At 59.7% G+C, this 57,288-nt stretch carries 56 protein-coding genes (2 of these 56 cut by a window edge); 15 read left to right on the top strand and 41 right to left on the bottom strand.

The window, feature by feature from the left end; all coding sequences use genetic code 11:
* The 5 genes from trpD to lexA form a co-directional block, all read left to right on the top strand.
* Positions 1-484, top strand: the final stretch of a protein-coding gene (trpD, locus tag KCG45_RS12500; protein WP_218317526.1) for an anthranilate phosphoribosyltransferase. Its footprint begins 509 nt before the window's first position; only the last 484 of its 993 coding nucleotides appear in the window; its start codon lies beyond the left edge, outside the window; the stop codon is at positions 482-484.
* 5 nt (positions 485-489) lie between these two features.
* Positions 490-1,278 carry an indole-3-glycerol phosphate synthase TrpC gene (trpC, locus tag KCG45_RS12495; RefSeq protein ID WP_218317525.1) on the top strand — a complete coding sequence of 263 codons (789 nt, stop codon included), beginning with the start codon at positions 490-492 and terminating at the stop codon, positions 1,276-1,278.
* A gap of 140 nt (positions 1,279-1,418) precedes the next feature.
* On the top strand, positions 1,419-1,892 hold the full coding sequence (moaC, locus tag KCG45_RS12490; RefSeq protein WP_218317524.1) for a cyclic pyranopterin monophosphate synthase MoaC: 474 nt from the start codon (positions 1,419-1,421) through the stop codon (positions 1,890-1,892).
* Positions 1,892-3,082: a molybdopterin molybdotransferase MoeA gene (locus KCG45_RS12485; protein WP_218317523.1), complete on the top strand. Its 1,191-nt coding sequence runs from the start codon at positions 1,892-1,894 to the stop codon at positions 3,080-3,082. The genes moaC and KCG45_RS12485 overlap by 1 nt, the downstream gene beginning before the upstream one ends.
* A gap of 196 nt (positions 3,083-3,278) precedes the next feature.
* Positions 3,279-3,968 (top strand): transcriptional repressor LexA, encoded by a 690-nt coding sequence (lexA, locus tag KCG45_RS12480; RefSeq protein WP_218317522.1) that lies wholly within the window; start codon positions 3,279-3,281, stop codon positions 3,966-3,968.
* Between the two features lie 24 nt (positions 3,969-3,992).
* Here the strand turns inward: lexA and KCG45_RS12475 are convergent, their stop codons facing one another.
* Positions 3,993-6,221 carry a ComEC/Rec2 family competence protein gene (locus tag KCG45_RS12475; RefSeq protein WP_218317521.1) on the bottom strand — a complete coding sequence of 743 codons (2,229 nt, stop codon included), beginning with the start codon at positions 6,219-6,221 and terminating at the stop codon, positions 3,993-3,995.
* Positions 6,222-6,270: 49 nt separating this feature from the next.
* Here KCG45_RS12475 and gltX point away from each other — a divergent pair, with 49 nt between their 5' ends.
* From gltX to KCG45_RS12460, 3 genes are read left to right on the top strand one after another with little or no spacing between them, the layout of a single operon-like run.
* On the top strand, positions 6,271-7,695 hold the full coding sequence (gltX, locus tag KCG45_RS12470; protein WP_218317520.1) for a glutamate--tRNA ligase: 1,425 nt from the start codon (positions 6,271-6,273) through the stop codon (positions 7,693-7,695).
* A 39-nt stretch (positions 7,696-7,734) separates the two neighbouring features.
* Positions 7,735-9,021 (top strand): citrate synthase, encoded by a 1,287-nt coding sequence (locus KCG45_RS12465; protein ID WP_218317519.1) that lies wholly within the window; start codon positions 7,735-7,737, stop codon positions 9,019-9,021.
* A gap of 9 nt (positions 9,022-9,030) precedes the next feature.
* Positions 9,031-9,252, top strand: a complete 222-nt coding sequence (locus tag KCG45_RS12460) for a hypothetical protein (RefSeq protein ID WP_255548165.1) — start codon at positions 9,031-9,033, stop codon at positions 9,250-9,252.
* 2 nt (positions 9,253-9,254) lie between these two features.
* Here the strand turns inward: KCG45_RS12460 and KCG45_RS12455 are convergent, their stop codons facing one another.
* The 4 genes from KCG45_RS12455 to KCG45_RS12440 form a co-directional block, all read right to left on the bottom strand.
* Positions 9,255-10,673: a sensor histidine kinase gene (locus tag KCG45_RS12455; RefSeq protein WP_218317518.1), complete on the bottom strand. Its 1,419-nt coding sequence runs from the start codon at positions 10,671-10,673 to the stop codon at positions 9,255-9,257.
* An 11-nt stretch (positions 10,674-10,684) separates the two neighbouring features.
* Positions 10,685-11,644, bottom strand: a complete 960-nt coding sequence (locus KCG45_RS12450) for a hypothetical protein (protein ID WP_218317517.1) — start codon at positions 11,642-11,644, stop codon at positions 10,685-10,687.
* A 40-nt stretch (positions 11,645-11,684) separates the two neighbouring features.
* The gene (locus KCG45_RS12445; protein WP_218317516.1) at positions 11,685-12,881 is read right to left on the bottom strand and encodes a hypothetical protein; all 1,197 of its coding nucleotides are present in this window, start codon (positions 12,879-12,881) and stop codon (positions 11,685-11,687) included.
* A 113-nt stretch (positions 12,882-12,994) separates the two neighbouring features.
* Positions 12,995-13,294: an Hpt domain-containing protein gene (locus tag KCG45_RS12440; protein WP_218317515.1), complete on the bottom strand. Its 300-nt coding sequence runs from the start codon at positions 13,292-13,294 to the stop codon at positions 12,995-12,997.
* Between the two features lie 70 nt (positions 13,295-13,364).
* Between KCG45_RS12440 and KCG45_RS12435 the strand changes: the two genes are divergently transcribed.
* The gene (locus tag KCG45_RS12435; RefSeq protein ID WP_255548164.1) at positions 13,365-15,923 is read left to right on the top strand and encodes a coiled-coil domain-containing protein; all 2,559 of its coding nucleotides are present in this window, start codon (positions 13,365-13,367) and stop codon (positions 15,921-15,923) included.
* Here KCG45_RS12435 and KCG45_RS12430 read toward each other — a convergent pair.
* From KCG45_RS12430 to KCG45_RS12315, 24 genes are all read right to left on the bottom strand, one after another.
* A complete protein-coding gene (locus KCG45_RS12430; RefSeq protein ID WP_218317514.1) occupies positions 15,920-16,210 on the bottom strand; it encodes a DUF1467 family protein in 291 nt (96 codons plus the stop codon). The two genes, KCG45_RS12435 and KCG45_RS12430, sit on opposite strands and share 4 nt — an antisense overlap.
* Entirely contained in the window at positions 16,210-17,808 is a 1,599-nt protein-coding gene (locus KCG45_RS12425) for a ribonuclease J (RefSeq protein ID WP_255548163.1), read from the bottom strand. Before KCG45_RS12425 ends, KCG45_RS12430 begins: the two co-directional genes overlap by 1 nt.
* 102 nt (positions 17,809-17,910) lie before the next feature.
* The gene (locus KCG45_RS12420; RefSeq protein ID WP_218317512.1) at positions 17,911-18,702 is read right to left on the bottom strand and encodes a type III pantothenate kinase; all 792 of its coding nucleotides are present in this window, start codon (positions 18,700-18,702) and stop codon (positions 17,911-17,913) included.
* 11 nt (positions 18,703-18,713) lie between these two features.
* Complete coding sequence (locus KCG45_RS12415; RefSeq protein WP_255548161.1) at positions 18,714-19,439, bottom strand: biotin--[acetyl-CoA-carboxylase] ligase; 726 nt, start codon at positions 19,437-19,439, stop codon at positions 18,714-18,716.
* Positions 19,436-20,914, bottom strand: a complete 1,479-nt coding sequence (gene nuoN / locus KCG45_RS12410) for an NADH-quinone oxidoreductase subunit NuoN (RefSeq protein WP_218317511.1) — start codon at positions 20,912-20,914, stop codon at positions 19,436-19,438. The genes KCG45_RS12415 and nuoN overlap by 4 nt, the downstream gene beginning before the upstream one ends.
* Complete coding sequence (locus KCG45_RS12405; RefSeq protein ID WP_218317510.1) at positions 20,914-22,452, bottom strand: NADH-quinone oxidoreductase subunit M; 1,539 nt, start codon at positions 22,450-22,452, stop codon at positions 20,914-20,916. Before KCG45_RS12405 ends, nuoN begins: the two co-directional genes overlap by 1 nt.
* Positions 22,452-24,461, bottom strand: coding sequence for an NADH-quinone oxidoreductase subunit L (nuoL, locus tag KCG45_RS12400; protein ID WP_218317509.1), 2,010 nt, complete (start codon positions 24,459-24,461; stop codon positions 22,452-22,454). Before nuoL ends, KCG45_RS12405 begins: the two co-directional genes overlap by 1 nt.
* Positions 24,462-24,467: 6 nt before the next feature.
* Positions 24,468-24,773: an NADH-quinone oxidoreductase subunit NuoK gene (gene nuoK, locus KCG45_RS12395; protein ID WP_218317508.1), complete on the bottom strand. Its 306-nt coding sequence runs from the start codon at positions 24,771-24,773 to the stop codon at positions 24,468-24,470.
* Complete coding sequence (locus KCG45_RS12390; protein ID WP_218317507.1) at positions 24,770-25,393, bottom strand: NADH-quinone oxidoreductase subunit J; 624 nt, start codon at positions 25,391-25,393, stop codon at positions 24,770-24,772. The genes nuoK and KCG45_RS12390 overlap by 4 nt, the downstream gene beginning before the upstream one ends.
* Before the next feature lie 45 nt (positions 25,394-25,438).
* Positions 25,439-25,927, bottom strand: a complete 489-nt coding sequence (gene nuoI, locus KCG45_RS12385) for an NADH-quinone oxidoreductase subunit NuoI (protein ID WP_218317506.1) — start codon at positions 25,925-25,927, stop codon at positions 25,439-25,441.
* Positions 25,928-25,931: 4 nt separating this feature from the next.
* Positions 25,932-26,378, bottom strand: a complete 447-nt coding sequence (locus KCG45_RS12380) for a hypothetical protein (RefSeq protein ID WP_218317505.1) — start codon at positions 26,376-26,378, stop codon at positions 25,932-25,934.
* Positions 26,375-27,421, bottom strand: coding sequence for an NADH-quinone oxidoreductase subunit NuoH (gene nuoH / locus KCG45_RS12375; RefSeq protein WP_218317504.1), 1,047 nt, complete (start codon positions 27,419-27,421; stop codon positions 26,375-26,377). Before nuoH ends, KCG45_RS12380 begins: the two co-directional genes overlap by 4 nt.
* Positions 27,418-27,696 (bottom strand): hypothetical protein, encoded by a 279-nt coding sequence (locus KCG45_RS12370; RefSeq protein ID WP_218317503.1) that lies wholly within the window; start codon positions 27,694-27,696, stop codon positions 27,418-27,420. Before KCG45_RS12370 ends, nuoH begins: the two co-directional genes overlap by 4 nt.
* Positions 27,693-29,711 carry an NADH-quinone oxidoreductase subunit NuoG gene (gene nuoG / locus KCG45_RS12365; RefSeq protein WP_218317502.1) on the bottom strand — a complete coding sequence of 673 codons (2,019 nt, stop codon included), beginning with the start codon at positions 29,709-29,711 and terminating at the stop codon, positions 27,693-27,695. Before nuoG ends, KCG45_RS12370 begins: the two co-directional genes overlap by 4 nt.
* Positions 29,704-30,495 carry a sulfotransferase family 2 domain-containing protein gene (locus KCG45_RS12360; protein WP_218317501.1) on the bottom strand — a complete coding sequence of 264 codons (792 nt, stop codon included), beginning with the start codon at positions 30,493-30,495 and terminating at the stop codon, positions 29,704-29,706. The genes nuoG and KCG45_RS12360 overlap by 8 nt, the downstream gene beginning before the upstream one ends.
* Entirely contained in the window at positions 30,495-31,787 is a 1,293-nt protein-coding gene (nuoF, locus tag KCG45_RS12355) for an NADH-quinone oxidoreductase subunit NuoF (RefSeq protein WP_218317500.1), read from the bottom strand. Before nuoF ends, KCG45_RS12360 begins: the two co-directional genes overlap by 1 nt.
* The gene (locus KCG45_RS12350) at positions 31,774-31,962 is read right to left on the bottom strand and encodes a hypothetical protein (protein ID WP_218317499.1); all 189 of its coding nucleotides are present in this window, start codon (positions 31,960-31,962) and stop codon (positions 31,774-31,776) included. The genes nuoF and KCG45_RS12350 overlap by 14 nt, the downstream gene beginning before the upstream one ends.
* An 88-nt stretch (positions 31,963-32,050) precedes the next feature.
* A complete protein-coding gene (locus KCG45_RS12345; RefSeq protein WP_218317498.1) occupies positions 32,051-32,221 on the bottom strand; it encodes a hypothetical protein in 171 nt (56 codons plus the stop codon).
* A gap of 5 nt (positions 32,222-32,226) precedes the next feature.
* Positions 32,227-32,895 (bottom strand): NADH-quinone oxidoreductase subunit NuoE, encoded by a 669-nt coding sequence (gene nuoE / locus KCG45_RS12340; RefSeq protein WP_218317497.1) that lies wholly within the window; start codon positions 32,893-32,895, stop codon positions 32,227-32,229.
* Complete coding sequence (locus tag KCG45_RS12335) at positions 32,888-33,031, bottom strand: hypothetical protein (protein ID WP_218317496.1); 144 nt, start codon at positions 33,029-33,031, stop codon at positions 32,888-32,890. Before KCG45_RS12335 ends, nuoE begins: the two co-directional genes overlap by 8 nt.
* On the bottom strand, positions 33,028-34,233 hold the full coding sequence (locus KCG45_RS12330; RefSeq protein ID WP_218317495.1) for an NADH-quinone oxidoreductase subunit D: 1,206 nt from the start codon (positions 34,231-34,233) through the stop codon (positions 33,028-33,030). The genes KCG45_RS12335 and KCG45_RS12330 overlap by 4 nt, the downstream gene beginning before the upstream one ends.
* A 2-nt stretch (positions 34,234-34,235) precedes the next feature.
* Positions 34,236-35,009 (bottom strand): NADH-quinone oxidoreductase subunit C, encoded by a 774-nt coding sequence (locus KCG45_RS12325; protein WP_218317494.1) that lies wholly within the window; start codon positions 35,007-35,009, stop codon positions 34,236-34,238.
* 2 nt (positions 35,010-35,011) lie between these two features.
* Positions 35,012-35,542 carry a NuoB/complex I 20 kDa subunit family protein gene (locus KCG45_RS12320; RefSeq protein WP_218317681.1) on the bottom strand — a complete coding sequence of 177 codons (531 nt, stop codon included), beginning with the start codon at positions 35,540-35,542 and terminating at the stop codon, positions 35,012-35,014.
* 71 nt (positions 35,543-35,613) lie between these two features.
* Entirely contained in the window at positions 35,614-35,988 is a 375-nt protein-coding gene (locus KCG45_RS12315; protein ID WP_218317493.1) for an NADH-quinone oxidoreductase subunit A, read from the bottom strand.
* A 215-nt stretch (positions 35,989-36,203) separates the two neighbouring features.
* On the opposite strand from KCG45_RS12315, the gene KCG45_RS12310 reads away from it, so the two are divergent.
* Complete coding sequence (locus KCG45_RS12310) at positions 36,204-36,977, top strand: glutathione S-transferase family protein (RefSeq protein WP_218317492.1); 774 nt, start codon at positions 36,204-36,206, stop codon at positions 36,975-36,977.
* 16 nt (positions 36,978-36,993) lie between these two features.
* Here the strand turns inward: KCG45_RS12310 and KCG45_RS12305 are convergent, their stop codons facing one another.
* Positions 36,994-38,424, bottom strand: coding sequence for a coniferyl aldehyde dehydrogenase (locus KCG45_RS12305; RefSeq protein WP_218317491.1), 1,431 nt, complete (start codon positions 38,422-38,424; stop codon positions 36,994-36,996).
* A 170-nt stretch (positions 38,425-38,594) separates the two neighbouring features.
* Here KCG45_RS12305 and KCG45_RS12300 point away from each other — a divergent pair, with 170 nt between their 5' ends.
* Positions 38,595-39,791: a thiolase family protein gene (locus tag KCG45_RS12300; protein ID WP_218317490.1), complete on the top strand. Its 1,197-nt coding sequence runs from the start codon at positions 38,595-38,597 to the stop codon at positions 39,789-39,791.
* A 27-nt stretch (positions 39,792-39,818) separates the two neighbouring features.
* On the opposite strand, the gene KCG45_RS12295 is transcribed toward KCG45_RS12300, so the two are convergent.
* Positions 39,819-40,304 (bottom strand): SH3 domain-containing protein, encoded by a 486-nt coding sequence (locus tag KCG45_RS12295; RefSeq protein WP_218317489.1) that lies wholly within the window; start codon positions 40,302-40,304, stop codon positions 39,819-39,821.
* Positions 40,305-40,432: 128 nt separating this feature from the next.
* On the opposite strand from KCG45_RS12295, the gene KCG45_RS12290 reads away from it, so the two are divergent.
* Positions 40,433-41,461, top strand: a complete 1,029-nt coding sequence (locus KCG45_RS12290; protein WP_218317488.1) for a 2-hydroxyacid dehydrogenase — start codon at positions 40,433-40,435, stop codon at positions 41,459-41,461.
* Positions 41,462-41,475: 14 nt separating this feature from the next.
* Here KCG45_RS12290 and KCG45_RS12285 read toward each other — a convergent pair whose 3' ends face one another.
* The 7 genes from KCG45_RS12285 to KCG45_RS12255 all read right to left on the bottom strand — a co-directional run bounded on the left by KCG45_RS12285 (position 41,476) and on the right by KCG45_RS12255 (position 49,647).
* Entirely contained in the window at positions 41,476-42,264 is a 789-nt protein-coding gene (locus KCG45_RS12285) for an enoyl-ACP reductase FabI (protein WP_255548158.1), read from the bottom strand.
* Positions 42,265-42,309: 45 nt separating this feature from the next.
* A complete protein-coding gene (locus KCG45_RS12280) occupies positions 42,310-43,539 on the bottom strand; it encodes a beta-ketoacyl synthase N-terminal-like domain-containing protein (protein WP_218317487.1) in 1,230 nt (409 codons plus the stop codon).
* A gap of 26 nt (positions 43,540-43,565) precedes the next feature.
* Positions 43,566-44,075 (bottom strand): bifunctional 3-hydroxydecanoyl-ACP dehydratase/trans-2-decenoyl-ACP isomerase, encoded by a 510-nt coding sequence (gene fabA, locus KCG45_RS12275; protein ID WP_218317486.1) that lies wholly within the window; start codon positions 44,073-44,075, stop codon positions 43,566-43,568.
* Between the two features lie 118 nt (positions 44,076-44,193).
* Positions 44,194-44,910: a class I SAM-dependent methyltransferase gene (locus KCG45_RS12270; RefSeq protein WP_218317485.1), complete on the bottom strand. Its 717-nt coding sequence runs from the start codon at positions 44,908-44,910 to the stop codon at positions 44,194-44,196.
* Entirely contained in the window at positions 44,910-46,037 is a 1,128-nt protein-coding gene (prfB, locus tag KCG45_RS12265; RefSeq protein ID WP_218317484.1) for a peptide chain release factor 2, read from the bottom strand. Before prfB ends, KCG45_RS12270 begins: the two co-directional genes overlap by 1 nt.
* A gap of 120 nt (positions 46,038-46,157) precedes the next feature.
* Complete coding sequence (locus KCG45_RS12260) at positions 46,158-48,680, bottom strand: penicillin-binding protein 1A (RefSeq protein ID WP_218317483.1); 2,523 nt, start codon at positions 48,678-48,680, stop codon at positions 46,158-46,160.
* A gap of 85 nt (positions 48,681-48,765) precedes the next feature.
* Positions 48,766-49,647: an N-acetylmuramoyl-L-alanine amidase family protein gene (locus KCG45_RS12255; RefSeq protein WP_218317482.1), complete on the bottom strand. Its 882-nt coding sequence runs from the start codon at positions 49,645-49,647 to the stop codon at positions 48,766-48,768.
* A gap of 451 nt (positions 49,648-50,098) precedes the next feature.
* Here KCG45_RS12255 and KCG45_RS12250 point away from each other — a divergent pair, with 451 nt between their 5' ends.
* Positions 50,099-52,810, top strand: coding sequence for an Rne/Rng family ribonuclease (locus tag KCG45_RS12250; RefSeq protein ID WP_218317481.1), 2,712 nt, complete (start codon positions 50,099-50,101; stop codon positions 52,808-52,810).
* Between the two features lie 42 nt (positions 52,811-52,852).
* On the opposite strand, the gene KCG45_RS12245 is transcribed toward KCG45_RS12250, so the two are convergent.
* Both KCG45_RS12245 and KCG45_RS12240 read right to left on the bottom strand, forming a co-directional pair.
* The gene (locus KCG45_RS12245) at positions 52,853-53,488 is read right to left on the bottom strand and encodes a class I SAM-dependent methyltransferase (protein WP_218317480.1); all 636 of its coding nucleotides are present in this window, start codon (positions 53,486-53,488) and stop codon (positions 52,853-52,855) included.
* Between the two features lie 119 nt (positions 53,489-53,607).
* A complete protein-coding gene (locus tag KCG45_RS12240; RefSeq protein WP_369410786.1) occupies positions 53,608-54,321 on the bottom strand; it encodes a nucleotidyltransferase family protein in 714 nt (237 codons plus the stop codon).
* A gap of 218 nt (positions 54,322-54,539) precedes the next feature.
* On the opposite strand from KCG45_RS12240, the gene KCG45_RS12235 reads away from it, so the two are divergent.
* On the top strand, positions 54,540-55,712 hold the full coding sequence (locus tag KCG45_RS12235; protein ID WP_218317478.1) for a CDP-glycerol glycerophosphotransferase family protein: 1,173 nt from the start codon (positions 54,540-54,542) through the stop codon (positions 55,710-55,712).
* Between the two features lie 2 nt (positions 55,713-55,714).
* On the top strand, positions 55,715-56,824 hold the full coding sequence (locus KCG45_RS12230) for a glycosyltransferase (RefSeq protein ID WP_218317477.1): 1,110 nt from the start codon (positions 55,715-55,717) through the stop codon (positions 56,822-56,824).
* A gap of 1 nt (position 56,825) precedes the next feature.
* Here the strand turns inward: KCG45_RS12230 and KCG45_RS12225 are convergent, their stop codons facing one another.
* Positions 56,826-57,288, bottom strand: partial view of an SDR family NAD(P)-dependent oxidoreductase gene (locus KCG45_RS12225; protein ID WP_218317476.1) — the 3' portion only. Its footprint extends 284 nt past the window's final position; the window shows 463 of its 747 coding nt (coding positions 285-747); the start codon falls outside the window, past its right edge; its stop codon occupies positions 56,826-56,828.

The raw sequence follows: 57,288 nt of genomic DNA, 5'->3' as shown, positions 1-57,288 counted from the left end.
CAATCTCATGGGTCCGCTGTCCAATCCGGCAGGAGTCGAAAGCCAGCTAATCGGTATCGCGCGCCCAGCATACGTACCGATTTATGCCGGAGCGATGGCCAAGCTCGGTACGGGCCGGTCGCTTATCGTGTCGGGAGACGAAGGGCTTGACGAATTATCGCTCGCGGGCGGTAACGAGGTCGCTCTCGTCACCGGGAACGCCTTTGAGATGCACAGGCTTCACCCCTTCGACGCCGATCTCCAGATTGCGCCAATAGAGGCCATTCGCGGAGACGATGCGAAGCACAACGCCGCCGCACTCGAGGCGCTTCTGATGGGTGCGCCGGGCCCATACCGCGATGCCGTTGCATTCAATGCGGCGGGCGCTCTTGCAGTGGCTGGCCGTGGAGAAGAATGGCCCGAGAGAGTGGTCATGGCGGTTGAAGCGATCGACTCCGGAGCCGCTCTCAAGGTACTCAAACGCTGGATCGAACTGGCGAGTTAGGTTGCATGAACAAGCTTGAAGAAATCTGCGTGGCCAAGCGCGAAATCGTCGCTGCGCGAAAATCGGTGATCTCACGCGCACAGATGGAAGAAACCGCTCGCACGCAGACCCGCCCGCGCGGCTTTGAATCGGCGCTGCGTGGCTCCGCCGAACTGGGTTTTGCACTGATTGCGGAAATCAAAAAAGCGAGTCCGTCCAAGGGTTTGATACGCGAAGATTTCAAACCGGCTGAACATGCGCGCGATTATGAAAAAGGCGGAGCTGCGTGCCTGTCCGTCCTGACCGATGCACCCTACTTCCAGGGCCATGACGACTTTCTCGTGGCGGCGCGCGCGGCCTGTTCGCTGCCTGTTCTGCGAAAGGATTTCATGGTCGATCCCTGGCAGTGTCTCGAAGCGCGCACATTGGGCGCTGACGCCATCCTGATCATCGTCGCCGCGCTCGATGACACCGAAATGGCGGAAATCGAGGCAGCGGCGGTCGAACACAATATGGATGTGCTTGTCGAGGTGCATGACGAAGCCGAGATGGAGCGCGCAGCCGAGGTGCTAAAATCGCGCCTGATCGGCATCAACAATCGCGATCTGAGGACTTTCAAAACATCTTTGGCGACGACAGAGCGTCTTGCTCCGCTCGCGCCCGAAGGCGCTCTTCTGGTTGGCGAAAGCGGCATTGCTGCGCACGCGGATCTTCAACGGCTCGCTCAGTCGGGTGTGCGATCCTTCCTCGTCGGAGAAAGCCTGATGCGCTCGGAAGACGTTGCAGCGGCGACACGAACCCTTATCGAAGGTTGAAACGAAGGCCTGTCCTACCCCGGCGGATCGTGGCATGAACGCCCGATGACAGCGATTTGCTCTCCAGAACCGAACGGCAGAATTTGCCCATCAGGACCGTGTAACATGCGGTCCATGTCTCCGAACGTGGCGGTTCCCAAATGAGCGATCTGACCCATCTCGACGCCAGTGGCGCCGCCCGGATGGTGGATGTCGGCGTCAAGAAGGAAACGCGCCGCGTTGCGATAGCATCGGGCCGGATAAGGATGTCTGCAGAAGCTCTCGAAGCGATCCGTGCCGGTGACGCTCCCAAGGGGGATGTGCTTGGCACAGCCAGGATTGCAGGGATCATGGCGGCCAAGCGGACCGGCGATCTCATCCCCTTGTGCCATCCCCTAGGACTGGAAGCGGTGACGATCGACTTCGATCTTGGCGATCATGCGATTACCGTAACCGCCAGCGCCTCTCTCACAGGGAAGACCGGCGTCGAAATGGAAGCGATGGTTGCGGCGACCACTGCGCTGCTCACGGTTTACGACATGGCGAAGGCGATCGACAAAGGCATGGTGATCGACGCGGTCCGCCTGATCGAGAAGCGCGGCGGCAAATCGGGTGTATGGAAGGCGCAGGCCTGATGGCGGCGATGCTCACGCTCGAAGAAGCGCAGGAGCGGCTCCTTGCACTTGCACCAATTGGCGAAACCGAGCGGATCGTTACCGACAAGATCGCCGATTCCCGCTATCTTGCGGAGGATTTGCAAGCACTCCGCACTCAGCCGTCGGCGGACCTCTCCGCGATGGACGGATATGCCATCTGTGGTGAAGGACCGTGGCTCAAAGTGGGCGAAAGCCGCGCGGGTACGCCGTTCTCCGGCGCCCTTGAGCCCGGGCAGTGTACGCGTATCTCGACCGGGGCACACATGCCAAACGGATCGGACAGGGTGCTGATCCAGGAAAACGCCTGCCTCAACGCGGATCTGGTTCACCTTGCAGAATCCGAAACTCTACCTGAAGCGCAGCGTCATGTTCGCAGCCGAGGCTTCGACTTCGCGGAAGGAGACCGGTTGCTGACCGCTGGCACATCGCTGGGCCCCGCCCAACTGGCACTCGCTCTCGCCTCCGGTCACGGAAAGCTCCCGGTGCGCGCCTTACCCCGGGTCGCCGTGCTCGACAGCGGAGACGAGCTGGTGCGCGATCCATTGGAATGCGGACCGGACCAGATCCCGGCCAGCAACGGTGCGATGATAGGCGCGATGCTGCGGCCTCTTGTCGGCGAGGTCGCTCGGCTCGGCCCTGTCCCCGACGACAAAGCGGCCCTTGCAGAGGCGTTGGCTCAGGCTGAGAATTGCGACATCCTCATCACTTCGGGCGGGGCGTCAGTCGGCGATCACGATCTGGTGCGGCAGGCTCTGAAGGACTGGGGCGCGGACCTGGCATTCTGGAAGGTCGCAATCAAACCGGGGAAGCCGCTGATGGTGGCGACACGCGGCAAACAGGTGATCGTCGGACTGCCGGGCAATCCGGTTTCGAGCTTCGTCACATGCTTTCTCTTCGCATTACCGCTGGTGCGCGCTGCGCTGGGGGCCGCCAATCCGCTTCCGCCGGTGCAGCACCTCTCCGCAGGCGAGAACTTGCCTGAGGTCGGCTCACGGCGCGAGTTCCTTCGGGGAATCAGTGATGGCGCACATGTCAGGCGCGCGGCATCTCAGGATTCAAGCGCGTTGCTCGCCTTGGCATCTGCCAATTGTCTTATCGAGCGCCCCGCATGCTCCGCCGCTGTGAGCAACGGCGAACAAGTGGCCGTCTATAACCTCCAAAATGGCTGAATTCCGGGGGCGAGCCTCCACAGGTTTGCTTGACAGGACGAATCGGGTTGCCTATTCGTTCTTCATTCGTTCACCATAAGGGCGGACGAAGAGTGTTCGCAACGCACCAGCAGCTAAGGTGCCTCTTGGAATGCGCTTGTCTGGCACTGTGGGCGGTAAGACGCCTTGGTAAGGTGCGCATCAGGGAGTTACCCCCATGCTGACTGCAAAGCAGCACGAGTTGATCCAGTTCATCCAGAAACGCCTGGATGAGACGGGAATATCGCCAAGTTTCGAAGAGATGAAGGAAGCTCTCGAGCTCAAGAGCAAGTCCGGTGTCCACCGCTTGATTTCAGCTCTCGAGGAACGCGGCTTCATCCGCCGTCTGCCCAATCGGGCACGCGCGCTCGAAGTGATCAAGAAACCCGAGGACGCGACGCCCACGCCGCGGGCCACCATCGCGGCAAACGATGCGGTGGCATCTGCTTCGGAACTGATGAACAAATCCCCAGAACCCGCGAACGACGTGATCGAGATTCCGCTGCACGGCAGGATCGCGGCAGGCGCTCCGATTGAGGCGCTTGAAGGACAGAACTCGCTTCCTGTGCCGGCGGCCTTGCTAGGGCCCGGTGAGCATTACGCTCTGGAAGTTTCGGGCGATTCGATGATCGAAGCCGGGATTTTCGACGGCGACTTCGCGCTTGTCCGCCGTACAGACAGCGCACGCGACGGTGAAATCGTCGTCGCGCTGGTGCGCGGCGAAGAGGCGACGCTGAAATACCTTCACAAGGAAGGCGGCAGCGTCCGCCTCGATCCCGCCAATGCCTCGTATGATCCGCAGGTGTATGGGCCGGATGAAGTTCAGGTACAGGGCAAACTCGCCGGGCTGCTCAGACGCTACCACTGATTTGGGTAGGTGCGGGGATGGCGATCAAGGTCGCTCCCCGCGCCACCAACCGTGCTCGCCCTGCCCTGCGACAACGCTTGTGATTCGTTCATTGCCAAGGTCAACCGCCAGTCCGCCTGTTTGCACGAGTAGGCGGCGATCGGCCTTGAGCCAGCGCGGCTTGCATGACCGCGGCAGGAACCGGTCCGCAATCACGATGTCCGACCGCTCGCATGCCGCAGCCAGAGCGCGCTCTTGCACCAGATCACGATTTCGCGCCATCAGGATGGTCCAGTCGCGAGCTCCGCGTGCGATAGTGATTATGCAGAACTGGCTGGAACAATTGGCGCCTGGCCAATCGGCCACAGGGACCGGGTCGCTCGTCACGCTGGCCAGTTCGAGGAGGTTGTCGCGCGAATAGGAGGAACGGCTATCGCGCAAACTGAGCAACCGCCGCTCACCATCCGGTCCCTCGACCGTGATGCCCACATGGCGTCCTTCCCGTCCGACCAGCACGTCCGGTATCGGGGTCAAGACCAGCATGGTCGAGCCGATTGCTGCAGGTGCAAAACCCCACAATCGTGCCCTCCCGTTCCACAGCGCCAGCCAGAGCGCGCCCGCGACGAACAACGCGATGGTCAACTTGTCCATCTGCGGCATCAGCTTGACCGCGCCGGGCTGCGACGAAGTCAGGTGAGCGAGGGCAAGCAGTGCATCAAGCGATTGCTGTACGAGCCACCAGGCGGGAGCGCCTACGCCCACCACGTCGAGCGCGAGCGCCAAAGCAATCAGGGGCATCGACACAAACGTGACTAGCGGGATCGCGGCGACATTGGCGAACGCCCCGTAAAGTCCGGCTCGGTGAAAATGGAACAGGACGATCGGCATCAGCGCGATCTCGATAACCAATCCCGTAACAAACAGCATAACCACGCGGCGCCCGAAGCGGTTGAGCCATGGTTCTTCACGCGGCGCCAAGAATGCCCTGGCGGGTGCAGACGAATGAAGTGCAACAATGGCCAGCACCGCTGAAAAACTCATCTGGAAGCTGGGGCCGACGACGCTTTCCGGCCACAACAGCATCACAAACACCGCAGCTGTCGCCACCATTCGCAGAGAGAGCGCGTCCCTCCCCATCGCAAGCGCGATCAGGACGAGCATGGCCGCGGCGCAACTGCGTACCGTGGGCACTTCCGCTCCCGTGAGCAGCGTGTATCCAATCCCCGCAAGCGCGCCTACAGCAGCCGCGGCGATTGGCAACCGGACCCGGAGCGCGATGGGCGGCACCAATGCCAGCAGTTTGAGTGCCAGCAGGTATGCAGCAGCGATCACCGCGCTCACATGCAATCCGCTGATCGAAAGCAGGTGCGTAAGTCCCGCATCACGCATTGCGTCCTCATCCGCCTCAGTGATCGCGCCACGGTCCCCGCTTGCGAAAGCGGCGGCTATCGTCCCCGCAGATCCGCTGACATTTTCGCGTACGTGCGAGGATAACTCACGCTGTATCGCGGCAATCCCCGTGGTAGGTGGCGCCTCCTCGATAATCTCGATCCCGCCAATGACAGTTCCGGTCGCTGCCAGCCCCTTGAACCAGGCGGCCCGGGCGAAATCATAGGCTCCGGGAAGCATCGGACTCGCTGGCGGCATGAGGCGCACGCGGGTTCGGACAATCGCGCCTTCGATCAATCCTTCGCCGATCTCGTTTTCGGAACCGGGACTGTCGGAAGGCACGTTTATGCGGATCTTGCGAGCGGTTCCGTTTTCGGCGTCGCGAACTGCGAGGGTGAGCCGCATCCGGTCGCGCGAGGGCTGATCTTCACGTTCGAGGACGTAACCTTGCACGCGCTCTACCACCGGGCGCTCGATTGGTTCTGCGCCCACCGTCTCCGATCGCAGCCAGATGACCGTAATCCCGGCAGCAAACACGAGACCGCAAGCCATGATTGCGCTTCGCAGGTGCCCGCGCTCCTCATCACCGCGCCATGCTGCGAGAGCAGCCAGTGCGATTAGAATACCGCCAGCGATCGCAGCGACCCATTGCCAAGGCGAGGCCAGTGCGAACCATGCGAGGATACCGGCTCCAAAAATTACGGCAAGCCACGGTGCGCGGTCAAATCCTGCATTGGCGAGGAAATTCTCTGCGAAATCTGCGAATGTGCGCGGGATGCTGGACAAGCCAGCAGCCCTTTGCCAAGGGCGCTGCATTGCAACATCATCAACGACCGGCCCGCCAATCGCGCCGTCGCCCAATGGCACCAACGGCGCGTCGCGCATTGTGCTCCCCTCGCTCCCGATGGGTGAATTGAAAAGGAATTTGAACGACATGGCAAGCAAAAGCGAAAGCGGCGCGAGCGCGGTGGTTACCCGTTTTGCACCTTCGCCAACCGGCTTCCTGCATATCGGCGGTGCGCGTACAGCGCTGTTCAACTGGCTTTATGCCCGGCACCATGGCGGGCGCGCCTTGCTGAGGATCGAGGACACCGACCAGAAACGCTCCACGCAGGAGGCCATCGATGCCATTCTTGACGGACTCCAATGGCTGGGCCTCGAATATGACGATGCGCCGATATTCCAGTCGGATCGCGCCGAGCGCCATGCAGAGGTCGCTCAAAAACTGCTCGAGGCAGGGCAGGCCTATAAGTGCTTCGCCACGTCCGAAGAACTGGATGCGATGCGCGCCGAGCAGCGCGCCAACAAACAGCCGATGCGGTACGATGGGCGCTGGCGCGACCGCGATCCTTCCGAAGCCCAGCCAGATGCGCCGTTTACGATCCGTCTCAAAACACCTCAGGATGGCGAGACGACCATCCATGACGAGGTGCAAGGCAGGGTCTCGGTCAGAAACGAGGAGATCGACGACTATATTATCCTGCGTGCCGACGGGACACCGACCTACATGCTCGCGGCGGTCGTCGACGACCACGATATGGGCGTCACCCACGTCATCCGCGGCGACGATCATCTAAACAATGCCTTTCGCCAGCTACCAATCTACCGCGCAATGGAGCAGATCGAAGGCGGCTGGTCGGACCCGGTCTACGCTCACATTCCGTTGATCCACGGATCGGACGGAGCAAAGCTTTCAAAGCGGCACGGGGCTCTTGGCGTGGAGGCGTACCGAGATGAAATGGGTGTGCTGCCCGATGCGCTTTTCAACTACCTGCTTCGGCTCGGTTGGGGACACGGCGACCGGGAGGAAATCACTCGCGCAGAAGCGATCGAACTGTTCGACCTTTCCGGCGTCGGCAAAAGCCCGTCCCGTTTCGATATCAAGAAGCTCGAAAACCTGAATGGGCATTACATCCGCGAAGCCGACAACGCGATGCTGGCAGGGATTGTCGCGCCTCAGATCGAAGGCGAAGTCGACACCGCGCTACTCGCGAAGGCCATGCCGGTGCTGAAAACACGCGCCAAAAGCACGCATGAACTTGCGGAGGGCGCGGCCTTTCTATTCGCTACGCGACCGCTCACGATGACCGAGAAAGCGGCAAAACTGCTGGATGACGAAAGCCGCGCGCGTTTGTCGGTAATTTCGGAGGCTCTTGGCCGCGAAAATGACTGGACAATCGAGGCTCTCGAAGCCACTACCAAAACGCTCGCCGAAGAACTGGAATTGGGACTTGGCAAGCTTGCGCAGCCAATGCGCGCTGCGCTCACCGGGACGACGACGTCACCCGGAATTTTCGACGTTCTGGTCCTACTTGGACGGGAAGAAGCCCTCGCCCGGCTCAACGCACAGGCTGCGTGAGCGGAATTGCAGGGCAGGAATAGAGCAGGAGACACAATCTTGGCAGATCAAAACGCCAAACTCGATATCGGCGGCGAGACCCACGAATTTCCCGTGCTCCAAGGCAGCACCGGTCCCGACGTGGTCGATATTCGTAAGCTGTACGGCCAGACCGGCAAGTTCACGTTCGATCCGGGTTACAAATCCACCGCCAGCTGCGAAAGCGCGCTGACATACATCGATGGACAGGAAGGCGTCCTGCTCCACCGCGGATATCCGATCGGTCAGTTGGCCGAGCATTCGAGCTTCATGGAAGTCTCCTATCTCCTCCTCAACGGCGAACTGCCTGGCCGCGAAGAGCTTGACGATTTCACCTACACGATCACGCGCCACACCATGCTGCACGATCAGTTGCGGCAGTTCTATCAGGGCTTCCGCCGCGATGCTCACCCAATGGCGATCATGTGCGGCGTTGTCGGCGCGCTTTCGGCGTTCTATCATGACAGCACCGACATTTCGGACCCCGAACACCGCAAAATCAGCTCTCATCGCCTGATTGCGAAGATGCCGACAATTGCGGCCGCAGCCTACAAATATTCGGTCGGTCAACCGATGATGCAGCCGGACAACTCGCTCAGCTACACTGGGAATTTCCTGCGCATGACTTTCGGCGTTCCTGCCGAGCCATACGAGGTTGTTCCCGAAGTAGAACGCGCAATGGACCGGATTTTCATTCTCCACGCCGATCACGAACAGAACGCATCGACATCGACCGTTCGCCTGGCCGGCTCGTCGGGCGCCAACCCGTTTGCCTGCATCGCCGCAGGCATTGCCTGCCTTTGGGGCCCAGCCCATGGCGGTGCCAACGAAGCAGCGCTTAACATGCTTCGCGAAATCGGCACTCCGGACAAGATCCCGCATTACATCGAGCGTGCGAAGGACAAGAACGATCCCTTCCGCCTGATGGGTTTCGGTCACCGGGTCTACAAGAACTACGATCCGCGTGCGACCGTCATGCAGAAAACGGTGCGTGAGGTGTTCGATGCGCTGAAGGTCAAGGATCCCGTATTCGAAACAGCTCTGGCACTCGAGGAAATCGCTCTGAACGACGATTATTTCCGTGAGAAGAAACTGTTCCCGAACGTCGATTTCTATTCGGGTATCATTCTGTCGGCGATCGGTTTCCCGACGACGATGTTCACGGCGCTCTTCGCTCTCGCCCGCACTGTTGGCTGGGTCGCGCAGTGGAACGAGATGATCTCCGATCCAGGCCAGGTCATCGGTCGTCCGCGCCAGCTTTACACCGGCCCGACCGAGCGCGACTACGTCCAGCTCAGCGATCGCTAAACACCGGCTTTGAGCACGATTATGGGGCGGCGCCTGATCCGGCTTGCATTGCAGGCCATCGGGGCCGCCCTTGTCGCGTCTGGCATCCTGTGGGCGCTGCAGGGGCTCGGGATAATCATGTGGCCAGAAGACAGCATCATGCTGGCACGACGCGAATGGGCCCTGTACGGGGCGATCACTTCCGCCCTCGGCGCCGCGCTACTCCTGATTGCCCAACGGATGCGTTTCTGAGATCAGTTCTGCTCGTCGAGACCGGGCAGGACTAGAGTGAAGACCGCGCCGCTTGCGACGCTTTCAACCGCCGAAGCGTCGACATGCAGATCGCCGCCCATGGCAACTGCGAGCCTCCTCGAAATATAGAGGCCCAGACCTGACCCTGTATCCTTGCCGCCATCGCTATCGCGCCCAAGGCGTTCGAATTTCTCGAAGATCTTTGCTTTTTGCTCCGGTGAAATGCCGGGCCCCTGATCGACGACCACCACCGAAGTCGAGCCGTCTTCATCGTTTGCGTGGGTTTCGACTGTGACGGCGCTGCCCTCCGGCGAATACGCAATCGCGTTTCCGATAAGGTTGATGAGGATCTGAAGCACCCGGCGAAATTCCGCCTTCGCGATGGGGCCTTCCCCCTGCTCCGGCAAACTGAGAGAAATGGAACGCGCTTGCGCCCGCACGCCGAGGATCCCCCCGGCCCTGCGCGCCACATCGGCCAGGTTCACCCTCTCGGCAGTGGTGGAAAAACCGGGACTTTCGACAACCTCAAGGTCGGCCAGATCATCGAGCATACCCGAAAGGTGCTGACCAGCCATGGCGATGTTACCTGCATATTCACTGTATTCCGAGCGCAGCGGCCCGGCGAGCTTCGACTGAATGGTTTCTGCATTGGCGATGATGCGGGCAATGGGTTGACGGAGCACGGGAGTAAGCGCGCCGCCGATCAGCCTTGTATACGGGCTGTTCGCATCACCATCCGGGTTATCAGCATCGGTGACAAGCGGCTCGTCTGCAACGAACAGAAGTTCGAAACCGCGCGGATCATCCTTGCGCGGTCCAATGGGCAACAGGCGCGCGCGCCAAGATCGCTGCGAACCCGGTATCGTGCATTCCGCACCATCCAGCAGGCGCCAGTGCAACGGCTGCTGGTGCGTCACTCCGCGCAGCGAAACGTATTCTGTCCAGACCTTGCCCGGTCCGGCTTTCACCACGTCGTGGAACTCATCAGCATCGGGGACGACGGCGGTGAGCAACTGCAGTTTCTGATCGCGATCGAGCCGCGCGGTTATCTCTGCAGAGGCGCGATCGACGGTGTCCAGCTTTTCGGCAAGTTCATGGGTCGCGCCAATGTCGCCTGCGCTTCTCTGCCAGTTTTCGACCAGCAGTTCGCAGCCACCTCCCTCATCTTCATCGTTGGGAAGAATTCGGGCGAACCCGCTGATGACACCTGTCCCCTCGAATGCGCTGAACTCGCGCGCAATTTTCAGCCCCATTTCCCTTGCCTGGCGCACCAGTTCGAGCAATTCCGGGACCGCAAGTGGACCTGGTATCACACCGCCGCAACTCTCCTGTAGCTCCGCCAAGGCTTGATCCGCGCTGAGCAGCCGGTCGCGTTCGTCGGTGATACCGCGCGCAGCAAGGGTGGCTTCCGGAGGTTCCATGATGGGCCTAGTCACCCAGCGTCCCGCGCATTGGAATTGTTTAACAGGATACTGGCCCGTTCTGGGGCAATTGCCTCGATGTCGCGCGGCAGCCGCTCATCCGGATGAAGAAGCCCGAACTGGGCTTCAATTGCGGCCATATCGAGCCCCGACGCACGAAGACTGAGCGCAAGCCGGGCGGCTTGATGCTCATGGCAGGCGAGGACCGCAAGTTCGCGTGGCTGCTTGCTCAGGGCGGACAATGCGCTCGCAAAGAGCGCAAATCCTGCGTGATCGAGCTGGAGAGCGACGAACGCTCCTCCGCGCATTGAACTGACCAGCCTCGCCAGCAATCCGATCCGGCTCGCACCTTCATCGTACTCGGCCTTGAGAGCCTTTAGCGCCGGAGACATCGCTGGGTCGTTGCGATTGTGCGCTTCCCACCTTTTCAGAACTGCGTGAAACAGTTCCGCTGGAAGTTCGGCCAAAGGCAGGTCCATCCTGCGCTGGCTCTGAACAAACCGCGACTGGGCCGCCAGCGTGCTCATGGCCATATCTGCGGTTGCAGCGTTTTCGGACGCGATCAATTCTTGCAGCAATGGGCTGAGAATGGGATCAATCGACGCGCGCTGCTCGAATTTCTCGGCAAGATGGCCTTCCATCGCCATCGCGTAGCAATAACTCAGGACCACGCTGTCACTGGCGAGGCGGTCAGACAATCGGTCCAGTTCAGCGGTTTCTTCGCCCGGCTGCCAACCTGCGTCCTTTGCGGCAAGCAATTGCATGGACAGAGATGCGAGCATTCCGCGCAGCCGCGCAACGATCGCATCACTTACCAAGGAATGTCCCGAGCTTGCGAGCATATGCGAGAGCACAGGCGGGACGCTGCGCAGCGCGCGGTCACCGCGGGAAAGTTCATCCCTCAGGAGCGCTTCCACGGCAGGCATCCTCGCCTCGGCTCGCTTGTCCATATCTGTTGCAGTCTTGCCCATTGAACTGCCCTTACACGGGTTTGGTTAAGCCCGCGTTAGCTTAGTCTCGAGATGCGCGAAGCATCAACTGAGACAGAGCCGCAAGTGCCATCAATGCAAGACCCTCGGAGAGCAAACCGCCAAATGCGCATCCTGCCAGCATTGCGAGGTGCAGCGTCCTGTCGTTCCAGAAAGCACGCAAAAAGGGCGATACATCCTTGCTGGCGAGTATCGAGAGCCCGATGGCGAGGACCGGAAGCGCGAGCAATGCCGGGAGCGTTGCCTGATCCAATGTCGCCAGAAACAACACGGCAATCGTGGCAATCGTGATCGCGGGGCCGAAAAGTCGTGATCGAGCTTCACCATGGCCCGTTCCAAAAATCGCCGATTGCAGACGCCTCCATGTCGAGGCCAGGGAGAACATGAAAACCCCCACGGCAGCAGCGGTAATCGCCCAACCCGCGAACCCGTTCCAAGCGAGCAACCCAGCACTCACGTGCAATGTGGCCGCTGCAGCCAAACTGATCGTCGCGCCCCAAGGCAGTCCGGACGGGGTCAATCGCTGAACCATCTGTGAAGCCATCGCATCGAATGGCGCCGTCCAGGGGATATCTTCCGAGTATCTCTCCAGAATCGCACGCTGATACGATCGGGCGGCCGCAACGCTACGGGTTATCAGCCAGTCGCCTTCATCGATCTCTTCCGGAGGAAGCGCGATCATCGGAGTGCGGGCTTGCAGGGCAATCCTCAACAGCAGCGAAAGAACTTCACCGTCTGGCGGCAGCTCACCCAGCCTTTGTGCAATCGCTGCCGGCACAACCGCCAGACCACCCCAATTCCGAGTCGCATCGATGCGCTCGAAATCTTCCGGGAACGCCTGCGCCAGTTCGTGATTGGATGGCAAGGTGAGGATGCCCTTCACGGGGCCTTGGGATGACGACAACAGGCTCCGGGAAATCCTTTCATCTGCCACCAGTCCGTCCGCCATGAAAATGAGCAGATCGTCCGAGTGAAGGTGCGCGATCAACTGAGCATGAGTCTGGACAGCATGGAATGCGCAACCAAGCGATTCCACATGCTCCCTTAGCTCATCGGTCTCTTCGCATGGATATTCGTGAAGGCAAACAAACCGCTCGGCACCCAGCTTGCGCAGTGTCTCGGCCTGCCAGACCAGGACTGACCGCCCATTCAGCGTCAATCCCGCGCGCAGTTCTCCAGCTTCGGTGCGTTTGCGGGCCGACAGGACAGCGGTAATCAAGCTCGGGACCTTTTCAGTTAAGTCCCCTCGCTACCCGCCTTGCCATGTTCGCTTCAAGCATGACGTCGCGATTTCCCGTAATTGCGTGAGGGGCAATCGGGATATCGGCGGCTTTATGCGGAGAAACTTCCAAGCACGTCCTCGATGCCCCTGATCGCTGCAGGCTCTCCAGGGGCCGAACTGAGAGCGTTTTCGGCGGCCACCATCAGTTCCTCCGAATGAAAACTCGCCGCCAAGCCTTTCAATCGCAATGCCGCGACGTTCCAATTCCCGTCGCAGCGCGAGCGTTTGAGGAGATCGAGCTGCTTGCTCGCGCTTTCGAAAAAGGCACCACGAAGCTCCCGAATCAGCGCAGGATCATCGCCTGCGGCAGCAGCCAGAGTCGCATCGAGTGCACCATTTTCATAAGCCATGTGGTGCGGCTTAAACGCCGTAAGGTTAAAGCGGGGTTTATCCTGACCGATCCTGTGGTATCTTACTGAGATGACCGGAGGAAATCACACCATTCGCGCCATCGGGCCAGAACCCGATGGCAGCTCAGTCGAAATCGCGACGACGGAAGACAGCGCCGCTTCCGCAGACGCAGCAGCTGAGACCTACGATTTGGCAGAATCGGAAGTTTACGACGAAGACATCGTCGACGAGCGATCACGTTTCGGTTGGTTCCTTCCCGCGCTCGCCATTGCCGCCAGCATTGCTTGGACCGCGCTTTATGGATGGGCAATGCGTGCCGAATTGCTGGCCGCGGCAGAAACCCCACCGGCTCAGTGGACGCGCTGGATCATCGATTGGTCGGTCCCGGTACTGCTCGTTGGTATCGCGTGGTTGATCGGCATGCGCAATTCTCGGTCGGAAGCGCAGCGTTTTGCAGATACCGCCGCAATGCTCAGCCATGAAAGTGCCCAATTGGAGCGCCGACTGAATGTCGTGAACCGCGAGCTCAGCATGGCGCGCGAATTCCTTGGGGCGCAATCACTGGAACTCGAATCCCTTGGGCGAATTGCGAGCGAGAAGATTTCGGCGCATGCTGCGGAACTGCAGGATCTGATCCATACGAACGGGGAGCAGGTGGACCGCATAGGGAGTACCAGTGAGGCCGCGCTTTCCAACATGACCAAACTGCGCGACGATTTGCCAGTCGTTGCGAATTCGGCGCGTGACGTGTCGAACCAGGTCGGAAACGCCGGTCGGACAGCGCATGAGCAGGTGGAAAAGCTCATTAGCGGGTTCGAACGATTGAATGAATTCGGGTCGGCCAGCGAAGTCCAGGTCAACGCACTCGGAAAACGGGTTGGAGAGACACTTTCGGTTTTCGAGACCCAGCTTTCCAAGATCGAGGCACTTGTCGCAAATCGCTTCGAAATGCTGCAAGCGAAAACGAAAACCTATCGGGACGAGGTCGAAAGTTCGGAAGAAATGGCACTTGGCGCGCTCAGCGAGCGCATCACCCTTCTTCAGGCCGAAACGAAAGCGGTTTCGACCAAGTTGCGCGACGCCGAAGTCGCAGCGATGGAACAATTGCACCAGTCGAAGGAAAGGTTGCACGACGACGTTGGCATGACCGTCGATTCGCTCGATAAGCTCGATCAGCATGCATCGGCAGCGGCCAAAAGTCGGTTGGAGGAGCTGCGGGATGAAGTCAGCCGCTTCGATGAATTGTTCGCTCAGAGAGACCACCGCTTCAACGAGGAAATCGAGCGCAGGCAGGCCGACTTCGATACACGCGAAGCGCAGGCAAGCGAGGTGCTGTCGCAAAGGCTTGCCGGACTTGACGAGGCGATCGCGGAAAGACGCGAAGCCCAGACGGCGGAAACTGCCAAGCTGATCGCCCACAGTCAGGATATGACCGACCAGCTCGATCAGTTGGGGGCGTTGATCGGCGCAATCAGCAAACAGGGTGACGAAACGCGCGCGAGCCTTAGCCTTGGCATGCGCGAGCTCGACGAACAACTCGCCCAGAAACGTGCAGCCCTGTCAGAGACGGAAGCTCAGCTAACGAGCCTGACCGATGCTGGCATCCGTCTGCTGGAAATCATCCAGTCGGGCGCGAAATACAGCCGAGAAGATCTGCCCGAGGCAATCGGGGTTGCAGCGAACGATCTTGGCAATGTGGAAGAGCGCGCAGAAGCGCTGAGCAGCGCTATTTCCCGCACGACCCAGCAAAGCGGCGATCTCAGTGATTACCTGATCAAAACCCAAGAGGCGCTTTCGGAAACCGACTCCTCCATCGACGCGCTGCAATCGAAGCTGAACGAACAGTCCGAGGACACGCTGGCGAAGTTGCAGGGCCTTAGAGCTGGATTTGCAAAGCTTTCGAGCGAAGGGGCTTCTTTTGGCGAGAAAACGCAGGAAACACTTCGCCAGGCACTTGGCACGCTGGAGAATGCAACACGCTCTGCTTTTGCAGCGCTTGATGAGGGGGCTCGTGACAAAGTCGCGGGGCTCGCCGATACGATCAGCACAGATGCTGTCGAAGCGCTCGAGAGGTCACTGCGCACCCAGAGTTCGGAGACAATCAGTAAGCTAGAGGAGGCAGCTGTTCATGCCTCAGGCGTCGGGCGCGAAGCTACCATCCAGCTGCGCGATCAACTCGCCAAGGTGAACGAGCTCACTGGAAACCTCGAACAGCGTGTCGCGCGAGCACGCGAATTGGCCGAGGAACAGGTGAACAACGACTTCTCCCGCCGCATGGCCCTGATAACCGACGGCCTGAATTCCAATGCGATCGACATAACCGGCGCTCTGTCGCAAGATGTCACCGACACCGCGTGGGATGCCTATCTCAAAGGAGATAGGGGCATATTTACCCGCCGTGCTGTTCGCCTTATCGATAACGGAGAGGCGCGCGAAATCGCCGATCTTTATCAGAACGACGAGACGTTCAGAGCGAACGTCAGCCGCTATATCCATGATTTCGAGAAGATGCTGCGTTCGATGCTTTCGACCCGCGATGGCCACGCTCTCGGCGTGACGGTTTTGGGCTCGGATATGGGCAAGCTTTACGTGGTTTTGGCCCAAGCCATTGAACGCTTGCGCGCCTAATCGCGCGATCCCACGTGGCTCGGGGGTTCGGGCAGGATGTCGAAAACATCCACCCCGACCCATCCATACTCGTAATTGAGCACGAACAGCGTAGTGAGCACGCTGGCAATCACCGTCGCGCGGATGGCTAGCTTGCCGGGCCGGAAGCTGACCGGGGCGCTTTCCGCTTGCCCCGGTACGATGTCGACCCCCGCTTCATCGGCGGTTCGCACACCAAACGGCAGCATGACGAAAGCGGTCATGACCCAGATCAGGAAGTAGATCGCCAGGATCGACGTCCATGCCATCAGCGCCGACCTTCCTTGATCCGCCCGGGCATAATGACGCGGACTTGGGGGCTCTTCCCAGCCCAGCGGCGAGCTGCGCGGCGTGCGGCAAGCCGGGCGGCTTCGTGGACGTCCGCTGGATCTTGGGCATTCTTGCCCTTGAGCTTGCCAATGGCTTTTAGGATATCTTCCTGGGCTTCTTCTACGAACTCTGGGAGGTCTTCGTCCAAAGGCAGTCCTATCGCCTCGATCGCAGGCGCCTCCCCGCGGTAAAGCACGACGACGATAACGCCTTCCGCGGCAATGCGGCGGCGCATCGTAACTGCCTCGCCATCGGCAGGGGTGATGATGTCGCCGTCCAGGACAAGGCGGCCATGGCGCACCTGCGCCAAGCGTCCGGGCTCACCGGGGGCGAGGCGCACGATATCGCCGTTGGATTGGACGATGTTGTGCGGAATGCCGCTCTCTTTCCCAACCTTGGCTTGCTCGCGCATATGACGGATTTCGCCGTGCACCGGCACGAGCACTTCTGGCTGGAGCCACTCGTAAAGCGCTTCGAGTTCGGGGCGTCCCGGGTGGCCTGAAACATGGATGCCTGCCTGGCGGTCGGTCACCATCGTAATGCCTCGTGCGGCCAGCATGTTCTGGATCTTGCCAATGGCAATCTCGTTACCCGGGATCTGGCGAGACGAGAACAGCACCACATCGCCTCCGGTCAGCTCGATCGGGTGGTTGCTGTCGGCAATTCGTGACAGCGCGGCGCGCGGCTCTCCCTGACCGCCCGTTGCAAGGATGAGTATTTCGCCGCGAGGCAAGCTCATCGCGGTGTCGAAATCGACCGTTTCGGGGAAATCCTCGAGATAGCCGTTATCCTGCGCGACTTCGATGATCCGGTCGAGAGAACGACCTGCGACGCAGACCTGCCTTCCCGTTTCGCGGGCCACTTCGCCGAGCGTCTGCAAGCGCGCAACATTGCTTGCAAATGTGGTGACCAGGACGCGCTTCCCACTATGCCGGGCGACCTCTTCCATCAGAGCCTGATGCACGCCTCCTTCAGACCCCGAGGGGTTGGGATTGAACACATTGGTTGAATCGCACACGAGCGTGTGAACACCTTCCGCACCAATTGCGCGGAGTTCCTCTTCGGTCGTTGGCTCACCGATGATCGGATCTTCGTCGAGCTTCCAGTCGCCGGTGTGGAATACGCGGCCGTAAGGCGTGTCGATCAGCAGGGCGTTGCCTTCGGCAATCGAATGGGCGAGCGGGATGTAAGTTACCGAAAACGGGCCGATGTCCAACTGTCCATGGTCTTCTTCGATGATATTCAGCTTCACCTTGCCGAGCAGCCCTGCCTCGTCGAGCTTACGCGCGACCAGATCGGCTGTGAACGGCGTCGCATAAAGCGGCACTCCCAGTTCGCCAGCGAAGTAGGGAACCGCCCCGATGTGATCTTCATGCGCATGGGTCAGCACGATCCCGAGCAGATCGCGTGTTCTCTCTTCGATGAAATCGAGATCGGCGAAGACAAGGTCCACGCCGGGATATTCGTTTCCTGAGAAGGTCATGCCGAGGTCGACCATCAGCCATTTGCCATCGCAGCCATAGAGATTAACGTTCATGCCAATCTCTCCAGAGCCACCTAGGGCAAGGAAAAGCAGTTCGTTCTCGGGTTTAAAGTTCTTTTTCACTTAGCTTCATAAATCTTTGTATTTGAGTGATAATCAGCCCGATGCCTGCTCAGCCAGAATGGCAAGCCCCTCAATCGTGAGGTCGGCATCGACGTAATCGAAAATTTCGGTCGCATCGTCGAAAAGTATCGCCAACCCGCCTGTTGCAACAACCTTAGCGGGTCGACCGATCTCGACCTTCATGCGCTCAACGATGCCCTCCATCATGGCGACATAGCCCCAGAACACTCCGATCAGCATCTGATCCTCTGTGTTGCGTCCGATAACGCTTGTGGAAGCTGGGGCGCGGATAGCGATACGGGGTAGTTTCGCCGTCTTGCCGACCAACGCGTCGAGAGAGAGGTTGATTCCCGGCGCTATCGAGCCGCCTTTATAGGTACCGTTGAAATCGATCGCTTCGAACTTGGTCGCAGTGCCAAAATCGATGACGATCAGGTCACCTCCATATTTGCGGTGCGCGGCAAGGATATTCAAGGCCCGGTCTGCGCCGAGCGAGCTTGGTTGATCGACATCGATCTCAAATTGCCACGCCGCCTTGCCCTCGCCCGCCTTCAGCGGGGTGATACCGAAATATTTCTGGGCGAGTACACTGAGATTATGATCCGCGCGCGGCACGACAGAGGCGAAGACGATCTGCGTGATTTCTTCGCGGCTCACCCCCTCGATCGAAAGCAATTGCAGCAGCCACACGGCGTATTCGTCGCCCGTGCGGCGGGGGTCGCTGGCTATGCGCCAGCGCGCACGCGCAGTGAAGCCGCCCTCCCCGTTCGGTTCGAACAGCGCAAATACCACATTGGTGTTTCCTACATCGGCGGCCAGAAGCATGGCATCCTCTCCTACGAGATATCTCCGGCGCGAATGACACGTTCAGAGCCATCCGCCAAGCGAAGGCGAAGTGCGCCGTCGCTTTCTTCCAGCCCGGCGAAAGTCCCATCGACACATTCACCATCTCCATCATGCACTCTGACAGGTGCACCTTGAGCATGGAGCGAGCGCTTCAGAAAACGGGTTAGCAGGTCGGCAAGGTTATTGTTGCGCCAGAGGTGAAGCTGGCGGGCGAATGAGCCTGCGAGTGCCTGGGCGAATTGCTGCGGCGCCGGAGCGCTCGTCACGTCCGCGATCGCTGCGGCCTTGCGGTCAGGCAAGCTCGGCGCCTGCGCCAGATTGACACCAATTCCTACAATCACATGGTCATCGACCATTTCGAGTAGGATGCCCGAGAGCTTACCGCCGTCCAGCATGACGTCGTTCGGCCATTTGAGCTCGACCTTGCCCGCGCCGCCAATCGCATTTTCGACCGCGTCGTTAACCGCCAAGGCCGCCGCGAAGGACAGGGTCGCCGGTGCCTTGTCCCCTTCCTTCAATTCGACGACCGTCGAACCCATGAAGTTGCCGAAGCCATCGAACCATTCGCGCCCCTGACGACCACGGCCAGCGGTCTGGCGTTCTGCGACCAGCCACGCGCCTTCCGATTGTCTCTCACCGCGCCTGATCGCCGCGGCGAGATCGGCGTTGGTCGATCCCGTCTCGGATACGACGGTGATGATGGTAGCAGGGTTCAAACCGCCAGGAACAGGGCCGCTGCAGCCTTGTCGGCAAGATCGGTAAGCGACGGTGTGAGCAGGTATCCAAGAGGTGAGATGATCGCCGCAGTCAGGAACAGCAGCGCCCAATGCGCGGTTCCGCTCGATCCCTTCACCACATCGGCCGGCTCATCGAAGAACATGACCTTGACGAATTTGATGTAATAAAATGCGCCGATCACACTCGCCGCGATCGCGATCGCACCAAACGCTACCAGGCCCGCTTCAACCGTCGCCTGAAAGACTACGAATTTGCTGTAGAAACCGAGCAGCGGCGGAATTCCGGCGAGGCTGAACATGAAGAGCAGCAGGCACCACGCGATTGCCGGTTGGGTCACCGAAAGTCCGCGAATGTCGGCAAAGGTTTCAAACAGGTCGCCATCCTCGCTCCGCAGCATCAGCAATGCCGTAAATCCGCCGAGGCTCATCGCGACGTAGATAAACAGATAGACCAGCATGGCGCTTGCGCCCGCTTCGTTGGCGACGGCGAGGCCGAGCAGGATGAAGCCGACATTGTTGATGGACGAATAGGCAAGCAGGCGTTTGAGGTTTTCCTGACCGATCGCTCCCAGTGCACCGAAGATGATCGAAGCGAGCGCGGTGAACATCACGATTTGCTGCCAAGCGGTGACCTGCGCACCGAACACTTCGAACACTACGCGCGCAGTCAACGCAACGGCTGCTACTTTCGGTGCGGTGGCAAAGAACATCGTCACCGGCGTCGGAGCGCCCTCATAGACGTCCGGGGTCCACATATGGAACGGCACGGCTGCGATCTTGAACGCCAGCCCTGCAAGGACGAAGATCAGCCCGAACAGTGCACCGACTGCGAGTTCGCCCGTCAGACCGGCGCGGACCGTCGCAAAGTCTGTTCCTCCAGTAAAACCGTACAGCAGGCTCATGCCGTAGAGCAGGATCCCCGATGCAAGCGCGCCCAGAACGAAATATTTGAGACCAGCCTCGGCCGAACGCGTGTCGCGCCGCAGGATCGCGGCGAGAACGTATGATGCCAGGCTGTTTAGCTCGAGGCCGAGGTAAAGCGTCATGAAATCGCCGGCTGAAACCATGATGCTCATGCCGAGGGCCGCGAACAGGATAAGCACGGGATATTCCGAACGCAGACCCCGCTCCTGACCGGCTGCGGCCGAATTGAAGAATGCCGGGGCAACCATGAGACAGGCAATCGCGGCGAGGTAAATGAGCGCTTTCGCGAACAGTGCGAAGCTATCGACGCGCATGAGCCCGCCGAATGCGATCGTTTCGGGCCCATCGGTGCCGAAGTGAAGGCCGGGCACGAGCATGAAGCCCGCGCCGAACAACGCCGTCACCGCTGCAATTGCGACGAACCGCGCAGCCTTGTCGCCGCCCCATGCGGCCACCATGAGCAGCGCCAGACCGGTACCGGTAAGGAGCAGTTCGGGCGCAATCAGTGCAAAGGAAGAGGAGAAATCCATCAGTGCTCTCCCCCTTCATGCGCAATCGCATTCGCAGCTTCCGCACGCGGTGCACCATCGGCAAGCTGGCTGTCATTCGCGGGCGCAGCCGATGCTATCCGGGCATCGAGCGCGGCGATGTCGGCGCGCATCGGCGCAAGGAAGCTTTCAGGGTAAACACCCATCCACAGAACCGCTGCGGCAATAGGTGCCATCATCGCCCACTCGCGGGCAGTGATGTCGGGCATTGCGGCGGCGTCTTCGTTCTTTTGCACGCCAAAAGCGACGCGGCGATAAAGGTAAAGCATGTAGGCAGCGCCAAGAATGATACCCGTGGTGCAGACGAAAGCCACCCAGGTCGATGTCTGGTAAATTCCCGCAAGCGCCAGGAACTCGCCGATGAAATTGCTCGTCCCGGGCAGGCCGACGCTCGCCATCGTGAAAAGGAGGAAGAACAGCGCGTAATACGGCATGTTGATTGAAAGGCCGCCATACCGGTCGATCTCGCGCGTGTGCAGCCGGTCATAAATGACACCGACACACAGGAAGAGCGCGCCGGAAACCAGGCCGTGGCCCAGCATGATCATCATCGCGCCTTCGAGCCCCTGAACATTGAAGGCGAACAGGCCCGCCGTAACGAGCGCCATATGCGCAACCGACGAATAGGCGATCAGCTTTTTCATGTCCTGCTGAACAAGGGCGACGAGCGAGGTGTAGACCACTGCGACCATCGATAGCGCGAAGATGAGCCAGGCAAGCTCTCCGCTCGCATCCGGGAACATCGGCAGGCTGAAACGGATAAAGCCATAACCGCCGAGCTTCAGCAAGACACCTGCAAGGATGACAGAGCCAGCGGTGGGTGCCTGGACGTGTGCATCGGGTAGCCATGTGTGGACAGGCCACATCGGCATCTTCACGGCGAAGCTCGCGAAGAAGGCAAGGAACAGCCAGAATTGCGCAGCTACCGGGAAATCGTACTGCATCAGCGTCGGAATATCCGAAGTGCCGGCCTCGGCCACCATCCAGAACATGGCGATCAGCATGAGAACCGATCCGAACAGGGTGTAGAGGAAAAACTTGTACGATGCGTAGATGCGGTTATCGCCGCCCCATACCCCGATGATGAGATACATCGGGATCAGACCTGCCTCGAAGAAGATGTAAAACAGGAACAGGTCCTGCGCGGCGAACACGCCGATCATCAGCACTTCCATGAACAGGAACGCGCTCATGTACTCGCCAACGCGCTTCGTGATGGACGTCCAGCTTGCAAGCACGCAGATCGGCATAAGGAAGACGCTGAGCATGATGAGCATCAAGGCAATGCCATCGATGCCCAAGGCGTAGGAGAAGCCTTCGAACAGCTCGGCTCGCTCGGTAAACTGCCATTGGGCGCCGCCTATATCGTAGCTGGCCCATAGCAGGACGCCGAGCGCGAAGGTGGCCAGTGTCGCCGCCAGGGCCACGCCGCGCGCCGCAGCCCCGCCGATGAACAGGCAGAGGATAGCGCCCACGAGAGGCACCAGCATCATCGTGGTGAGGATCGGAAAGCCGTCCATTACAGCAGAACCCAGGTAATTGCCGCGATCAGGCCAAGCAGCATGATCAGCGCGTATGTGTAGAGATAGCCCGACTGGATCGTTTTCGCGGCACCCGAGCTGCGCTCGACCACCCATGCGATGCCATTCGGGCCGAAACGGTCGATCGTGCCGATGTCGCCCAGCTTCCAGAACTGACGACCGAGCCAGAAGGCCGGCTTCACGAAAATGCGATCATAGAGCTCGTCGAAATACCATTTGTTGTACACGAAGCGGTGCAGCCAACCGAAGTTCTCGACGAATTTCGCCGGAATATCAGGCTTCGCGATGTAGGCGATGTAGGCTCCGATGAATCCTGTGATCATAACCACGGTTGCAGTCAATTTGACCCACAGCGGCACGGCGTGCAGCGCGTGGACGAGGTTCTCGTTAAAATAGATCGAGCCTCCCCAGAATGCGCCATTCACAGCGTCCGACGATCCATCGATGAACGGATATTTGTATATGTATCCGGCCAGAACCGCGCCGACCGTCAACAAAATCAACGGGATAAGCATCGACCATGGACTTTCGTGCGGCTTGTACCCGCCGGTGGTATCGGCGCCCGCCTCTTCCGGCGTCTTGTGCACCGAATGCTGGATATGCTCGCTGTCGATCCAGCGCGGTTTGCCCCAGAAGGTCAGGAACATCAGACGCCAGCTGTAGAAACTCGTGAGCAAAGCCGCGACCGCGCCCGCCCAGAAAGCAAACTGCGAAATACCGGTGCCGCGCGCGAATGCCGCCTCCAGGATCGCATCCTTGGAGTAGAAACCGGCGAAACCGAACACGCCAAGCACACCGACCCCGGTGATAGCGAGCGTGCCTGCCATCATCGCCCAGAAGGTAATCGGGATTTTCTTACGGAGGTCGCCGTAATACCGCATGTCCTGTTCGTGGTGCATCGCGTGGATGACCGAGCCCGCTCCCAGAAACAGCAGTGCCTTGAAAAACGCGTGCGTAAACAGGTGGAACATGGCGACCCCATACGCTCCGACGCCGGCAGCAAAGAACATGTAGCCGAGCTGAGAGCACGTCGAATAGGCGATCACTCGCTTGATGTCCCACTGCGTCGTGCCAATAGTTGCGGCGAAGAAGCAGGTCGCTGCGCCCACCACGGTCACAATCGCAAGTGCGGTCGGCGCGGTCTCAAACATGGGCGACAGGCGGCAGACCATGAACACGCCTGCGGTAACCATCGTCGCGGCGTGGATCAGCGCGGAAACCGGCGTCGGCCCTTCCATCGCATCGGGCAGCCAGGTGTGAAGGAAGAGCTGCGCCGATTTACCCATCGCGCCGATGAACAGAAGGATGCACAGGATGTCCATCGTGTAGAGGCGCATTCCGAGGAAGCCGATCGTCGTTCCGCTCATCGCCGGTGCGGCTTCGAGGATTTCGGAAATCGACGTCGTCTGAAACACGAGGAACGTGCCGAAGATGCCGAGCATGAAACCAAGATCGCCGACGCGGTTGACCACAAAAGCCTTGATCGCGGCGGCTCCGGCACTCGGTTTCTTGAACCAGAAACCGATCAGCAGGTAACTGGCGAGCCCCACCCCTTCCCAACCGAAGAACATCTGCACGAGGTTGTCGGCAGTCACGAGCATCAGCATCGCGAAGGTGAACAACGAGAGGTAGGCGAAGAAGCGCGGCTGATCAGGGTCTTCCTCCATGTACCCCCACGAATAGAGGTGCACGAGCGCGGACACGGAGTTGATGACGACCAGCATGACAGCTGTCAGCGCATCGACGCGCAGCGCCCAGTCGAAAGTCATGTCGCCCGACTGCACCCATTTCAGCACCGGCACGACTTCGGCCGTAGCGGTGCCTCCGAGGAAGCCGAGGAAGATCGGCCAGCTGAGCGCAGCCGACACGAAAAGCGCGCCTGTCGTGATCGACTTGGCAAAGACGCTCGGCGCGTTCTTGTTCACCAATCCCGCGATGATTGACGCGAGCAGCGGCAGGAACACGATGAGGAGGATCTGGGTCTGCACCGGTGCTTATCCCTTCATCCGGTTTACATCGTCGACCGCGATTGTGCCGCGGCCTCGGAAGTAGATGACGAGGATGGCGAGGCCGATGGCCGCTTCGGCAGCCGCGACGGTCAGCACCAGCATCGCGAACACCTGACCGACCAGGTCGCCCATGAATGCGCTGAACGCGACTAGGTTGATGTTCACCGCCAGAAGGATGAGCTCGACCGCCATAAGGATGACGATCACGTTCTTGCGATTGAGGAAAATGCCCAGCACGCCAAGCACGAACAGGATCGCACCGACGACGAGGTAATGCTCTACGCCGATCATAGCTCGACCCCCTGCCCGACTTCGGGATTTTTCATGACGGTGGCCTCATGTAGGCGGCGGGCGATCTGCTTGCCCACGTCCTGACGGCCTCGCGCACCCGGCTTGGGCGGCTGGAAGGTCAGAACGATGGCGCCGATCATGGCCACCAGGAGGATAATCCCGGCAATCTCGAACAGCAGGATATAACGGCCATACAAGAGCCCGCCGATCGCCTCGATATTGCTTTGCCCAATGCCCTGCGCGGCGGCACCATCAGGCGTGCCCAGTTCGAGCCCGCCCGCATTGTAGGCACCGACGCCCAGCAGCAATTCTGCGAGCAAAATCAGCGCTATCGCGATACCCAGCGGGAAGTTCTTGATGAAGCCGGCCCGCATCGCAGCGAAATCGATATCGAGCATCATCACGACGAACAGGAACAGCACCGCGACTGCCCCGACATAGACGATCACCAGCAGCATCGCGATAAACTCGGCGCCGACAAGCACCATCAGGCCCGCCGCGTTGAAGAAGGCGAGAATGAGCCACAGGACGGAATGCACCGGGTTGCGCGACATGATGACCATGACCGCGCTTGCGATGACCAGACCTGCGAACAGGTAGAATGCGATGGCTTGAATCATGATCCCTGTTTTTCCGTCCCACCATTAACTGGCTTGGGCGCGCCCTTAACGATACGGCGCGTCGGCTTCAAGATTGGCCGCGATGGCCCGTTCCCATTTGTCACCATTCGCAAGCAGCTTGGCCTTGTCATAGAGCAGCTCCTCGCGTGTTTCGGTGGCATATTCGAAGTTTGGTCCCTCGACGATGGCATCGACGGGGCAAGCTTCCTGACAAAAACCGCAATAAATACACTTGGTCATGTCGATGTCGTAACGCGTGGTGCGGCGGCTGCCGTCTTCGCGCGGTTCGCTCTCGATGGTGATCGCCTGCGCGGGGCAAACGGCCTCACACAATTTACACGCAATGCAGCGCTCTTCGCCATTGGGATAGCGGCGCAGCGCATGCTCACCGCGAAAACGCGGGGAAAGCGGCGACTTCTCGAACGGATAGTTGATCGTGACCTTGGGCTTGAAGAAATACTTCAGGGTCAGCGCATGCGCCTTGAGGAATTCCCACAAGGTGAAAGATTTGAGGAGCTGGGTTGCGGTGGTCATCGGGTTAGTCCTGGTTCGCGCCTGTCAAATCGGAATGAAGCGCATCAAAGAATTCATGCGCGTTCCGGCGGTTATCAGAAGGACCAAGTTGGCACATGCCCTCGACCGCGCTGCCTGAGGAAGGGGACAGTGTCGCGCGGTACATCATTCCGCCAGATGCGCGGAGACTGAGCTGGTTCGCGCCAGAGAACTCAATGCTCGCGCGCTCCATGCTTACTTGTTTGAATGTTTCATCTCCAAGCATTCCGGAACTATCCCGGACATCGTGCGGAGAAATATCCATCACGCCTTCCAGCTTTGGAATGAATATACCGAAGCCTTTCAATGCTGGTTCACCCACGTCATCGTCGGTTTGATTGAAGAAGCAGCCCAGCAAAAACCCGTCGCCAGGCACGAGGTTGGGAGAGGCGGAGATCGCGATCGCCGTGGCCGTGGTCAGGAGCGCGCTCATCCGAAATGCCCCGTCGCCATCAGGTAGCCGGAGATAAGTGCGACAAAGATCAGGCTCATCGGCAGGAACACTTTCCAGCCAAGCCGCATCAGCTGGTCGTAGCGGTACCGCGGCACGGTCGCCCAAATCCAGCTGAACATGAAGAAGAACATGAAGGTCTTGAGCAGGAACCAGATGATCCCCGGCACCCAGTAAAGCGGCGCCCATTCGACTGGCGGCAGCCACCCGCCGAAGAACAGCAGCGTGCACAGCGAACACATCAGGAGGATATTCGCATATTCACCCAGCCAGAACAGCGCGAAGCTCATGCTCGAATATTCGGTCTGATACCCGGCAACGAGCTCGGACTCCGCCTCCGTCAGGTCGAACGGGGCACGCGCGGTTTCTGCGAGCGCCGAGATGAAGAACACCACGAACATCGGGAAAAGCAGCGGATTGATGAAGAAGCCATTGATAATGCCGAGGCCGTGCCCCTTCTGCGCCATCACGATGCCGCTCATGTTGAACGTGCCAGCAAACAGCACCACGCAGACCAGCACGAAGCCTATCGACACCTCATAAGAGATCATCTGGGCGGCGGCCCGCATGGCGGAAAAGAACGGGTATTTGGAGTTCGACGCCCACCCGCTCATCACGACGCCGTACACACCGAGCGAGCTTATCGCGAGGATGTAGAGCAGGCCGACATTGATATCCGACACAACCACGCCCGCATCGAACGGGATCACCGCCCACGCCGCGAGCGCGACTGTGAATGTGATGATTGGCGCGAGCAGAAAGATACCCTTGTTCGCAGCGCTGGGGATGATGGTTTCCTGCAGGAAGACCTTGAGCCCGTCGGCAAAGCTTTGCAGTAGCCCAAACGGTCCGACGACGTTGGGCCCGCGGCGCATCATGATCGCGCCGAGCACCTTGCGATCAACATAGATCACCATCGCCACCGCAAACATGACAAGCAGCGAGATCGTGATGATGCCGACCAGCGTCGAAACGGTCCACGCCCACTCGTAGGAGAGGCCGAGGTTCTGGAAGAATTCGGTCACGCTTCCGGACCTTTCATCATGTCGTAAATGGCAATGAGAACGTGCAGAATTGCTGCACTTGCACCGAGGTAGGCAACGTCCGCAACAGCCCCGTAAAGCGAATTAGAGCGGGACATGAAGCGCATTTCTTCGAACTCACTTCCCATCCCTTGCGCGAACTGCATTGAGGCTTCCGCAACGGTCCAGTCATTCCAGAACCGCCAAGCACCAAGTAGCAAGGCGAGAAAATACAGCACAAAGGGCAAAGGCCTGACGAAGATGGGCAGCTGGCTCACTCGGCTGCCTCCTTGATCTCGTTAGTATCGAGCAATTCAGCCGAGCATTGCTGCATAACCGCGCTCGCACGGGCGATGGGGTTGGTGAGGTAGAAATCGGCGATCGGATAGGCGCTGATCGAGCCTTCGGCCTTCGCGCTGCTGTCCGCTTTCGGGAGCGCGCCATAATCGGCAAGTCCTTCTTCGCCCAGGGCGGGCACTTCGGCGATCATCTTGCCCTGGAGTTCGCCAAAGCTGTCGAACCCGACATTCACACCCAGCGCATCGGCAAGCGCGCGCAGGATCGTCCAGTCCTCACGCGCGTCACCCGGCGCGAATACGGCTTTTTCAGCGAACTGCACGCGGCCTTCGGTGTTGACGTACGTCCCGTCCTTCTCGGCGTGACTCGCTGCAGGTAGGATAATATCTGCTGCATGCGCGCCCTTGTCGCCGTGATGCCCAATATAGACCTTCAAGCTGTCGGCGAACGGTTCATAATCCATTTCGTCCGCGCCGAGGCTCAGCAGCACCTTGGGAGCTTTCGCTGCGATATCCGCCATGCCGCCCGGTACGGTGAAATCGAGCATCAACGAACCCATGCGCGCCGCGCTCATATGGAGGACGTTGAAACCGTTCCAACCGTCCTTCACGAGGTCGAACTTGTCGACCAGCTTGAGCGCCGCACCGAGCGCGCCCTTCGCCAGAGCCGCACCGCCAAGGATCACTGCCGGGCGCTCCGCAGCCTTCATCGCGTCACCCAGCCCCTTGGGAACACGGTTTAGCACCTTCAGGTCTTCACCGAGGAATTCTGCCGGATAGGTCGTTTCCCACTCGGGGCCAACGACGAAAACCTTCGCTCCGCCCTTCACAGCCTTGCGCAGGCGAGCGTTCACGAGAGCCGCTTCCCAACGGACATGGCTGCCAACGATCAGGATGCAGTCGGCGGTCTCGATGCCCGCAAGCGTCGAGTTGAAATTGACCGCCGCAATGTTGCTGACGTCATATGTCATGCCGGTCTGGCGTGCTTCCACCTGGGTGGAGCCGCAGGCGTTCAGCAAGGCTTTCGCTGCAAACATCGTCTCGCAATCGACCATATCTCCCGCTACGGCTGCGATGCTGGAATTCTTGCCTTCAAGCTGACCCGCAATCGCATCGAAAGCCTCGTTCCACGATGCGGCCTGAAGTTTCCCGCCTTTACGCATGAAAACCTTGTCGAGACGCCGTTTCCCAAGTCCGTCGACCTGGTAGCGACCCTTGTCCGAAAGCCATTCTTCATTGACGTCATCGTTGATGCGCGGGAGTGCGCGCATGACTTCGCGGCCCTTGGAATGCAGCGAGATGTTGGCGCCAACGGCGTCCGACACATCGATGCTGAGCGTGCGCTTCAATTCCCATGGCCGCGCTTCGAAAGCGTAGGGGCGCGACGTCAGAGCGCCGACCGGGCACAGGTCGATCACATTTGCCGAAAGCTCGTGTGCAGCGGCCTGTTCGAGATAGGTCGTGATCTGCATGTCCTCACCGCGATACAGAGCGCCGATTTCGTCCACGCCCGCGATCTCTTCCGAGAAGCGCACGCAGCGGGTGCAGTGAATACAGCGCGTCATGATCGTCTTGATCAGCGGGCCCATATATTTCTCGGTCACCGCGCGCTTGTTCTCACGCTCATACCGCGAACCGCCACGGCCATAGGCGACAGCCTGATCTTGCAGATCGCATTCACCGCCCTGGTCGCAGATCGGGCAATCGAGCGGGTGGTTGATGAGCAGAAACTCCATCACCCCTTCGCGCGCTTTCTTGACCATCGGCGTATCGGTTCGGATTTCCTGATTGTCGGCAGCGGGCAGCGCACAGGACGCTTGGGGCTTGGGCGGCCCAGGCTTCACCTCGACAAGGCACATCCGGCAATTGCCAGCGATCGAAAGGCGTTCGTGATAGCAGAACCGCGGGATTTCCTTGCCCGCAAGCTCACACGCCTGCAGCACGGTGGCGCCTGCGGGAACTTCGATTTCTTCGCCGTCTACGGTGACTTTAGGCATTGTCCGGCCCCCTCGTGGCCTCATCGAATTGATAATCGAACGCAGCAATATCGCTCGCGTACATCTCCGCGACGATGTCGCGCATGGTGGGTGTGTAGAGCTCGCGAAAATTGCTTACTCTTTGGCTGTTCATGTCAGGCAGATCACCGGCCGTTTGAAATCGCTCGGACAGCTCACTGTAGACTTTGCCAAGATTTTCGAATCGCCCGACATAATCGACCTTCAATCCATCTTCACCCGGCAATGTCAGCCAGAAAAGCTGCGGCAGGAAATGCGTGTAATCGAGCACGCCGCGCTTAGCCCGGTCATCCGCCATGGCAAGTACGAATTCCTCGAAATCGGCAAATTGCCGGAGATTGCGGTCAGCGAAGACGGCGTCATCAAACGCAGCGCCCACAGGGTGACGGCGCAAATAACGGAATGCAGACTGCAGTCGGTCCCATGGGTTTCGCACGATCGCGAACTTGAAATACCTTTCCACCGCAGCTGCGTCATGTGCGGCGTAACGTGCGATCGGCTGATGACCCACATCGTCGAAACCGAGCCCTGTCCGAAGGCTGGTCCCGGCATTCTTGGGAATGTGAATCCAGATCGCGCGGTGTCGACGATTGGCCTGGGTAAACACCGGCTTGCCGACCCGGTTCGAAACGATCCGCTGAAATGCCATTGGCGCACGTCCGAAATACGACGCACGCGCGCGGTGCCGTTCCTTGCGGATCACAAGCCCGCGCAGCGCGTCGGATAGGCGTCCTACCCCCGCCGCGTTGAGCTGGCTCGCGTGCATCACTCGGCCGCCTCCGCGAACTGTGCATTGTGTTCGTGGATGCGCTTTTCCAGCTCGGGCCGGAAGTGGCGGATGAGGCCCTGGATTGGCCACGCCGCAGCGTCGCCAAGCGCGCAGATCGTATGCCCTTCCACCTGCTTGGTGACTTCATGCAGCATGTCGATTTCCTCGATCGCGGCATCGCCGGTGCGCAGGCGCTCCATCATGCGCCACATCCATCCGGTGCCTTCGCGGCACGGTGTGCACTGTCCGCAGCTCTCATGCTTGTAGAAATAGGATATCCGGCTGATCGCGCGGACGATGTCGGTCGATTTGTCCATGACGATCACCGCCGCCGTCCCCAGACCGGAGCCAAGCTCTTTCAGCCCGTCGAAGTCCATCGGTGCGTCCATGATCTGCTCAGCAGGGACCAGCGGGACCGATGAACCACCCGGAATGACTGCAAGGAGATTGTCCCAACCCCCTGTAATACCGCCGCAATGTTTTTCGATCAGCTCGCGGAAGGGAATGCTCATTTCCTCTTCGACGACACAGGGTTTGTCCACGTGGCCGCTGATCTGGAAGAGCTTGGTCCCGTGATTGCCTTCGCGTCCAAAACTTGCGAACCATGCGCCGCCGCGCCGCAAGATGGTGGGAACGACCGCGATGCTTTCCACATTGTTGACAGTCGTCGGACAACCATAAAGACCCGCGCCTGCGGGGAATGGCGGCTTGAGCCGAGGCTGTCCCTTCTTGCCTTCGAGGCTTTCGATCATCGCGGTTTCTTCGCCGCAGATATAGGCGCCGGCGCCGCGGTGCATGAAAACATCGAAATCGTAGCCCGATCCGCTCGCGTTCTTGCCGATCAGGCCGGCATCGTAGGCTTCGTCGATGGCTTTCTGGAGCGTCTCCGCCTCGCGGATATATTCGCCGCGAATGTAGATATAGGCCGCCCGTGCGCGCATCGCGAAACCGGCAACCAGCGCCCCTTCGATCAGTTTATGCGGATCGTGACGGATGATCTCGCGGTCTTTGCAAGAACCCGGCTCGGATTCGTCGGCATTGATGACGAGGAAGCTTGGCCGGCCGTCCTTGCTCTCTTTCGGCATGAACGACCACTTGAGGCCGGTGGGGAAGCCTGCCCCGCCCCGCCCGCGCAGGCCGGACGACTTCATTTCCTCGATGATCGAGTCCTGGCCGCGCTCGATCAGAGCTTTGGTATTGTCCCAATCGCCGCGCTTCTGCGCTGCCTTAAGGCCCCAATCCTGAAAGCCGTAGAGGTTGGTGAAGATGCGATCCTTATCGGCGAGCATCGTCTTGATCCTTCAATCTTGCCTGTTTCAAATGACGCAGGCACATCATCTGGAATATCAGCCCCATCGCCATCAGCGCGATGCCAAGAGCGCGGTCGCCTGTCGCAGCGATATACGCACCGGCGAAAAAGCTGAACAGACCCGCCAATGCGAGAATAATGGTGCCACCATTCATTTGTCGCCCTCTTCCTTCGCTGCATTGAGCGCGAGAAAGACAACGCCAAGTGCGATGGCGACTGAGCCAAGAGCGATCCAGACGGCCATCAGAGTGTACCCTTGTGATCAGCCGCGGACTGCGATTTGTTTATTCGGGTGCTGACGAAAGCCATCGTCGCGCCTCCGCCAAGAAAGACGATGCCGACTTTCTCACCCTCGGCTGCAAGCATATACAGACCGGCGCCGACAAAGAGGATCCCCGCAATCAATAAGAGCATTCTGATCACCATTCGCCCCGGTAATCGTGGTTGGCATCGACCATTTCCTTGAGCGTAGTCGGTCCGCCGCTTGGTTCGGACGTGTGGCGACCGGGCTCCTGCGTGCCTGCCTTGGGCTGCTCACCCTTGGCCAGCGCGTCGAGCACGTAGTCGAGCCGCTCGACCGTCAGGTCTTCGTAATTGTCGTCATTGATCTGGACCATCGGCGCGGTTGCGCAATTACCCATGCATTCGACTTCGGTGAGGGTCCATAGGCCGTCTTCGGACACCTCGCCCTTCTTCATACCGCGTGCCTTGCAGGCAGCGATAATGTCATCCGAGCCGCGCAGCATGCACGGCGTCGTGCCGCAGACCTGCACATGATACTTCCCGACCGGCTTCATGTTGTACATGAAGTAGAAGGTCGCGACTTCGAGCACGCGGATGACCGGTACGTCGATGTAGGCGGCGACATATTCGATCACCGGCAGCGGCAGCCAGCCCTGCGTGTTGGTTTCGTCACCAACCTGACGCTGGGCAAGGTCGAGCAGCGGCATCACCGCCGATTTCTGGCGCCCGTCCGGGTACTTGGCGATGTGATAATCGGCCTTCGCCTTGTTCGCCTTTGTCCACTCGAAGGATCCCCAGCGTTCGCGGAGTTCGGGCGTATCGGGTGCGGGAGTACGGTCAGCCATCTTCTCGATCTCCGTAAACGCGTTCAGCTTCCTCACGTTGGAGGTACTTGCGATCAAGCCGCGCACCGATCCACAGAATACCCGCCCACAAGGCAAGTACGAGCACAGCCCCAACAATTGTATAGATCGCAATCACCGGTCACACTCCCCAAAAACGACGTCGATCGCGCCCAGAATGGCGGTTGCGTCGGGTAGCATGTGGCCCTTGCTCATCATGTCCATTGCCTGAAGGTGGCTGAAGGCGGTCGGGCGGATCTTGCAGCGGTAAGGCTTGTTTGTGCCATCACTGACCAGATAGACGCCGAATTCGCCCTTGGGGCTTTCTGTCGCGACGTAGACTTCGCCTTCGGGCACGTGGAACCCTTCGGTGTAGAGCTTGAAGTGGTGGATCAGGCTTTCCATCGACTGCTTCATCTCACCGCGCTTTGGCGGTGAAACCTTGCCATCCTCACTCGCAACCGGACCTTCGGGCATGTCACGCAGGCATTGGCGGATGATCTTCGCGCTTTCGCGCACTTCCTTCACCCGCACCATGAAGCGGTCGTAACAATCCGAATTCGTGCCGACGGGAATGTCGAACTCCATACGGTCATAGACATCATAGGGCTGGGATTTGCGCAGGTCCCACGGAATGCCCGCTGCGCGGATCATCGGGCCGCTGAAGCCCCATGCGACCGCGTCCTCGCGGCTCACCACCGCGATATCGACGTTGCGCTGCTTGAAGATGCGGTTGTCGATCACGAGGCTCATCGCGTCGTCGAACAGCTGGAAGAAGCGATTGTCGAGCCAATCGCCGATATCGACGAGCAGCTTTTCCGGGACATCCTGGTGCACACCTCCGGGGCGGAACCAGGCCGAGTGCATCCGTGCACCAGACGCGCGCTCGAAGAAATTCATGCAATCTTCGCGAAGGTCCATGATCCACAGGTTCGGCGTAAACGCCCCGACATCAAGGACATGCGCGCCCATGTTGAGCATGTGGTTGCATATCCGGGTAAGCTCGGCGAACAATACGCGAAGGTATTGCGCACGCTCCGGCACTTCGAGGTTCAACAGCTTCTCGATTGCAAGGACGTAGGAATGTTCCTGGCACAGCGGGGAGCAGTAATCGAGCCGGTCGAAATATGGCAGAGCCTGCAAATAGGTCTTTTGCTCGATCAGTTTCTCGGTGCCGCGATGAAGCAGGCCGACATGCGGATCGATCCGCTCGATCACTTCGCCGTCCAGCTCCATGACCATGCGCAGCACGCCATGCGCCGCAGGATGCTGCGGACCGAAATTGATCGTGTAATTCGTGATGACGTTGCCGTCAGTCGTGGGGGATTCCTGGATCTGCATGATTAGGCTCCGCCCCCCTTCTCATCCCGTTCGATTTCAACTTCGACCATGTCGGGCGGAACGGCATCGGTTCCCTCCTCGGCATTTTCCTCAGCCTGCTTCCCAGCGCCGGTATCGGCAGGGGTTTCGGTAACCTTCGGCTTGTCTACGTCCGGCGCGCCATCGGCTTTCTCATCGCCGGGAAGCACATAATCGGAGCCCTCCCATGGGCTCAGGAAGTCGAACGTGCGCATGTCCTGTGGCAGCTCGACCGGCTCGTAAACGACGCGCTTTTCCTCTTCGGAATATCTGAGCTCGGTATAGCCGGTCATCGGGAAGTCCTTGCGGAAAGGATGCCCTTCAAACCCGTAATCGGTGAGGATGCGGCGCAGATCCTTGTTGCCCGCGAAAGTGACGCCGTACATGTCGAACACTTCGCGCTCGAGCCAGCCCGCATTGGGCCATAGTGTCGTGACGGTCGGAACCGGGGTCGCTTCGTCTGTCGAGCACTTGACTATTATGCGGTGGTTCTTTGTCAGCGAAAGCAGCATGTAGACGACTTCGAAGCGCTCAGGCCGATCGGGGTAATCGGCGCCGGCAATCTCCATCAGTTGCTGATACTTGTGATCGTCGCGAAGCGTGCGCAGGACATCTTCGATCGCGTCGCGCTGCACGATGAAGATGATCTCACCATGCTTTTCCTGCGCATCGACGACCCAAATGCTGATGCTTTCGCTAAGCGCGTCGATAACGCCTTCGTTCGCGGCGTATTTGGGGGCGGAGTGGTGGACGGCCATGATTAACGCTCAATCGTCCCAACGCGCCGGATTTTCCGCTGCAATTGCATCACGCCGTAAAGCAGTGCTTCGGCGGTCGGTGGGCAGCCGGGGACGTAGATGTCGACCGGCACGATCCGGTCGCAACCGCGTACGACGCTGTAGGAATAATGATAATATCCGCCGCCATTGGCGCAGCTGCCCATCGAAATCACATATTTCGGATCGGACATCTGGTCGTAAACCTTGCGCAGCGCCGGGGCCATCTTGTTGCAAAGCGTACCAGCGACGATCATGAGATCGGACTGGCGCGGCGATGCGCGCGGGGCTGCACCAAAGCGCTCCATATCGAACCGCGGCATATTGGCATGGATCATCTCGACCGCACAGCACGCTAGGCCAAAGGTCATCCACCAAAGCGAGCCGGTTCGCGCCCACTGAAAGACGTCTTCGGTCGATGTGACGAGGAAGCCTTTGTCGTTGACCTCGGTCTGGAGCGCGTTGAAATAGTCTGCGTCGGGCTGCTTGATCTCGCCGCCCTTCGCGGTCGGCATGGTCGCAGCGGCTTGTGACGCGCTGATCGGCACGGTCGGAGGCGTGATGATCGTGGAGTTCTGTGAATTGCTCATTCCCAGTCCAGAGCCCCTTTCTTCCATTCATATGCGAGGCCGACAGCTAGGATGAAAAGGAACGTCATCATCCCGATCCAGCCAACCCACTGCGTTTCACCCAGGCTGACCGCCCATGGGAACAGGAACGCTGCCTCAAGATCGAAAATGATGAAGCTGATCGCGACGAGGTAAAACCGCACATCGAACTGACTGCGCGCATCCTCGAACGCGGGGAAACCGCACTCATATTCACTGAGCTTGTCAGCGTCCGGATTGTGCGAACCGGTGAGGCGCGAGACGCCCATCGGTAGAAACACAAACAGGCATGACAGGCCCAATGCGATGATGATGAAGATCAGTATCGGGAGATACTGGCTGAGGTCAATCACAGCGATTTCCAAGCTAATTAATCCCTAGCGCCCGCGTCTAGGCGTGTCGTTTGCCCCGCGCAAGGGTGCGAATCGGGCATTTCGTGCATCATGTCTTGACCATATTGAAATGATCACGGCACCTGTAACGAGAGGCGATGATTGCGCGAATATAGGCCGATACGGTCTGCTCGCCCGATGCCGCCCGAATCCGCTTCAAATGAGGAAACCCCCGAATGACGCCGATCAAACTCTATGGCTATTGCACGAGCCCGTATGTGCGCAAGGTCGGCGCGTTCCTGATGTATAAGGGACTGGATTTCGAATTCGTTGGCATCAGCCCGTTCGAAGCGGCGAAGCAGCTTGCCAAATTCGGCGGAACCCAGGTCCCCGTCCTCGAAATCGGAGATGAGTGGAAGCGCGATTCGACGCCTATCGGTCACTGGCTGGACGAACTCTACCCCGATAGGCCGCTCGTGCCGGTTGAAGGACCGGACCGCGACAAGGTTTTGGAGTTGGACCGCTGGGTCAGTGACCGATTCATGCCCTCGATCTTCCGTGCCGCTATCGACGCGCCCGACAGCCTCGCATTCCGGTATCGGGCCTGGCGCCTTGCCGCCCTCGTTTCATCGGGATCACCACTTCCTGAGCAAATCCGCAATGACTGGCCCAAAGTGCTCAAAGGCGCGGAATTCATTCAGTCGATGAAGCCGCTCATGAATATGGAGGTCGATGCCGACACCAATCGTGTCCAGCTCGCCGGGGAAATCGTGACCCGGCTTGCGGGAGGACCGTTTTTCGGCGGGCTCGATCGGCCATCCATCGTCGACCTGTCGCTGTTCCCGCAGATGGTGTTCGGCGTGATGGGCGGCCTGGAGGAACAGATCAGCGCGGCCGCCCTTCCCCCACTCAAGGCGTGGATGCAGCGGATGGCGGACGAACTGCCTGCCAACCCGGTGCTGATACCCGACGGCTTCGTGGTCAAGCCGCTGTCCGAAGCGCTGGCGTGACCCGCAATCCCTGGGGCTACTTCATCATCCCGGCAGCGGCCTTTTCCGTCGCCTTCCCGTAGGGCGGCTTGAACCCGCCGAGCTTGGCTACGTCAATTTTGGGCTGATGGTACACGGCGCGGGCGTGGCTGAATTCACGGAAACCTTCGACCGCGTGATAGCTGCCGATCCCGGAAGGTCCGACACCGCCAAATGGCAGGTCTTCCATCGACACATGGAAGATCACGTCGTTCGTCGTGACCCCGCCCGATATCGTGCGGGTAAGCACGCGCTCTTGTTCGGCCTTGTCGTCACCAAAATAATAAAGCCCGAGCGGCCGGTCATGCTCATTGATGTAATCGACCGCCTGATCGACCGCTTTGTAAGTTTTCACCGGAAGCACCGGCCCAAAGATCTCCTCTTGCATCACCTTCATATCGTCGTTGACGTTCTTGATGATGTTGAGCGGCATTTTGCGCTGGTTGGCATTGGTGAAATCTTCGTTGCCTGGATTGACTTCGATGACCTCGGCTCCTTTTTCCCGCGCATCCTCGACGAGGCCCTGGAGCCTCTCGAAATGGCGGTCGGACACGATCGAAGCGTAATCGTCGTTTTCGAGGAGTGTCGGATACATGTTCGCAACGCCGTTGGACACGCCCGCGACAGCTTCATCCTGCTTGTCTTCCGGGACATACATGTAATCGGGCGAAAGGCAGATCTGTCCGGCATTCATCATCTTGCCCAATGCGATCCGTTCACCCGCTTTTTCGAAATCGGCGCTGCGCCCCATGATCACGGGCGACTTGCCGCCCAGCTCGAGGGTAACCGGCACGAGGTTGGCCGCAGCCGATTGCATCACGCGGCGCCCGGTCTCGGTCGAACCGGTAAAGACCAGGTGATCGAACATAAGCGAGGAAAACGCCGCGGCCACTTCAGGCCCGCCGTTGAACACCGCGACTTCATCGGGGGTGAAATATTCTTCAACCAGTTCGGCCATGAGCAGGCTTGTACGTTCGGTAAATTCGCTTGGCTTTATCATCGCGCGATTGCCCGCTGCGAGCACCTGCATTAGGGGCGAAAACGCGAGGTTCACCGGGAAATTCCATGGACTGAGAATGCCGATCACGCCTTTCGGTTCATACCTTACTTCAGCTTTTGCGCCGAGCAGACCTAGCGGGAACTGGACGGGGCGCTTTTCGGATTTCGCCCATTTGTCCATGTTTTTGAGCGCATGCTTGCCCGCACCGACGGTGCCAGCAATGTCGGTGAGCATGCTCTGTTCCATTGCGCGATTCCCGAAATCAGCGCTCATCGCCTTGCATAGATTCTCGGCGTGCTCTTTCAGCAGAGCCATCGCTCGCTTGATCCTGTCCTTGCGCATAGCCATCGTCTCTGGGCGCGACGCAGTGAAAGCATCACGCTGGCGCTTGAGGATTGCTTCGAGTTCGTCGCGGCGGTCATCTGCCATCTTTTTTTCTCCCAAAGGGCATTCGTTTCGATTTGCGACGCACCCTTGCGCAATCGTGCCTTGCTGACAAGCGTTAGACCAATTGCCGAGCCTTCACCGATTGCATGTGCCGCAGCGCAGCATTACATCGCCATGGGAACGCCTCCTCCCCGAAACGAAGGACAATCAAGATGACTCAGTTTTCCGCAGCCGACCCGATCGTGATCCTTTCCTACGCCCGCACCCCGATGGGCGGAATGCAGGGCGCGCTGTCCGATGTGTCTGCGACCGATCTCGGCGCGACGGCGGTGAAGGCTGCGGTGGAACGGTCCGGAATCGCCGGGGAGGATTTCGACCGCGCCTATATGGGCTGCGTTCTTCCGGCAGGCCTTGGGCAGGCGCCTGCTCGCCAGGCCGTAATCAAGGGCGGCCTGCCGAAATCGGTTCAGGCAACCACAGTGAACAAGGTCTGTGGCAGCGGTATGCAGACCGTCATCATGGGCGCGGAAGCGCTTGCCAGCGGAACGACCGACATGGTGATAGCCGGCGGCATGGAGAGTATGACGAACGCGCCTTACCTGCTTAAAAAGCACCGCTCGGGCGCGCGGATCGGCCATGATACGGCTTACGATCACATGTTCCTCGACGGACTTGAAGACGCCTATGAAGAGGGCCGCGCCATGGGCACTTTCGCGCAGGACACCGCCGACGATTACCAACTGACCCGCGAAAGCATGGACGAATATTCGATCGAATCGCTTCGCCGCGCGAACGCCGCGATCGATAGCGGCGCGTTCACCGATGAGGTCGTCCCCGTTACATTCAAAACACGCAAAGGCGATGTGACCGTTGAAACCGACGAGCAGCCTGGTCGCGGCCGTCCCGACAAGATCCCGACACTGCGCGCGGCGTTTGCCAAGGATGGTACGATCACCGCGGCTACCTCCAGCTCGATATCCGACGGCGCGGCCGCGGTTGTTCTCACCCGCGAGAGCGTTGCCAAGGAAAAGGGCGCAAAGCCGCTTGCCAAAATTGTAGCGATGGCCGCCCATGCGCGCGAACCGAAGGATTTCACCATCGCACCTGTCGGAGCGATCGAGAAGGTACTCGAAAAAGCAGGCTGGAGCGTCGATGACGTCGAACTTTGGGAAGTGAACGAGGCGTTTGCCTGCGTTTCCATGTTCGCAATGCGCGACATCGGCATCCCCCACGAAAAGATCAACGTGAACGGAGGCGCAACCGCGCTTGGCCATCCAATTGGCGCCTCGGGCACGCGCATTATCGTGACCTTGCTCAACGCACTAAAGCAGCAGGGCAAGAGCAAGGGCGTGGCAAGCCTCTGCATCGGCGGCGGTGAAGCTACCGCAGTGGCTGTCGAACTGGTCTGATATCAGGGCCCGCGGGCGGGCGGAGTTTCAGGGCTCGCCCGCGCCCCACAGACGCTCTTGATCGACCCATCCGGTGCGTCCGCCCACATCGATTTCGCACATATCTTCGCGGCAACGCTTCAGTTCGCCGACTACGCCGGGCTCTGCTCGCCACCTAAGAGCCGACGTTCGGTCCGCAGCCTCACGCAGGTCTGCAGTACCGCCTCCAATAACGATCGCACCGCGTGTCGGCGTGAGCTGGCTCGACGCGATCCAGCCCTGTTCGCCTTCGGGATCCTCGACCAAGCGCCAGCTTTCGCGGACACGAACCACCTTCACCGGCAGTCCTTTGCGCTTGTAAACCCATTCGATAGGGTATTCCTGGCTTGGCCCCACTCGCATGTTGACCTCGTCAAAACGTATCGATGCCCAATATGGCACCTCGCGCTGCTGCGCTCCCAGCGAAGATATCGGGACCAGGACGGCGAGAATGGCTGTCAGGCTCAGGAATGCAGTCAGGCGATGGACAATCATTGGACGGTGATAGCGCCCCAACCTCTGCAGCTTCAACCGGGTAAAACGCTGGATCGTATTTAAGTTTGTGGACCACATCCACGGCGCGCATCTTGACCGCCCGCCCCCACTCGCCTTAGCCCGCATCCATGGCCGCAACTCACACACCGCCGCAATTTCCATCGGGCAAACCGAAAGTCGTAGTGACTCGCCACCTCATGCCGAGCGTCGAGGCCCGGATGAGCGAGCTGTACGAGGCCACGCTCAACACCGAAGACACGCCGATGACCCGCGATGAGCTGATCGCAGCCATGCAGGATTGCGACGTTCTGGTTCCCACCGTCACCGACCGGATCGATGCGGAAATGGTCGAGGCGGCTGGTGATCGGTTACAGCTGATTGCCAATTTCGGCGCGGGGACCGAGCATATCGATCTCGCCGCCGCCGCCAAGCGCAAGATCATGGTCACGAACACACCAGGCGTCTTTACGGACGACACCGCAGATATTGCTATGGCCGGGATTATCGGAGTGCCTCGCCGCATCCGTGAAGGCACCGCACTGGTCCGTCGGGGCGAATGGACCGGGTGGGCGCCTTCGGGTCTGCTCGGGCGCAAGCTGGGCGGAAAGGTGCTGGGGATCGTAGGCATGGGCCGTATCGGTCAGGCGGTTGCGCACCGCGCGCGCGCATTCGGCCTCGAAGTGGCGTATTACAATCGCAAGCGCCTGCCGGAATCGCTGGAGCGCATGCTCGGTGTTCGCTTTGTCGAGGATCTCGATACGCTTGTCGGCTTGAGCGACATTTTGTCCCTGCATTGCCCCCTCACGGAGGAAACGCGCGGCATGATCGATGGTCGCCGGATCGCATTGATGAAAGACGGCGCGAGCATCATCAACACCGCCCGCGGCGAGCTGATCGATCAGGAAGCGCTGATTACAGCGCTCCAGGATGGCAAGCTCGCAGGCGCGGCTCTCGATGTCTATCCCGAGGAGCCATACGTGGATGGGCGTCTGCTAGACCATCCCAATGTCATGACTTTACCGCATATTGGAAGCGCCACGGCTGAAGGACGCGAAGCTTCCGGAGAGAAGGTGATCGCCAATATCCGCTTCTGGGCAGACGGCCACAGACCGCCCGATCAGGTCTTGACTGCGTTGGTGGGCAGAACGATCGGGTAACCGCGTGCTTGCGGTCAGAGATTGTCGTGCTGTGGCATGCCTAGAACGTGGAAACCTCCGTCCACACGGATGATCTCACCGGTGGTACACGCCCCGGCATCTGAACACAGATAGACCGCGGTGCCGCCGACGGCCTCGAGAGTGGCATTGGCGCGAAGCGGTGCATTCGCCTCGGTATGCTTCCAGGTTTTGCGCGCTCCGCCAATGACGGAGCCTGCCAGCGTTTTCATCGGCCCCGGACTGATCGCGTTAACCCTGATACCTTCGGGGCCAAGGTCATTCGCCAGATAGCGCACGGCTGCTTCCAACGCTGCCTTGGCCACACCCATCACGTTGTAATTCGGCGTTACGCGAGTGGAGCCCATGTAGCTTAGCGTCAGCAACGTGCCGCCATGCTCCACCATCATCGGATGCGCGCGGCGCGTGACCTCGATGAAGCTGTAGGCCGAGATATCCAGCGAGTGTTTGAAATTCTTGCGCGATGTATTGAGGATGCGACCGGTCAGCTCCGATTTGTCGGAATAGGCAATCGCGTGGACCAGGAAATCGAGCTTGCCCCAGCGCTCTTGCAAAGCGTCGAAAGCCGCATCGAGCGACGCGTCATCGGTCACGTCGACATCCAGCATGAAATCCGAACCGACGCTTTCGGCGAGCGGCTGCAACCGCTTGCCAAAGGCTTCGCCCTGATAAGTGAAAGCGAGTTCCGCCCCAGCCTCGGCGCAGGCCTTGGCTATCCCCCAGGCAATGGAGCGCTCATTGGCAACGCCCATCACCAGACCGCGTTTTCCTGAAAGCACGCCCATCTTCAATCACCCTCACCTATCGGCGCTTATAGCCGCGCCATCATATTATCCACGGAACTTCGACAAACACATCGAGCCGTTGGTGCCGCCAAATCCGAAAGAATTGGTCATAACCGTATCTAGCCCGGCATTCTCGACGAGCTCGGTAGCGATCTCCTCAGGCTTCAACGCCGGATCGAGAGTGTCCACATTGATCGACGGAATGATGAAATCGTGCTCCAGTGCGAGAAGACAGTAAATCGCCTCTTGCGCGCCGGTTGCACCCTGGCTGTGGCCAGTCATTGATTTCGTGGAGCTGACCGGCGGGGTCTTGCCTTCACCAAAAACCCGGCGCACGGCCTCGATTTCTCCAACGTCTCCCACCGGCGTGGATGTCCCGTGCGCGTTGATGTAGCTCACAGCGCGATCTTCGCTCAGCGACTTGAGAGCGCCGCGCATCGCGCGCTCACCGCCCTCACCCGAGGGTGCGACCATGTCCGCCCCATCGGATGTGGCGCTGAAGCCGGTCACTTCGGCGTAGATCTTGGCGCCGCGCGCCTGTGCGTGTTCCAGGCTTTCAAGTACGACCATCGCACCGCCGCCGCTGATGACGAATCCGTCACGGTCCGCGTCAAAGGCACGCGAGGCGCGTTCTGGCGTATCGTTATATTTGCTCGACATCGCCCCCATGGCGTCGAACAGGCAAGACAGCGTCCAGTCCAGCTCTTCGCCACCGCCGCCGAACATCACGTCCTGTTGGCCAAGCGCGATCTGCTGCGCGGCCATGCCGATGCAGTGGAGCGAAGTGGAACAGGCCGAAGTGATCGAGAAATTCATACCCTTGATCTGATAAGCCGTTGCGAGATTCGCACTGACGGTCGACGACATGGTTTTCGGCACGGCAAAGGGACCGATGCGTTTGGTAGCGCCGGTTTTGAGCACTGTCTGATGAGCCGCGAGCATGGCTGAGGTCGAGGGTCCACCGGAGCCGGCAATCACACCGGTCATCGGATTGATGACGTCCTTTTCCTCAAGCCCTGCGTCTGCGATCGCCTGACCCATCGCGATATGTGCGTAGGCCGCCCCCGGCCCCATAAAGCGCAATGTGCGTTTGTCGACATGCTCCGAAACGTCCAGATCGACTGCGCCTGCAACCTGCGAGCGGAAGCCGTGTTCGGCCATGTCTTCATTGAATGTGATGCCTGACCTGCCCGCCTTGAGCGAAGCCAGCACTTCTTCGGCATTGGTGCCGATCGAGGACACAATTCCCAGTCCGGTTATGACGACGCGACGCATATTCCCCTTTTCCGCCTCTGGCCTTCTTAGGCTTCAGATAGAGCGACTTTCATATCTTTGACTTGGTAGATGACTTCACCGTCCGCCTCTACACGGCCATCGGCAACACCCATGGTCAGTCGACGTGTCTGCACGGCCTTGGTGAAATCGACGTAGTATTTCAGCATTTTACGGTCGGGGCGTACCATGCCGGTCAGCTTGACCTCGCCCACGCCCAGCGCATAGCCGCGCCCCTGCCAACCCCGCCAACCGAGATTGAAGCCGGTCAACTGCCATAGCCCGTCGAGACCAAGACAACCGGGCATGATAGGATTGCCAGGAAAGTGGCAATCGAAGAACCACAAGTCAGGCTTGATATCGAATTCCGCGACAATATGCCCCTTGCCATGCTCTCCGCCATCGCCGGAAACCTCGGTTATGCGGTCCATCATCAGCATCGGTGGCTCAGGCAATTGGGCGTTGCCCGGTCCGAACAATTCGCCGCGCGCGCATTTCAAAAGATCGTCGCGGTCAAAGCTGGTTGGGAAACTAGTCATCCCCGGCGGAACTCCTCACCTGTTGCCCCTAGATTGAGGGCAGCGCGTAGCACCCTGCATGGGTAGTGGAAAGGGCGCTTGGGCTTGCACATGAAGATTCGCTGCGGAAAGGCGTGGGTCAACCGTTGCTGCAGGCTTCTATTGCGCCGGGCTCGGACCGCTTGTCGCTGCGTTCGAAACGCGCGAAATAACCGCGAATGTCAGGCCTTTCGATGAATTCGACAAGGCGATACCCCACGGCTTCGAACTCACAAAATAGCAGCTTGGGCGGGATTCCATGCCGGTCGGTAGGGCGATCCACATCGACCACTATGACCTGCCCATCCTGCGCCAATGCCGGCCACAAACGCCACAGAAACGCGTAGGGTTCGGTCACTTCGTGATACATATGAACCAGAAAGATCCGATCGAAACTGTCCACGGGCAATTGCGGATCGTCTGGCTGGCCGAGCTTGATCGAAATGTTCTCAAGTCGTTCGCGTTCGACACGCCGACCAAGGCGTTGGAGTGCTTCGCGGCTGATATCCTGCGCCAGAACGCGGCCATCGTCGCCAACGCGTTCCGCAAGCCGCACAGTGTAGTACCCCTCGCCCGCGCCGATGTCGGCGACGGTAGTGCCTTCCTCGATATTGGCGAGATCCATGACGACCTGCGCTTCATTGCGTTCATCGCGCGCATCTTCGTTCGAAAACTGATTGGAGATGATTTCGGCGACGGGCCGGTCGGGAAGCGGGAAATCGAGCGCGCTGTCTGGTCGATCAGGCGTCGCTGCCATCTGCTCGCAACCGATCAGAAGCGGCGACAGTGCTGTCAGCGCGAACGCAATCACCCGCATCACTCGACATCCTCGATGTCGACGGTCTCCCCTGTCACTCGCTGCGCGAGCGCGGCCGAGATGAACTCGTCAATCTCGCCATCCAGCACCTTGTCGGGAGAACTCGACGTAACGCCGGTCCGCAGATCCTTCACCATCTGGTATGGCTGGAGGACGTAAGACCTGATCTGGTGGCCCCAGCCAATATCGCTTTTTTCCTGGTATTCACCCGACGCTGCGGCCTCACGCTCTGCCATTTCGCGCTCGAACAGCCGCGCTTTCAGCATGTTCATCGCGGTCGCGCGGTTCTTGTGCTGGCTGCGGTCATTCTGGCTGGCGACGACGATGCCGGTCGGTTGGTGTGTGATCCGAACTGCGGAATCGGTCGTGTTGACGTGCTGTCCGCCTGCGCCCGATGCGCGGTAAGTGTCGATCTTGAGGTCGGAGGGGTCGATCTCGATCTCGATATCATCGTCGATCACAGGATAGACCCAGACGCTGGAAAAGCTCGTATGTCGTTTGGCGGCGCTGTCATAAGGGCTGATCCGGACAAGCCGGTGGACGCCGCTTTCAGTCTTGGAATATCCGTAAGCGCCCTCACCCTTTATATGAAGGGTCGCGGATTTGATCCCCGCTTGATCGCCTGCCTGGTATTCGACGGTTTCGACCTTGAAACCGCGCCGTTCGGCCCACCGGCCATACATGCGGAACAGCATTTCGGCCCAATCCTGGCTTTCGGTTCCACCTGCGCCGGCGTGGATTTCGAGATAGGTATCGTTGCCATCGGCCTCACCCGATAGCAGCGCCTGAACCTTGTCAGCGTCCGCGCGGTTCGCCAGTTTTTCGAGGCTCTTCAACCCGTCGTTGACGATGCTCTCTTCGCCCTCAGCTTCGCCCATCTCGATAAACTCGATTGCATCGGCCATTTCTGCCGAAATCTCGCGTACCGTGTTGACCGCTGTTTCGAGGTTTTTCTGCTCGCGACTGATCGCCTGCGCTTCCTTCGGATTGTCCCATAAAGTCGGGTCCTGGACACGAGCATCCAGCTCATCAAGACGACGCAGAGCGCGGTCCCAATCGAGCGATTGACGCACCAGGTCGAGAGCGGCCTCGATCCGGTCGATATTGGCTTGGGCCTCGGCCCGCATATACTTGTCCTTTGAATGTCGTCTTGCCGCCTCGCTTAACGCGAGAGGCGCGATTGTAAAGCGCAGCAGGTCATGAGCGCTCGGCAGGGAATTGGTTCGATAACCCGGGGCCTACGCTGGCTAATAGATGCCGCCACGTTCCTCTACGAAGTCGCTTGGCTGACCATCATTGGATTCGAAAGCTCGATCTCGACCTGCATTGCGGCCAGCGCGGATGAGCTCGAGAATTTCATTGCGCTTTGCCGCAATCTCATCTTGCCGCGTCGAACGTGATGGTTCCGTATCGGGCTTGAAAGCTTCCCATATTACTGCGGCGCGGGGATCATCCGTCGGCCAGCCATCGAAAACACGCTTGCCAGTGCGGCGATCGACACGGACCATTCGCACTCCGGGAGGCGCGATCGCGGGCTCATCGCTCCAGCGGTCACGAGTTTTTTCGACGAACTGCTTGAAAATCGGCGCTGCCGTGTTCCCACCCTGAACCCAGCCCCCAAGGTCCCTCGGTGTATCATGCCCGAGGTACACGCCTGCGACAAACTCGGGTGATCCACCGACAAACCACGCATTGGTCGGACCAGTTGTCGTGCCGGTTTTGCCGAACAGCGGCAGTTCAAGGTCGCGCAAGCGCGTCGCCGTGCCGCGCGTCACCACACCTTCGAGCATATGGACGACCTGAAAAGCGGTGCGCGGGTCGAGCGCCTCGCGGCCCATCTGACCGGGGCGCGGCATCGCCTCGCCGTCCCATTCGGACATGTTGCACCCCTGGCACTGCCTCTTGTCGGCGCGCCAGATCACCTTACCCCGCCGGTCCTGCACGTAATCGATGACGGTGGGCTCGTGGAGGCGACCATGATTAGCTAGCGCAGCATAAGCATTGACCATGCGCTGGACCGTGCTGTTGCCCGACCCCAGCGCCGAGGCATAGAATGGCTCGTGGTCTCCGATATCGACCGCCTTGAAAGTCTTCACGACATTGTCGATCCCCGCTTCGGAAGCGATGTGGATCGTCATCAGGTTGCGGCTTTGCTCGAGACCGAACCGCATGGGATAGACGCCTCCCCCGCGGCTGCCGCCAAAGTTGGAGAAGCATTTGTTTCCGAGCCGGGCACCCTGCCAGACACAGAATTCCTGGTCAGGTACTTCGGTTGCGGGCGTCATTCCGTTCTCGAGCCCGGCGGCGTAAACAAACGGCTTGATGGTCGAGCCGGGCTGCCGCTCCGCCTGCGTGGCGCGGTTGAAGTCGGTCAGCCGGTGGTCGAAACCGCCCTGCATTGCGAGCACGCGACCAGTCTGGACCGACTGGGCAAGAAATCCGCCTGAAACTTCGGGAATGGTCGCGACACGAAAGCCATTTCCGCTTGGCCGCACGGCGATAACATCACCAGCCTTGAGCGCGTTGGGCAGGCCCGACAGCGGCCGCTCATCCCCGTTGGAAAAGCCGATCGATGCGCTCGATCCGCTCCGCTGTGTCACGACACCGACGCGCCAGTCCTCGTACTGAATGGCGAGATATGAGCTTGCGAGCTGGCCGCCCCAATTCCCGTCGCTGACGTCGATCGTGGCGATCGGTCCGGTCCAGCCCCTGTTCCCGTGATACCGCATCAATCCCGCGCGCAAGGCTTCGCGTGCAGCTTCCTGCAACTCGGGATCAAGCGATGTGCGCACCCACAAACCGCCTGCATAGACACTGTTTCCGCCATCTTCGGCAGTTTCTCCGAACTCGTCGATGAGTTTGCGGCGGACTTCCTCGAGGAAGTATCCGGCATCGACCGAGCGCTGGCTGCGCTGCTGGACAAGCCCCAGCGGCATTGCTGCAGCCTCGCGCCGCTGTGCCTCGGTGATGTAGTCGTTCTCTTCCATCTGCGAGAGCACAAAATCGCGCCGGTCCAATGCAGCCTGTTCCTGGCCCGACCGGCCATAGCGCTCTGGCGCTTTCGGCAGGATCGCAAGGAATGCCATTTCGTGCAGGTCCAGATCGCCCACATCCTTGTCGAAATAGGCACGTGCGGCCGCCTGAACACCGAAGCTGCGCCGACCTAGAGGGATTTCATTCAGATAAAGCTCGAGGATTTCCTGCTTGGACAGCACCGCTTCGATACGGGTGGCGAGGATCATTTCCTTCAGCTTGCGCGTGACGGAATATTCATCACCGAGGAGGAGTATCTTGGCCAATTGCTGGGTTATGGTGGAGCCACCGACCGCGCGGTCACCCGAGCCATACTTCGTGACGTAATCCATCACCGCATTTGCGGTGCCGGTCATGTCCACCCCGCCGTGACTGTAAAAGGTCTTGTCCTCGGCAGAGAGGTAGGCGGCGATCAATTGTTCGGGAAAATCCGGGTATTGCAGCTGTACGCGCCGCTCGCGCGCATAGGAGTGCACGATCTCGCCATCGATTCCGCGAACCACGGTGGGCAGCGGCGTCTCATAATCGACGAGGCTTTCCGCGTCCGGCAAATCGCTCGCGAGCCAGACAAACAGTACCACCCATGCGAGAACGCCCAACCCTGCGAGCACCGCCGCAGCTTTGAAAAGCAGGCTGTTGCGCCATTTCTCGGTGAACCACGCGGCAGCGCCGCTCAGGTCGCGATTCACGCGATAACGGAAGTATTGCAACATGTTGGCGGTATCGACGTCGGTCATTTCGCGCGGCAGTTAGCACGGGTCGCAGCACACTTGCCAGCGACTTCGAGAACGGTTTTAACAAACCACAGGTTTCCTGAACGGCTCATGGCTCGGCTCGTGGTTCTGCCCGACGCGCGAAATACACACGGATCGCCTGCGCGAGCACCTCTGCATACTGCCTTCGCCCTTCTTCGGTCGAGAGGCGCGCGCGGTCCGTATCGTTTGTTACGAACCCGCTTTCGAACAGCACGGACGGGACATCCGGCGCCTGAAGCACAATAAGCGATGCCGACCGCCGGGCAGTCGGATGAAATGCGATCGTCCCCTCGCCCTCGCGCGTTATCAATGAAGCGAATTCCGCTGCATCCTCCTGCGTCCGGGCCTGAGACAATTCGACAAGGATCGCGCTGACCTCCGCGCTTTCCCCGTCGATACTGATACCGTTTACGCGGTCGGCATCGTTTTCCCGTGAGGCAAACCGTGCCGCAGCGTCGCTCGATGCTTCGTTGGAGAGCGTATACACGCTCGCGCCCGACACATCGCTGTAACTGCCGCCCGAATCGGCATGAATGGAAATGAACAGGTCAGCCCCAAGTTCGCGCGCTATTTCCGGGCGATACTCGAGCGGCACCAGATCATCGCCGTCACGAGTCATGGCAACCCTGATCCCGCCCGCATCGATCAGGATGTCCCGAACGGTTGACGCGATGGAAAGCACCACGTCCTTTTCGCGAATATCCTCGCCGACCGCACCGTAATCGCGGCCTCCGTGACCGGCATCAATAACCACCAGAGGCCGTGTCGGATCGCTTGGTCCTTGCACCTCCGGCAGCCGAAAATCGGGTGCATCCTGGTTAACGAGAAAACTGAGGACGTAGTCGCGACCCCATTCTGGGATCGGAATCTTCTGGCCCAAAGCAAACGCTCCGCCCAGCAGGAGTGCGGGCACGGCGACGATCAGCAAAAGGAGCGTCCGAATGCTCATTGCGTTGGGTGCTTAGGATGTTGCTCTCCTTCAACGCAATAGAGTTGCGGGACGAAACCCACGGTGCTAGCAACAAAGCACTGAAACATCGGTTGTCGTATCGGCAGGATGCCTTGGGCACCGATTTTTCTCCCGCACGGTTCCAACCGGCTATTGACCGCCCGGAACCGCTAACAGGTTGATGCAGTGACGAGACGGTTCTCCTCGCAAATGATGTCGCAGCGCGCTTATGGCGCAGGCGATCATGCGGGCCGTAGGGCGGACATTATCCGCACGTCTCACACAGCAGACACGAATATCGCAGGCTCCTCGGCTTTCCGGCGAGATGCGAATGCAACAAACGGCACGCTGACAAAGCGTGTCATCTCATCACATAATTTGCGTCCCTCCCATCGACCCCTGGCCGCGCGAGCGCCCATGGTCCTGCGAGAGGACGTTTGGAGAATATTGAATGGCAACGCGCATGCTAATCGATGCGCGCCACTCGGAAGAAACCCGGGTGGCGGTCCTCAAAGGCAACCGGATTGAGGAATTTGATTTCGAATCTGCCGAACACAAGCAGATCAAAGGCAATATCTACCTCGCCAAAGTTACAAGGGTAGAACCATCACTACAGGCAGCTTTCGTCGATTTCGGCGGAAACCGTCACGGGTTCCTCGCATTCAGCGAAATCCACCCCGACTACTATCAGATCCCGCAATCGGATCGCGAAGCCCTGCTCGCTGAAGAAGCGGAAGCGGCTGAAGAAGAAGCACGCCTTCGCGACGAGGAAGAAGCCGAAGGCATCGCTCCCGGTGACGAATACGACGCCGAGGACGAGAGCGCAGAGGCGCTTGCCGAAGACCTCGCCGAAGATGGTCTGGAAGAGATCGACACCAGCGAGAAAGAAAAAGTCTCCACCATCGAAGACGGTACATCGGACGATTCCGATGATGACGAAGACGATGATGACGACGACGATGAAGGTGACGGCGACGAAGAGCGAAACGACGACAAGCCCCGCCGTGGGCGTGGCCGAGGGCGTGGACGTCGCCGCCAGGGTAAGGGCGGCAAGGGAAGCAAGGGCTCCGGCGGTCGCAGCCGCGCCAAGGAAGTCGACGAAGTGCGCGCCAAGCGCATGGCGCTACGTCGCCGCTACAAGATTCAGGACGTCATCAATCGCCGCCAGGTCCTGCTGGTCCAGGTTGTAAAGGAAGAGCGCGGGAACAAGGGCGCGGCCCTTACCACGTATCTCAGCCTTGCCGGACGCTACACCGTGCTCATGCCGAACAGCTCGCACGGCGGCGGCATCAGCCGGAAAATCAACTCCACCAGCGATCGCAAGCGTTTGAAGCAGGTAGTTTCCGACCTGTCTTTGCCCAAGACAATGGGCCTGATCGTGCGCACCGCTGGTCTCAGCCGTACCAAGACCGAGATCAAGCGCGATTTCGATTACCTCGCGCGACTGTGGGATGAAATCAGGCAGAAAACCCTGTCGTCCACCGCGCCTAGCCTAGTCCATTCCGACAGCGATCTGATCAAACGTGCGATCCGCGACATCTACAATCGCGAGATCGAAGAAGTCATCGTCGAAGGCGAGGAAGGCTACAAATCGGCCAAGTCCTTCATGAAAATGCTCATGCCGAGCCATGCACGGCGCGTGAAAGCGTACAGCGATCCGGTGCCGATGTTCCAGCGCTACGGCGCCGAGGATCAGCTGCGGGCGATGTACGATCCGATGGTTCAGCTCAAATCGGGCGGCTATCTGATCATCAACCCGACCGAGGCGCTGGTCTCGATCGATATCAACTCGGGCCGTTCTACCAAAGAGCACGGGATCGAACAGACAGCGCTCCACACCAATCTCGAGGCGGCGCGCGAGATCGCGCGTCAATTGAGACTGCGCGACATGGCTGGCCTTGTCGTGATCGACTTCATCGACATGGAATACAATTCCAATATTCGCAAAGTCGAGAAGGCTATGAAGGACGCGCTCAAGTCCGACCGCGCGCGCATCCAGGTGGGCCGCATCTCAGGTTTCGGCCTGATGGAAATGAGCCGCCAGCGCCTTCGCACCGGCGTGCTCGAGGCGACCACCCGTGAATGTCCGCACTGCGATGGCACCGGGCTCGTCCGCACCGCATCATCCGCAGGCCTTTCGGCACTGCGTCTTATCGAAGACGAAGCGGCCAAGGGCAAAGGCACCATTATCAAGCTCGCGGCAAGCACCGAAGCGGCGATCTACATGCTCAACGAAAAGCGGACCGAGCTTGTCGAAATCGAGGAGCGTTACGGCGTCACGATCGAAGTCATCCCAGAGGGCGAAGACGAAGGCGCGAAGATGACCGTTTCGAGCGCAGGGCCACGCCCAACCGAAGCGCCGAAATTTGAGCCCATAGTCGACGACGATGACGACGATTATGAGGAGGACGACATTCCCGAAGAAGAGAGCTTCGACGAGGATGACGATCAGCCGAGGAAGAAACGCCGCCGCCGGCGGAGAGGCGGACGCGGTCGCGGCAAGAAGCGCGAGGATGAAGGCGCGGATGGCTCCGACGACCGTGGCAACGACGACGAGCAGGAAGACGACGCCTCCTCCAGTCATGACGATTCCAATGGCGACAGTGACGAAAAGCCGAAACGTCGTCGCAGGCGCGGGGGGCGTGGCCGCCGCAAACCAAGCGACGAGACTGTCACCGAAGAAGATGCGAAGAATCTCGAAGAGATTTCAGAGCAGGTCAAGGAAGACATGACCGTCGTGGCGGGGCCGGACGATGCGCCGGAAACCGCTGGGGCGATGGCCGACGTACAAGAGGATGCACCCGCGGAGAAGCCCAAGCGCAAGCGTGCTCCGCGCAAGAAGAAAGCAGACGATGCCGAAGCCAAAACTTCGGATGACAGCGCTGCTGACACCGCTCCTGCAAGTGCACCGGAGGCTGAAGAGAAGCCGAAGCGCAAGCGTGCTCCGCGCAAGAAAAAGGTCGAGGAACCCGTGACAGAAGCGGGCGAACCGGCTGCCGAGGCTCCTGCAGAGGAAAAGCCGAAGCGGAAATCGCGGGCCAAACCTAAAGCCGAAGAAAGTGCTCCAGCAGAAACTGTCAGCATGCCTGCTGAGGGATCTGCCGAGGATCTCTCTACCGGCCCGAAAAAACGTGGCTGGTGGCAGCGCACGTTCGGCGAGTGATCGTCTGATCTAATTGGATCTGGCGCGCGAGGCAGGCGGTGATTACACGCCCGGCTTGCGCGCCACACCCCACTCGTTCCAACCTGCAAATTTGGGGGCTTTGGGCAGGTAGCCCTGGCCTAGCGGTTCGACCTCGAATCCCGCACCGCGAAATGCGGACCCGATAGGCCGCGTCAGGTGGCACCCACCTGCCAAGCGCTTCCACACCGGTTCGATCCGGTCCTGCCATTTGGCTATGCCGGTATCGGGCGCGCGCCCATGTTCTAGGAAAAGCGCCTTTCCACCGGGCCGCAGGATCCGCCGCATTTCTGAAAGGACACGCGCAGGATCCTCGACCGAGCACAGGGTGAAAGTGCAAACCACATTATCGAAGAAGCCGTCGGGAAAAGGTATCTCTTCACCGATGCCCTGACGGATATCTGCTGGCCACCCTTTCGCCTGCGCCGCCGCCCTCGTCTGATCGAGCAAGCCGCCATGCGGGTCGATCCCTGCATAGCTTGTCACCTCGCTGGCATTGTAGAACTGCTGGTTGATCCCGCCGCCGCAGCCAAGCTCGAACACGTCACCTTTCGCCAGCGGCACGAGCTGCGAACGGCGCTTCATCACCTGCCCCTGACTGCATGCGCAGGTCACCAGGCGCGGCATTATGTGCGCATCGTACCAATCGGCCAATCCCATGAAACGCGTACTCCCCTACCCGCTCGCAATTGAAGCTGGCTTACATCGCGGCGAGACGCAAGTGTCCTCGCGAAAAGGAGCTACGATCCGACTTTCTTTAGGGACGCAGGGTCCGGATGTCAGACTGCCAGAGCTTCGCGCTGTTCGAGCAGGCTGCGCATGTCGGCGAGATCGAGCCGCGTGTCTGCATCGACCGCCGCCAGCCCGCTTGGCGCGGGGACAACTCCAACCTTCGCATCGACCTGATCGCCTAGACGCCCGATGGCGGTTCCGACGGAGAGGCGGCCCATAAGCATCGACATTAGGGTCCCGGGACCAAGGCGCGCCGCGATTTTCCAGGGTTTCTTCCGGTCCTTTTCGACCATGCTCCAAAGCTCGATCGCCGACGCAGCCCGGTCGGTCTTGAGAAAGAACAGATTGCAGCCCGACCAATTGCCGTCCGAAAACCTGAGATAGGTTCGCTTGCTGTGCGGAAGCTCGGCTTTGATCAGGTCGCAACTGGCAAGCATGATGCCCATGTCGTAATCGTGGCGCGTCTGACGGATAAGCAGGTCGACCCAGTCGCCTTGCAGCAAGCCATGATCGGATGTCGTCACGATCAGGGGTGCACCGAACCGTCTGACGGTCGAAAGGACCGTCGCGCTGGGCCCATCCTCGGCTGAAACCGGCGTCGCGCCCAATTCCGTCGCCGCCCGCGCGACCGCAGGATCGTTGCTCGCAACCAGAATTTCTTCGACGCTGCTGTCTTTCAATGCTGCGATGACACGCGCAAGCATGGTTTCGCCGACAAGCTCTATCAATGCCTTGTGCGGGACATTCTCGCTCTCGGCCAAGAGATCGACACCTGGCCTCGAGCCAGCAAGGACCAACGCTCTTACAGTCACAGGTTTCGTCTACCTTCCAATATCAGCAGCATCAGCCAACGATTTCGAATTCACTCGAAATCCCTAGCCGCACCTTACTTTGCGCATAGCTGAACCAACTGCCCATCCACTCGCCGGAATTGTTGAAGTTGGCACCGGCGACCGCGCTGTCTATGGACCATATTGCAATGCAGCGTGCGCTCTTTCTTTTCAACCATGATGCCCCGCATCAGGTCGCACATCTGGCAAGGATCGCCGCAAAACTGGCGATAAGCCGCGACCAAATCTCCGTCATTGTCGCTTACAGCACGCCTTCGCTGCGGGTGCATATCGAACAAGCGATCAATGCCGAGGCGGCGCGCGCGCTCACCTGGGTCGAATTGACCCTCGGCAAGGTAGCGGAAGCCCTTACTGCCGTGGGTGACAAGCTGTTTCCGGCGAGCAGGCTGCTGCGACTGCGAACGCATGCCGGTCTTTTCGAGAGCTGCGATGTCATCGTCAGCAGCGAGCGGACCTTCTTGCGGATCAAGCAATACATCGAACCCGTCAACGCACCCCTTTTCGTGAAGATACCCCACGGAGCTGGAGACCGAGCGGTGACGTTCCACCAGGATAACACCCAGTTCGATTTGCTGCTCGTATCGGGCCGCAAATTCCGCGATGAATTTGTGTCTGCCGGTGTAGAACCCGAAAAAATTGCAGTCGTCGGATATCCCAAATTCGAAGGAATCGATTTCTCAAACACGCAGAGGTTTTTCGAAAACGACAATCCGACATTCCTGTACAATCCGCATTTCGACCCGCATTTGTCGAGCTGGTACGATGCCGGACCCGACCTGCTGCGCTGGTTCGCGAGCGACGCGGGACAGGCATTCAATTGCATCTTTGCCCCGCATGTCATGCTCTTCAGGAAGAATTGGCATTTCTCGCCAGAGCATCGAAGCTTGCGAGCATCGCCGCCAGTCCCCACCGCGGCCCATGATGCGCCGAACATTCTTGTCGACACCGATGGGCCGCGACTGTTCGATATGAGCTACACCATATCGGCCGATGCATATATCGGCGATGCATCGAGCCAGATATACGAATTTCTAATCGATCCTCGTCCGGCTTTCTTCCTTGATACAGCGGGTGCCGTCCGGACCGAGCGGGCAAAGCCGCCCGCATTCCAGGGAACCGGCCCGGTGATCCAGTCGGTCGGCGAATTGGTGTCGATGCTGCCCGATTGGCGAGATGTCGGCGCGAAATACCATGCTTCGCAGCAAGAGCTTGTCAGCTACACATTCGACCTCTCCGATATTGCTCCTTCCGAGCGGGCCGCCGATGCGATCGCCGATCTTCTTGCGCGCGAAAAGGCCTGACCATGGCAGGTTTCAAAATCGCCTATGTCATCAATTCGATGGAGGGAGGCGGAGCACAGACCCCGCTTCCCCGCATCGTTCAGGCGTTGAATGCGGCAGGAGCAGAAACCACAGTGCTAGCCTTGACGCGGCGAAACGGAAAAGCGCTGCCTGCGCTAACGGCGGCAGGTCTGGAAACTGTCATTCGCGAGCGCGGAGATAAGGACCACCTAGCCGCCCTGCGCTGGATTGACCGGCAGGCGCGCGCGCTTGGCGCGCATGCCCTCTTCACCTCTCTCACGCGGGCGACCCTGCTGGGCCAGATCGTCGCCAACCGCATGAACATGCCGATTGCCAGCTGGCAGCATAACGCCTTCCTGAAGCCCTGGAATGAGCGCCTGCTGCGCTGGCGGGCAGGCAAATCCGATCTTTGGGTCTCGGACAGCAATGAAGTCGCCAAACTGACGCGCGACCGACTGGCTGTGCCCGCCGACCAATGCCTCACCTGGCCCATATTCGCAGCCGACCCGGACGCGGCGCGCGCAATCCCTTGGCGCGCAGGCGAAACTCTGCGGCTCGGCAGCCTAGGGCGACTCCATCCCGCAAAGGGCTACGACCTATTGATCGAAGCGTTGCTGCTTCTTCAGCGGGATGGTTGGCAGCCCCCGGTTCCGATCGAGATCTCGATTGCAGGAACTGGCGGCGATGAGGCCGAATTGCGTTTGGCCGCGAGTGAGGTTCACATCGCAGATATCCACTTTGCCGGTTTCATAAACGACCCGGGAGAGTTCCTCGCGGGGTTGCATTTGTACCTTCAACCCTCGCGCCGCGAAGGGTTCTGCATCGCCGCGCACGAAGCGATGCAGGCCGGATTGCCCGTGATCGTCTCCGACACCGGGGAAATGGCGATCACGACCGAACCTGAATTTGGCAGTGTCGTCCGCACAGGCGAGATCGACGATCTGGCGCGCGCGCTGCGCGAAATGCTTCGCGATCCCAGCTCTCTTCACTCCGCTGGCGCGGTGGCCAGGGAAACCGTCCTGAGGAAATTCTCCGGCGAAGCCTTCGATTCCAACGCGCAAAAAGTCGTCGATCATTTAAAAGCGGCGCTCAGGACGAGAAGCCCAAACTGATTCAGGCGGGCACAACCTTGCCTGCAAAGTCGAAGATCTTTCCGCTGTCTTGCGGCCCAAGTCCGCCAAGAACATGGATCAGATTGCCCGCCGCTTCGCCTGGTTCGATCAGCTGGCCATCGGGAAGATTGGACTGAAACGGTTCAGACAAGGCGCTATCTACCGTTCCCGGATGGAGCCCTGCAATCACGCCCTGCTTGTGCGTGCGCTGCATCTCGAGCGCGAAATTCTTGAGCAGCATGTTCAGGGCCGCTTTCGAGGCTCTGTATGAATGCCATCCGCCGAGACCATTGTCGGAAATCGATCCCACGCGCGCGCTGAGCGCGGCGAAAACAAACTGCCTGTCTCGCGGCATCAGGGGGAGGACATGTTTGGCGATCAGCGCGGGGCCGATTGTGTTGAGCGCGAACACTTCAGCCATGGCGCCGGCGTCCAATCGTTTGAACGTGCGCTCTGGCCCCTCG

This window comes from Erythrobacter ani, from assembly GCF_019204025.1.
Taxonomy (GTDB): Bacteria; Pseudomonadota; Alphaproteobacteria; order Sphingomonadales; family Sphingomonadaceae; genus Erythrobacter; species Erythrobacter ani.
The sequence above is the reverse complement of the archived record's forward strand: the minus strand, read 5'-3'. Positions and strand labels throughout refer to the sequence as shown.

Coding starts and splice junctions, on each gene's coding strand:
- trpC (WP_218317525.1), top strand. CDS start 490: ATGAACAAGCTTGAAGAAATCTGCGTGGCCAAGCGCGAAATCGTCGCT.
- moaC (WP_218317524.1), top strand. CDS start 1,419: ATGAGCGATCTGACCCATCTCGACGCCAGTGGCGCCGCCCGGATGGTG.
- KCG45_RS12485 (WP_218317523.1), top strand. CDS start 1,892: ATGGCGGCGATGCTCACGCTCGAAGAAGCGCAGGAGCGGCTCCTTGCA.
- lexA (WP_218317522.1), top strand. CDS start 3,279: ATGCTGACTGCAAAGCAGCACGAGTTGATCCAGTTCATCCAGAAACGC.
- KCG45_RS12475 (WP_218317521.1), bottom strand. CDS start 6,221: ATGCGCGACGCGCCGTTGGTGCCATTGGGCGACGGCGCGATTGGCGGG.
- gltX (WP_218317520.1), top strand. CDS start 6,271: ATGGCAAGCAAAAGCGAAAGCGGCGCGAGCGCGGTGGTTACCCGTTTT.
- KCG45_RS12455 (WP_218317518.1), bottom strand. CDS start 10,673: ATGGAACCTCCGGAAGCCACCCTTGCTGCGCGCGGTATCACCGACGAA.
- KCG45_RS12450 (WP_218317517.1), bottom strand. CDS start 11,644: ATGGGCAAGACTGCAACAGATATGGACAAGCGAGCCGAGGCGAGGATG.
- KCG45_RS12440 (WP_218317515.1), bottom strand. CDS start 13,294: ATGGCTTATGAAAATGGTGCACTCGATGCGACTCTGGCTGCTGCCGCA.
- KCG45_RS12435 (WP_255548164.1), top strand. CDS start 13,365: ATGACCGGAGGAAATCACACCATTCGCGCCATCGGGCCAGAACCCGAT.
- KCG45_RS12430 (WP_218317514.1), bottom strand. CDS start 16,210: ATGGCATGGACGTCGATCCTGGCGATCTACTTCCTGATCTGGGTCATG.
- KCG45_RS12425 (WP_255548163.1), bottom strand. CDS start 17,808: ATGAACGTTAATCTCTATGGCTGCGATGGCAAATGGCTGATGGTCGAC.
- KCG45_RS12420 (WP_218317512.1), bottom strand. CDS start 18,702: ATGCTTCTGGCCGCCGATGTAGGAAACACCAATGTGGTATTTGCGCTG.
- nuoN (WP_218317511.1), bottom strand. CDS start 20,914: ATGGATTTCTCCTCTTCCTTTGCACTGATTGCGCCCGAACTGCTCCTT.
- KCG45_RS12405 (WP_218317510.1), bottom strand. CDS start 22,452: ATGGACGGCTTTCCGATCCTCACCACGATGATGCTGGTGCCTCTCGTG.
- nuoK (WP_218317508.1), bottom strand. CDS start 24,773: ATGATCGGCGTAGAGCATTACCTCGTCGTCGGTGCGATCCTGTTCGTG.
- KCG45_RS12390 (WP_218317507.1), bottom strand. CDS start 25,393: ATGATTCAAGCCATCGCATTCTACCTGTTCGCAGGTCTGGTCATCGCA.
- nuoI (WP_218317506.1), bottom strand. CDS start 25,927: ATGACCACCGCAACCCAGCTCCTCAAATCTTTCACCTTGTGGGAATTC.
- KCG45_RS12380 (WP_218317505.1), bottom strand. CDS start 26,378: ATGAGCGCGCTCCTGACCACGGCCACGGCGATCGCGATCTCCGCCTCT.
- nuoG (WP_218317502.1), bottom strand. CDS start 29,711: ATGCCTAAAGTCACCGTAGACGGCGAAGAAATCGAAGTTCCCGCAGGC.
- KCG45_RS12360 (WP_218317501.1), bottom strand. CDS start 30,495: ATGCACGCGAGCCAGCTCAACGCGGCGGGGGTAGGACGCCTATCCGAC.
- nuoF (WP_218317500.1), bottom strand. CDS start 31,787: ATGCTCGCCGATAAGGATCGCATCTTCACCAACCTCTACGGCTTTCAG.
- KCG45_RS12350 (WP_218317499.1), bottom strand. CDS start 31,962: ATGAATGGTGGCACCATTATTCTCGCATTGGCGGGTCTGTTCAGCTTT.
- KCG45_RS12345 (WP_218317498.1), bottom strand. CDS start 32,221: ATGCTCTTATTGATTGCGGGGATCCTCTTTGTCGGCGCCGGTCTGTAT.
- nuoE (WP_218317497.1), bottom strand. CDS start 32,895: ATGGCTGACCGTACTCCCGCACCCGATACGCCCGAACTCCGCGAACGC.
- KCG45_RS12330 (WP_218317495.1), bottom strand. CDS start 34,233: ATGCAGATCCAGGAATCCCCCACGACTGACGGCAACGTCATCACGAAT.
- KCG45_RS12325 (WP_218317494.1), bottom strand. CDS start 35,009: ATGGCCGTCCACCACTCCGCCCCCAAATACGCCGCGAACGAAGGCGTT.
- KCG45_RS12320 (WP_218317681.1), bottom strand. CDS start 35,542: ATGCCGACCGCGAAGGGCGGCGAGATCAAGCAGCCCGACGCAGACTAT.
- KCG45_RS12310 (WP_218317492.1), top strand. CDS start 36,204: ATGACGCCGATCAAACTCTATGGCTATTGCACGAGCCCGTATGTGCGC.
- KCG45_RS12305 (WP_218317491.1), bottom strand. CDS start 38,424: ATGGCAGATGACCGCCGCGACGAACTCGAAGCAATCCTCAAGCGCCAG.
- KCG45_RS12300 (WP_218317490.1), top strand. CDS start 38,595: ATGACTCAGTTTTCCGCAGCCGACCCGATCGTGATCCTTTCCTACGCC.
- KCG45_RS12295 (WP_218317489.1), bottom strand. CDS start 40,304: ATGATTGTCCATCGCCTGACTGCATTCCTGAGCCTGACAGCCATTCTC.
- KCG45_RS12290 (WP_218317488.1), top strand. CDS start 40,433: ATGGCCGCAACTCACACACCGCCGCAATTTCCATCGGGCAAACCGAAA.
- KCG45_RS12285 (WP_255548158.1), bottom strand. CDS start 42,264: ATGGGCGTGCTTTCAGGAAAACGCGGTCTGGTGATGGGCGTTGCCAAT.
- KCG45_RS12280 (WP_218317487.1), bottom strand. CDS start 43,539: ATGCGTCGCGTCGTCATAACCGGACTGGGAATTGTGTCCTCGATCGGC.
- fabA (WP_218317486.1), bottom strand. CDS start 44,075: ATGACTAGTTTCCCAACCAGCTTTGACCGCGACGATCTTTTGAAATGC.
- KCG45_RS12270 (WP_218317485.1), bottom strand. CDS start 44,910: ATGCGGGTGATTGCGTTCGCGCTGACAGCACTGTCGCCGCTTCTGATC.
- prfB (WP_218317484.1), bottom strand. CDS start 46,037: ATGCGGGCCGAGGCCCAAGCCAATATCGACCGGATCGAGGCCGCTCTC.
- KCG45_RS12260 (WP_218317483.1), bottom strand. CDS start 48,680: ATGACCGACGTCGATACCGCCAACATGTTGCAATACTTCCGTTATCGC.
- KCG45_RS12255 (WP_218317482.1), bottom strand. CDS start 49,647: ATGAGCATTCGGACGCTCCTTTTGCTGATCGTCGCCGTGCCCGCACTC.
- KCG45_RS12250 (WP_218317481.1), top strand. CDS start 50,099: ATGGCAACGCGCATGCTAATCGATGCGCGCCACTCGGAAGAAACCCGG.
- KCG45_RS12245 (WP_218317480.1), bottom strand. CDS start 53,488: ATGGGATTGGCCGATTGGTACGATGCGCACATAATGCCGCGCCTGGTG.
- KCG45_RS12235 (WP_218317478.1), top strand. CDS start 54,540: ATGCAGCGTGCGCTCTTTCTTTTCAACCATGATGCCCCGCATCAGGTC.
- KCG45_RS12230 (WP_218317477.1), top strand. CDS start 55,715: ATGGCAGGTTTCAAAATCGCCTATGTCATCAATTCGATGGAGGGAGGC.